Below are 43498 nucleotides of genomic sequence, written 5' to 3'. Positions count from 1 at the left end.
GTGGTAGATCAGGTGGTTAGCGCTTCTGATCCTCGGGGACCTCGACCCCTACCCGCCAACCAGCACCCGGCGAACCTCACCCCCACCGGATGTCCGAAGAGCCAGTTTGAGCTTGAGATCCTCGTACTGGCCGGGCAGGTGGCGGCAGTCGACATAGGCGGTGGCCGTCGATGGGATGACATTGTGCTTGTAGCCGGCCTCCAGCATCGACGGGTTCGAGGTGTTGGCGAAGGTCGCGCCGACGAACTTCGCCACCGAGCCGAGCTCGTCGAGCAGCTCCCCATAGGTCTCTGCGGTGAAGGGGATGCCGGTGATCTCCGAGACCCCCTGCAGCAGCTCGCGGGTGGCCTGCGGCATCTGCTCCGGCCACTCATAGGAGCCGATCCGGGCGACCGCCTCGGCGAGCTTCGTCACCGGGTTGTCCTGGTTGATCTGCGAGCCGTGACCGGCGGTGCCCCGGGCGATGAGCTTGAGCCAGGCGATGCCCTTCTCCGCCGTCTGCACGAGGTAGACGCGCTGCCCGCGCACATCGACGGAGTAGCCGCCGACCTCGGAGATCGCCTCGGTGGCCCCGGCGAACACCTCGGGATGGTTCTTCGCCATCCACTGCGAGCCGTAGAGTCCGCCGGCCTCCTCATCGGCGAAGAACACGATGATGAGATCCCGGCGCGGCCGCAGATTCTCCCGCATCATCGCGCGCACCACGGCGATGATCATCGCATCCATGTCCTTCATGTCGACAGCTCCGCGACCCCAGACGAGACCGTCGCGGATCTCTCCGGAGAAGGGATCGACGGACCATTCGGAGGCGTCGGCGGGCACCACGTCGGTGTGGCCGTGCACGACGAGGGCCGGTGCCTCGGGGTCGGTGCCCGGCACCCGGGTGACGAGGGTGGCGCGGCCGGGAGCGGATTCGTAGATCTGTGATTCGAGGCCCACCTCGGCGAACCATTCGGCGATCCGGTCAGCGGCCGGACGCTCCGGATTGCACTTGTTGTTGCCCCAGTTCTGGGTGTCGATGCGGATGAGCTCCTGGCACAGTCGCGTGACCTCTGCCTCTGCTGCGGCGAACTGGTGACTCATCGGCGTACTCCTTCACTTTCGCGGTCTCTGGGGCCCGGCGCGGGTTGCCCTGAGCGTACACCCGTCCGCGATGCGGGCTCCGAGGGGGTTCGCCATCCGGAAATCAGCGAACCGCAGATGAACAGGACGTGACACCTCGGGAGCGGGATCATGCGGCAGGCGGTGCGCGGGCAGGGGTTGGCTCTGCATATGACACACTTACGTCTATGTGTCCCCCGGCGCATCAGCGCCGCTGCCGATTCAGGAGGAACAAGGTGAAGACAGTTGTCTGCGGTGGAGACGGTTTCTGCGGCTGGCCGACAGCGCTGCATCTCTCAGCGCGAGGCCATGACGTCGTCATCCTCGACAACCTTTCGCGCCGGGCCATTGATGAGGAGCTCGGTGCCGAGTCGCTGACGCCGATCACCTCGATCGAAGAGCGGATCGAAGCCTGGGAGGAGATCAGCGGCAAGCGCATCGAGTTCGCCAAGATCGACCTCGCGCAGGACTACGAGGCGCTGCTGCGACTCCTCGGCGAATACGAGCCGGACACCGTCATCCACTTCGCCGAGCAGCGGGCTGCGCCGTACTCGATGAAGTCGCCGGCGCATAAGCGCTACACCGTCGACAACAACGTCAACGCCACCCACAATCTGCTCGCCGCCATCGTCGAGAACGGCCGCGACATCCACCTCGTGCACCTGGGCACGATGGGCGTCTACGGCTACGGCACCGCCGGGATGGAGATCCCCGAAGGCTACCTCGATGTGCAGGTCACCGCCGATAAGGACGCCGAAGGCCGCCCGTGCGAGCCCTACCAGGTCGAGCAGCAGATCCTGTACCCGACGAACCCGGGCTCGATCTACCACATGACGAAGGTTCTCGACCAGCACCTCTTCGCCTACTACGCGAAGAACGATGCGCTGCGCATCACCGATCTGCACCAGGGCATCATCTGGGGCACGAACACCGCTGAGACGAAGCTCGATGAGCGTCTCGTCAACCGCTTCGACTACGACGGCGACTACGGCACGGTGCTCAACCGCTTCCTCATGCAGTCGGCTGTCGGCTACCCGCTCACGGTGCACGGCACCGGCGGGCAGACCCGCGCCTTCATCCACATCCAGGACATGGTCCGCTGCGTCGAGATCGCGGTGAACAACCCGCCGGCAGCCGGTGAGCGCGTCAAGATCTTCAACCAGCTGACCGAGACCCACCGGGTGCGCGAACTCGCCGAGCTCATCTGCTCGATCACCGGCGCCCGCCTGGAGAACGTGCCGAACCCACGCCATGAGTCGGCCGAGAACGAGCTGCACGCCTCGAATGCGACGTTCCTGGCCCTCGGCCTCAAGCCGACGACGCTCTCCGATGGGCTGCTGATGGAGGTCAACGAGACCGCCAAGCGCTACGCTCACCGGGCGGACCTGTCGAAGATCCCGGCCTCCTCGTTGTGGACGAAGAACCAGCGCCCCGGCGTGCCCAGCGTCCCGGCTGATGCATCCGGGCTGCCGGCCGCATCGACGGCTGACGCGCAGGACGAGACGGCGGCGGTTCCCGGCAGCTGATGCGGATCGCGCTCTTCACGGAAGTCTTCCTGCCCAAAATCGACGGGGTCGTCACCCGGCTCATGGGCACCCTCGACCATCTGGCCGATATGGGTCACGAGGTGGTCGTGTTCGCGCCGGGCCATCCACCCGCCCGGTACGCGGGATTCCGGGTGGTGCCGGTGCATTCGGTGTCCTTCAAGCCGTGGTACCCCGAGCTGCGGGTGGGACTGCCGACTTCCAACATCGCCCGCACGATGGAGCGGTTCCATCCGCATGTCGTGCATGCCGTCAACCCGATCTGGCTGGCGGCCTACGGCACGCTGTCGTCGAAGCGGCGCGATCTGCCGATGCTCGCCTCCTTCCACACGAATGTGCCGGAGTACGCCCAGCGGCTGGGTCTGGAGTGGATCACCTCCACGACTGAACGCTGGATCACCTGGATCCACAACCTCGCCGAGGTGAACCTGTGCACCTCCCAGCCGATGATCGAGCAGGCGGCCGCTGCTGGGATCAAGAACCTCGATCTGTGGCCGCGGGCGGTCGACACTGTGACCTACCGGCCGGAGAACTTCTCGCAGCGGATGCGCGAGCGGCTCACCGACGGCCATCCTGAAGACCGGCTGCTCATCTATGTCGGCCGTATGTCGAAGGAGAAGGACCTCGATGTGCTGCGCGGAGTCATCGGCGGTGCGCCGGAGGGCACCCGGCTGGCGATGGTCGGCTCCGGACCGCACCTGGAGCAGCTCAAACGCGAGTTCGCCGGCACGCCGACGGTCTTCACCGGCTATATGAGCGGCCACGAACTCGCCGAGGCGTACGCCTCCGCCGATGTGTTCGTCTTCCCCTCGACAACGGAGACCCTGGGCCTCGTCGCCTTGGAGTCGATGGCCTCGGGTGTGCCGGTGGTCGCCGCGCGTGCCGGGGGCATCCCCTTCGCTGTGCCCGATGGGGTCGGTGGTCTGCTGTGCGAACCGAACTCCAGTCAGGACATGTCCGCTCAGGTCAACCGGCTGCTGGCGGATGAGAGTCTGCGCCGCTCCCTATCCGAGGGCGGCCGGGAGGCGATGGAGCAGCACAGCTGGCGGGCCGCGACGGAGAAGCTCGTCGAATGCTATGAGCTGGCCATCGAGCGGCACTGGGAGGACTATGTTCCTCCGCGCTGGCGCATCAAGACCTTCGGCCGGCCGATGCCGCGGGCCGAATGAGCCCGTGAGCTGAGCCGGTGACTTCAGGAGTCTGTGGGCTCGTCTGCTGAGTCCTTGGCGTCGTTCCAGTTGCCGAAGTAGTTGCGGACCGAGGCGCCGGCTGGGCGGGCGCGGCCTGCCGCACGTTCGTCCTTCACCCAAGCCTCGTAGCTGGTGAAGCTCTCCGATCCTCCGGACGACCGGGCATCGGCGAGGAAATCGCTCACTGCACCGTGGAAGGCCTCGGACGAGTACTGGAAGGTGCCGCGGCGGCGTCCCCCGTCCGAGGTGGGGAAGCCGAGGGAGCTGAGTGCGTCGTTCCAGAAGTTGGCGCCGAGGCGCTTGCGGACCGTCTGGCTCGTCGGGGGCCAGAGCTGGTGGCCGGCTTGGCCGGCGAGCTCAAGGCCGCGGACCGCTCGCACCCGGGCCGCATCATAGGCGTCCTTCGAAAATGCGGTTGCCGTGCCGGCGGCGAGCACTGCCCGTGTGGCGGCAATCAGGCCGAAGACGTTGCTGACTTCCGGCTCGGTCCTCCCCTGCTCGGCGAGATCTGCCGCCAGAACCTCGGCCGATTCCGGTTCGACCGCGCCGGTGGTGTCCCACGCGGGCGGGAGGTCGGAGGAGAGCGCATACAGATAGTGGACTGCAGCGGCGACGAGTTCGTTGCGCGTGGTTGGCACGGAGGACTTCCTTGTCTGTCCGAAATGTGGTCAGGTGAGCGCTAAGCTCATCGGCGAGTATGCCACACTTCCCTCTGCCTGGGGCCGATGCTGCCGCCGGTATGGGGCTGCCACAGCAAAGAAAGATCTCGGGATGCCGCTGTGCGGCACCCCGAGATCTGCTGTGCGCGAGGGGGGACTTGAACCCCCACGCCCGATATAGTGGGCACTAGCACCTCAAGCTAGCGCGTCTACCAATTCCGCCACCCGCGCGGGCAACAGAGAACACATTACATGTTCCGGACAGGTTTGCAAAATCCGCCGCGAGTGCTGTGCCTCACATCTGCATGCCAGCCCTGGTGTGCTGCATCATCCCTGGTCAGACGCCGCGCCATCGGTGCTGAACGACAGCGGCCTGACACTTCCGAGCACGTGCGGTTTGCCCTTCTTCAGATCCCATACGGCGAAGCTGCGGCCACCGCCCGCGGTGCCGTCGAAGACACCGAAGCCCACGCGGGCCGGCAGGATCACAGGCTTGGCGAACTGTGCCTGCCATGTGTAGGCGTCCCAGCCGCCCTGAGTTGCTGAAAACGCACGTGAAGCCGTGTACATGCCGTGTGCGATCGAAGCTGGGAAGCCGAATGCTTTGGCCGCCAGAGGGTTCATGTGGATCGGATTGTAGTCCCCAGAGACCTTCGCATATGCCGGACCGATCGAGCGCGCGAGTTTCCAGATCGCCGACGGTGCGCTCGGAACTTCGAACTCGGTGCGCTGCTCCTCTCGCTCCGCTTCAGCGCAGGCAAGGTGCTTGCCGATCGCCAGATACGTCGCTGTCTCATCGAAGACCGTCTCGCCGTCGACGAGGCCGGTGATCTCAACATCGAACTCAGTGCCCTTGCGGTGCTTGCGCGCCTGGCCGATGTGCACCTGGGTCGTGACCGTCTCGCCGATGCGCACCGGCCGGTGGAGGGCGAAGCGGTTGAGCACATGCACAAGGCCCAGCAGCGGCAGCGGAAAGCCCGGGTCGGTCATCAGCTGCATTGCCAGTGGGAAGCCGAGCTTGTGCAGATAACCGGGATGGACGGTATCGCTGACTGGTGCCGCCACGACGCGGTGGAACGCGGCGACCTCGGCTGGATCGAGCGTGCGCGTCGACTCGACGGTGCGGGTGGGCATATGCGCCGAGCTGTGCTGACGCTTCTTGAACTGACGCAGCAGCGCTTTGGTGATGACCGCTCCGCTGCTGATGGGCTTGGGAACGTTGAGCGTGGTCTTCGGCATCATGCCCCCAGCAGACTCTGGCCGCACACGCGCAGCGTCTTGCCGTTGATGCCGCCGGCAGCCGGCTGCGCGAAGAACGCAATCGCCTCGGCGACGTCGCGCGGCTGTCCGCCCTGCTGCAGGCTGGAGATGCGTCGGCCGAGCTCGCGTGGCACAAGCGGCATAGCGGCGGTCATATCGGTTTCGATGAATCCCGGGGCCACTGCATTGATGGTGCCGTTTCGGGTGGCGAAGTCCTCGGCGGCTGCTGCCACCATGCCGACGACGGCAGCCTTCGAAGCAGAGTAGTTCGTCTGCCCGCGGTTGCCTGCCAGACCGGCGATCGAGGCGAGGGAGACGACGCGCGGTTCCTGGCCCCAGCCATCGGCAGCGGTGATCGCCTCATTGATCCGCAGCTGCGAGGAGATGTTCACCGCAATGGCCGATGCCCACCGGCTCTCATCCATATTGGCCAGCAGCTTGTCGCGGGTGATGCCGGCGTTGTGGATGAGGATGTCGATCGGTGCTCCGACGCGCTTCATGATCTGCGCGCCGGCATCTTCGGCGGTGATGTCGAGCTGAATGGCCGTGCCGCCGATGCTGTTCATCGTCGATGCCAGGGCCTGCCCTGCCTGCGGCACGTCGACTCCGTAGACAGTGGCGCCGTCGCGGTGCAGCACACGCGCGATCTCAGCGCCGATCCCCCGGGCCGCTCCGGTGACAACCGCGACCGCGCCGGACAGCGGGCCGGTCTGCCCGGTCGCAGCGAACTCGGCTGCCGTCGCGGCTTCGCCGCGGTCGCTGGAGACAGTGAGGAACTGGCCGGAGACATACGCAGACTTCGCCGACAGGAGGAACCACAGAGCTGCCACGGCAGAAGGGGCAGTCGCAGCGACACCGTCGAGCACAATGCCGTTAGCGGTGGACCCGGCGCGCATCTCATGTGCCAGTGACCGGGTGATGCCGGTGACAGCATTGCGCACCGCGTTGAGGGCCGGGTCCGCATTCGTGGTGTGGGGAAAGACGACGCCGGCATCAGCGACAGTGATGACACGCCCGCACTTCGTCAGCTGGCGCAGAGCAGCACCCATGCTGAGGGTGGTCTCCTGCAGCTGATCGGGATGGGCGAGGCCGTCATAGGCAGCGATGATGCCCTGGTAGCGCAGGCCCGGGTTCGGGGTGCGGTGCACGCTGAAGCCGTTGTCGAGCAGCAGCTGGCTGAGCCCATCGGCTCCCGGGGTGTTGCCGAGGACGAGGAGCGGCTCGCTCAGGTACCCGTGGGCGGAGTCGGCCGGGTCGAATCGGCGCAGCGGCACCGGAGCCGGCAGGCCGAGGGCCTTGACGATCTTCTTGAGCGGGCCGTTGGCCAGAGAGATGTAGCTGTCCTTCATGTTCATGCCTCCAGGATCGCGGTGAGTCCCTGACCGCCGGCTGCGCAGATCGAGATGAGTGCGCGGGTGCCGCCGGTCTCCTTCAGGTGCTTGGCAGCCGAGGCGACGATGCGACCGCCGGTCGCAGCGAAGGGGTGGCCTGCGGCCAGCGAGGAGCCGTTGGGGTTGAGCTTGGTTCGGTCGATGGACCCAAGTGCGCCGTCGAGCCCGAGGCGGTCGCGGCAGAACTCCTCGGATTCCCAGGCGGCCAGATGGCACAGCACGGTCGAGGCGAAGGCTTCGTGGATCTCGAAGAAGTCGAAGTCGGCGAACGTCAGGCCGTTGCGCTCCAGCAGCCGCGGAACCGCATAGGCGGGCGCCATGAGGAGTCCTTCGTCTCCGTGGACGAAGTCGACTGCGGCTGCCTCGGCGTCGCGGAAGTATGCCAGCGGCTCGAGGCCGTGCTCAGCGGCGTACTCTTCGCTGCCGATGAGCACAGCTGATGCGCCGTCGGTCAGCGGAGTGGAGCTGCCAGCGGTCATCGTCGCCTCCTCCGGGAGGCTGCGGCCGAAGACCGGCTTGAGCTCGGCCAGCGACTCCATCGTGGAGTCGCGGCGCAGGTTCGTATCAATGGTCACTCCCTGGAAGGACGTGACGAGGTCATCGAAGAAGCCCCGGTCCCAGGCAGCGGCGAGATTCTCATGCGAAGCAAGCGCGAGTACATCCTGGTCCTCGCGGCTGATGTTCCAGGCTGCGGTGGTGATCGCCTGGTGCTCCCCCATGGACATGCCGGTGCGGGCTTCGTCGGTGGTCGGCGCCTGGGGTGCCAGGTGCTGCGGGCGCAGACGGGCAAGAGCCTTGAGACGTGCGCCGGTGGTCTTGGCGCGCGACAGGTCGAGCAGGATGCCGCGCAGCTCCTCGGTCACGACGATCGGTGCATCCGAGGCGGAGTCGACACCGCAGGCGATGCCGGAGTCGATCTGGCCGAGCATGACCTTGTGGCTGATCGACACGACAGTCTCCAGCCCGGTGGCGCATGCCTGGCCGACGTCGAAGGCCGGAGTGTGCGGGTCGAGCGCCGAGCCGAGCACCGATTCGCGGGTGAGGTTGATGTCCCGGCTGTGCTTGAGCACAGCACCACCGGCGACCTCGCCGAGGCGTTCTCCAGCCATCCCGTAGCGGGCGACGAGGCCGTCGATCGCGCTAGTGAGCATGTCCTGGTTCGAGGCGTGGGCGTACTGCTTGTTGCTGCGGGCGAACGGGATGCGATTGCCCCCGAGGACGGCGGCTCTGCGCTGGGTCATGTGATCCCTCCGGGTCGTCAGTGGTGGTCCAGTTGATGCTGCGGCACAGGACGGCGGGGCCGCAGCACCGCAAGTATCTGTGACTGACAGTACCTGATACTGTTCGTCATATGAAACCGCTTACGCAGGATGGACGCAGCGCGCGCTGGGAGGCGCATCGCCGGGAGCGTCGCAAGATGCTCCTGCGCCGTGTGCGCCACGCTGTTGCGCAGCACGGCCCGGACATCTCCATGGAGCAGCTCTCGGCGTCAGCGCAGACGACGAAGACTGTGCTCTACCGGTACTTCGGCGACCGCGGCGGACTGCAGCGGGCAATGGGCGAATGGGCGATGCGGGTCATCTCCCGCTCCCTCGACCAGGCGGTCTGCAACCCGAACACCCCCCGCGAATCGCTGCGGGCAATGATCGCAGCATTCGTCGACCTGGCCGCCCGCGCCCCGCATGTCTACCGATTCTGCGATGCCGCCGTCACGAGCAGGGTCGACGCGGAGGGCCCTGATGAGTACGCCACCTTCTTCCAGGGCATCACCGAACTGCTGTGCCGACGCCTGCAGCTTGCCGGTGACGTGGAAGTGCAGTGGGCCTACGGGGCGATCGGCTTCGTCCGCGCCGGCACCGAACGCTGGCTGCTCTCCCCCACGGATCAGGAGGCGTTCGTCGACCAGCTGGCGACATGGCTGTGGAACTCCCGCTCCGCCGATCTGGATCGTGCCGCAGCCGGCGTCGCGGCAACCGCATCACCCCGAACCTCCGCACAGACTGCGAGCACTGGCCTGCATGCGAACCGCCGGCCGATTGAGACCGAGGAGTCATCATGAGCAAGAAGCACCAATTGACAGTCGATCCCAGCCGCATCCGCGCTGTCCTCGACGGGCAGTGGGCCGACTACCGTATGAACGGCCGAGCCTTCGTCGACAAGGAGCATGCGGTGCTCAGCGAGACCGGCGATCTCGAGCAGCTGCGGGCAGAGACCCTCGCCGGAGTGCAGGCGCTCATCGACACCGGCATCTCCTCCCTGCCGCTGCCGGTCGACCAAGGCGGACAGAACAACCACGCCGGCTATGTCGCTGCCTTCGAGGAGCTCGTCACCGCCGAACCGAGCATCCAGATCAAGGCCGGCGTGCAGTTCGGCCTGTTCGGCGGCGCGCTGCAGCACCTGGGCAATGCCGAGCAACACGAGAAGTGGCTCAAACCCGCCGTGCGCGGAGAGCTACTCGGTGCCTTCGCGATGACGGAGATCGGCCATGGCTCCGATGTCGCCTCGATCGGCACCACAGCCACATACGACCCCGAGACCGAAACCTTCATCATCAACACCCCGTTCCGGGCTGCGACGAAGGAGTTCCTCGGCAATGCTGCGGCCCACGGCGAGGCAGCAGTCGTCTTCGCCCAGCTCATCACCAAGGGCGTCAACCACGGCGTGCACTGCTTCTTCGTGCCGATCCGCGACGGTGCCGGCGGCCAAGCGCTGCCGGGCGTGACGACAGAGGACGACGGCCGCAAGGGCGGGCTGCTCGGCGTCGACAACGGCCGGCTGAGCTTCGACAATGTGCGCGTGCCCCGCACCAATCTGCTCAACCGCTATGGCGATGTGGCTGCCGACGGCACCTACACCTCCGACATCGAATCGCCCGGCCGCCGCTTCTTCACGATGCTCGGCACGCTCGTGCAGGGCCGCGTGTCGCTCGATGGTGCGAGTGTCGTCGCGGCGAAGCTCGCGCTCGACATCGCCCTGCGCTACGGCATGCAGCGCCGGCAGTTCACCGGTGCTGACGATGATGTCGAAGAGGTGCTGCTCGGCTATCAGGAGCACCAGCGTCGGCTCATGCCGCTGGTTGCGCGGGTGTTCGCCAATGCCACCGCCCATGATCGCCTCCTGGAATCCTTCCAGCTGGTCTTCAGCGGTGAGGACGATTCGAATGAGGCCCGGCAGCGCCTGGAGACTCAGGCCGCCGGCTTCAAGGCGCTCTCCACATGGGATGCCCTCGATACGATCCAGGAGTGCCGCGAGGCCTGCGGCGGCGCCGGTTTCATGTGGGAGAACCGCCTCGTGGGCCTGTACGGAGATATGGATGTCTACGTCACCTTCGAAGGTGACAACACAGTGCTGCTGCAGCTGGTCGCCAAGCGGCTGCTGAGCGACTATGCCGCCGAGCTCAAGGACATCGACATCGGCGGTGTCGCCCGGTACCTCGGCACGCAGGCCGCAGAGCATTCGCTCTACCGTTCCGGGCTGGCGAACATCGGCCGGACGATCGGCGATATCTTCACGCCTGCGCTGGCGAACAAGCGAGTGCGCTCCGGCCATGTGCAGCAGGCCATGCTGCACAACCGGGTCGAGGTGATGGTCGCGGATCTGGCCGGCAAGCTGCGGCCGGCTGCGACGATGAGTCAGGACAAGGCCGCAGAGCTCTTCAACAGCGTCCAGCACCAGCTCATCGAGGCGGCCCGCGCCTATGTCGAGGTGATGAAGTGGGAGGCGCTCAACGACGCCATGCACGCAGTCGCCGAGCGCACCGGCCACGAGGCCGAGGCGAAGCTCATGCGCCGCATCCGCGACCTCTACGGCCTCAGCCTCATCGAGGAGCACATCGGCTGGCACATCATGTACGGCCGGCTCTCAATGGCGCGCGCCCGCCAGATCGGACCGACGATCGACAGCCTGTGCCAGAAGCTCGCCGCCAACGCCGCTGAGCTCTGCGAGGCATTCGGCTACGGGCCGCAGCATCGGCGCGCCACGATCGCCGAGGGCATCGAGGCTGAACGCCAGCAGGAGGCGATGGACTACTACCGGCAGGCCCGGGCGCGCCGGGACTTCCCGGTCGATGAGCGTCACCTGTACAAGGCGCGTCAGGCCCAGGAGAAGAAGCACCGCCGCTGAGCGCGGCAGGACAGCCGGCCGTCTCATGTCGAGGCGGCCGGCTGCCGTGTGAGGACCATCGCCGCCCAGCGGAGGAACCGGCGCTGGGCGGCGCGGGAATCGGTGGTGCTCAGCTGAGGAAGCGGCGCAGATGCGGGGTCACCTGGGCGCCTTCGGTGAGGAACCCGTCGTGGCCGGCCCAGGAGTCAATGACATGGGCATCGACGGTCCCCGGCAGCGCTGCGGTGAGCTCGGCGACCTGCGCTGGCGGGTAGAGCCGGTCGCTGGAGACGCTTAGCACCTGGAACTGCGCTCGTGCGGCCGAGAGCGCCTGCTGCAGATCCGTCGACCTTCCCCGCCGCACATCGTGATCGCGCAGCGCGGCGGTGAGGATCCGGTAGGACTGCGCGTCGAACCGGTCGACGAGCTTGCGGGCCTGGTGGTCGAGATAGCTCTCGATCGCGTAGTAATCGTCCCCCGCCGAGGCGGGCCGCGGTCGGTGCCTCAGCTGCGGCCACTGCGCCTGCCGGGTGTTGGCGAAGCGCGCGTTGAGCTCGGCATCGGCCCGGTACGTCAGGTGCGCGATCTTTCGCGCCAGGCCGAGGCCCTGTCGCGGGAACCGGCCGAGCTCTGCATAGTCGCCGCCGCAGAAGTCCGGGTCGAGTTCGATCGCCTGGATCTGCGTATGCGCCCACGCGATCTGATCAGCATCCGAGAACGCCGGGGCGGCGAGGATCGCCGCCCGCCGCACCCGTTCGGGTGCCAGCAGCGAGAGCTCGAGCGCCCGCGCTCCGCCCATCGACCCGCCGACGACGGCATGCCAGGCCTGGATGCCGAGCCGATCGGTGAGGAGCACCTCGGCGGCGGCCATGTCCCGGATCGACACGGACGGGAACCGGGACCCATAGGTCAGCCCGTCGGGAGACGGGGACGTCGGCCCGGTGCTGCCGTTGCAGCCGCCGATCGCATTGGCACACACGACGAAGAACTCGTTCGTGTCGATCGCCCGACCGGGACCGACGACGTCCTCCCACCAGCCCGGGGCGAAGGAGCGCGGCGCATCGGCTGCGGCCGGATGCTCGACACCGGAGCTGACGTGCGGGTCGCCGGTGAGCGCATGCTCGATGAGCACGGCGTTCGACCGGTCCGCATTCAGCCGCCCATAGGTCTCGTAGGCGATGGTGAGCTGTTCGAAGACGCAGCCGGATTCCACAGCGACGTCGTGGAACTCGGCGACGGCCGTGCGACTGGCCACTCTCATGCCGGATCAGCCGCGGGCGGCGGCGAATCCCTTCTCCAGATCGGCGATGATGTCGGCGATGCCCTCGATGCCGACGGCCAGGCGGACGAATGCCGGGCTGACACCGGCGGCCCGCTGTGCGTGCTCGTCGAGCTGCGCGTGGGTCGTCGATGCCGGATGGATGACAAGGGAGCGGACATCGCCGATGTTGGCGACCAGCGAGTGCAGCTCCAGGCCGTCGACGAATTTCACCGCCGCATCGTAGCCGCCGGCGATCTCGAAGCCGAGCACGGATCCGACACCCTTGGGCAGGTACTTCTGGCCGAGCTCATACCACGGGCTCGAGGGCAGGCTGGCGAAGTGGACGGTGTCGACCTGCGCATGGTTCTCCAGGAACTCAGCGACCTGCTGGGCGTTCTCCACATGGCGTTCGATGCGCAGGCTCAGCGTCTCCAGTCCCTGCGAGATGAGGAAGGCGTTGAACGGCGAGGCGGCCGGGCCGAGGTCGCGCAGCAGCTGCACGCGGGCCTTGATGCCGTAGGAGACATTGGCGCCGAAGGCCGAATCGGCGCCGAGGTCGCGGGCATAGACGAGGCCGTTGTAGGAGGGGTCGGGCTGGTTGAAGCCGGGGAAGCGCTCCGGGTCGGCGCCGTAGTCGAAGTTGCCGCTGTCGACGATGACACCGGCGATCGAGGTGCCGTGCCCGCCGAGGTACTTCGTCGCTGAGTGGATGACGACATCAGCGCCGTGCTCGATCGGGCGCACGAGGTAGGGAGTGGCGAGGGTGTTGTCGACGATGAGGGGGACGCCGGCGGCGTGGGCGGCATCGGCGACTGCGGCGATGTCGAGGACATCGGAGCGGGGGTTGGAGACCGTTTCGGCGAAGAACAGCTTGGTGTTCGGCTGCACTGCGGCCTTCCACGCCTCGACGTCGCTGGGATCGGAGACGAAGGTCGTTTCGATGCCGAGCTTGCGCAGGGTGATGTCGAGGAGGTTGTAGGTGCCGCCGTAGAGGCTGGGGCTGGCGACGACATGGTCGCCGGCCTGGGCGATGTTGATGATGGCGAGGAACTCCGCGGACTGCCCGGAGGCCACGAGCAGACCCTGCACACCGCCTTCGAGATCGGCGATGCGGTCCTCGACGGTCGACACCGTCGGATTGGTGATGCGGGTGTAGATCGGGCCGAGGTCGGCCAGCGCGAAGCGGTTGGCTGCGGTCTCGGCGCTGTCGAAGACATACGAGGTGGTCTGGTAGATCGGCAGGGCGCGGGAGCCGGTGGCTGCGTCTGGGGTCTGGTCGGCGTGGATCTGCCGGGTCTCGAAGCTCAGTTCGCTCATGGTGTGCTCCTTCAGGCGATGGTGCGGTTCGAATGACCCTCACGCTAGAGAGCCGGAGTGTGCGGCCGGGCCGCTTTCGTCATCTGCCTGTCATCCGGTGTCATATGACGTCACACGGCAGGAGCCGGCCGTGCGGGTGCGCCGGCTCAGCGGAAGTTGCGCGATCTCACCGGCAGCTTCACATCGAGGGGAATGAGGGTGTGGGCATCGACGCTGACAACGGTGCCGGCCCGCTGCACGCGGCCGCGGATGACGAGGGCGTTGCGGCTGTAGGAGATCGGCCGGAACCGGCGCATGAGGCCGGGTGAGCACGCGATATTCAGCATCCCGAACTCGTCTTCGAGGTTCATGAAGGTCACGCCCGAGGCGGTCGAGGGCCGCTGCCGGTGGGTCACCAGCCCGGCGACGGTGATGCTCTGCCCGTTGACTGCCTGCTGGGCATCGGCGGTCGAGGCGTAGCCGCGCTCCCGCAGCTGGGAGCGCAGCTGCTCTGTCGGGTACCCGTCGACGGTCAGCCCGGTGGAGAACAGCTCCGCGAGGGTGATGTCGAAGCTGCTCATGAGCGGCAGCGCAGGTGCTTCGGCCACCGGGGCGGTGCCCGGCAGCATCTGCGGTCCTGCCCCGCCCTGGGAGCCGGCGATCCACAGCGCCTGCCGCCGGTCGAGGCCGAAGCAGGCGAACGCCCCAGCGGTTGCGAGGTTCTCCAGCACAGCGGTCTCCAGACCGGTGCGTTGGGCCAGGTCCCCGATCGAGGTGAAGGGGCCGTCCGCCTCGCGGGAGGCGACCACCGCCTCGGCTGCGGCATCAGCGCCGCGCACGGCCGCCAGCCCGATCCGGATGGCGAACCCGCCAGCGGAGTCCGGATGCGGTTCCAGATCAGCCTGCACCTGGGAGGTCTGCACATCGACCGGCAGGATCCGCACCTGATGCCGGCGGGCGTCGGCGATGAGCGACTGGGCGGAGTAGAAGCCCATCGGCTGGGCGCGCAGCAGCCCGGCGGTGAAAGCGGCATGGTGGTAGCGCTTGAACCAGGCGGAGTCGTAGACGAGGTTGGCGAAGCTGATGGCATGGCTTTCGGGGAAGCCGTAGTTGGCGAAGGCGGTGATCTTGTCGAAGATCACCTGCGAGGTCTGCGCATCGACCCCGTGGGCGGCCGCCCCGGCGTGGAAGCGGTCGGCCAGCTGGGCCATGCGTGCGGTGGAGCGTTTGGCTCCCATCGCCTGACGCAGCTGGTCGGCTTCGCTGCCGGAGAAGCCGGCGACATCGATGGCCAGCTGCATGAGCTGCTCCTGAAACAGCGGCACCCCGAGGGTCTTCTCCAGCGCCGAGCGGGTGAGCGGGTGCAGGTAGTCGGGGTTCTCAAGTCCCTGCCGGCGACGGATGTAGGGGTGCACGGACCCGCCCTGGATGGGGCCGGGCCGGATGAGCGCGACCTGCACGGCCAGGTCGTAGAAGCAGCGCGGCCGCATCCGCGGCAGGGTCGCCATCTGGGCGCGGGACTCGACCTGGAAGACGCCGATGGCATCGCCGGCGCACAGCATGTCGAAGACCTCGGGGTCCTCCTGCGGCAGCAGGGCGCGGTCGATGCGCTCACCGGTGTGAGCGGCGATGAGGTCGATCATCTCGTGCAGGGCGGTGAGCATCCCCAGACCCAGCAGGTCGAACTTCACCAGGTCCATGTGCGCACAGTCGTCCTTGTCCCACTGCACCACAGTGCGCCGGTCCATGGCGGCTGGTTCGATCGGCACCACCTCGCCGATTGGCCGGTCGGCCAGGATCATGCCCCCGGAGTGGATGCCCAGATGCCGCGGTGTGCCGAGCAGTCCGCGGGCAGCGGCGATGACATGCCCGGGCACGCCCTGCTGACCCCCGTCGCCGGCGCTGTCCCCGCTGCCGTCGTTGCCCCCGTTCCCGCTTCCGGCACTGTCCTCATCGTCTTCGGCCGGCAGTGTCGACCAACGCTCCAGCCCCTTGGAGAAGGCGTCCTGCTGGCCGGGATCGTAGCCGAGTGCTGCGGCGGCATCGCGGACGGCCGACTTCGCCCGATAGGTGATGACATTGGCGACCTGGGCGGCCCGATCGCGGCCGTAGTGCTCATAGACGTACTGGATGACCTCTTCGCGGCGCCCGGATTCGATGTCGACATCGATATCCGGATACCCCTTCCGCTCCGGGGAGAGGAACCGGTCGAACAGCAGCCCGAAGCGCACCGCATCGACAGCGGTGATGCCCAGCACGTAGCAGACCGCGGAGTTGGCCGCTGAGCCGCGCCCCTGGCAGAAGATGTCGTGCTCACGGCAGAACCGGGCGATGTCGCAGACGATGAGGAAGTAGCCGCAGAAGCCCATCTGCTCGATCGTCGTCAGCTCTGCATCGAGCTGCGCCCAGGCGTCCGGGCGCTGCCGACGGGTGCCGTAGCGCTGCTGCCCGCCGGCCTCGACGAGCCGGCGCAGATAGGCGGCATCGCTGAGCCCATCGGGCACCGGCGCCTGCGGCAGTCCGGCCCGGGCGGCGCGCAGTTCGAAAGCGCAGTCCGCTGCGATCTCCACCGCGGTGTCGAGGGCCGCCTCCGGGAACCGGCCGGTCATCTCCGCACCGGTATGGATGCGCTGCAGAGCGGCCGGCGGCAGCCATCCGGCGACCTCCTCCAGGGTCGAACGCGCCCGCACGGCCGCACGCACCTGCGCATCCCGGAACTGCTCCCGGCCGGCATAGTGGACCTGGTTGGTCGCCGCGGTGCGCACCCCGAGGCGGGCGGCCAGCTCGCACAGATGGCGGATGCGCTCATCGTCTTCGGGCAGTCCGGTGCGGGTGAGCTCGACGATGAGGCGCTCGGAGCCGAACATCTCCACCAGCTGCCGCAGCCGCGCCAGCCCGCCGTCCGGATCGTTCAGATGTGGGATGAGCAGGCCTTTGCGGCACCCGGTGAGCACATACCAGTCCTCACCGGCAGCGGCTGCCAGCTGTTCGAGGTCGATGACCGGTCGGCTCTTCTCCCCCGCCAGATGCGCGCGGGTCAGGGTTGCTGAGAGCCGCCGATAGCCGGGCACCCCGCGGGCGAGGACGAGCGCATGGGTGGCAGCCGGATCGATCTGGCCGGGGATCTTCTCAGCAAGCCCCAGGGAGAGCTCCGCGCCGTATACGGTGCCGATCCCCCGCCCGGCTGCGGCCTGGGCGAACCGCGCGGCACCGTAGAGGCCGTTGTGATCGGTCAGGGCGATCGCCTCGAGCCCGGCAGCGACCGCGGCGTCGATGAGCTCTTCGGGCTCCGAGGCCCCATCGAGGAAGCTCATGGTCGAATGCACATGCAGCTCAGCCCACGGCCGGCTCCGCTCCCGAGGCGGGGGCCCGGCGGGCGGCCGGCCCTCACCTGGCCCGTCCCCACCCGAACCGCCCGTCTGCCTGTCTGCTTGGCTGGCTGTCTGGCGGCCTGCCTGGCTGCCGGCCCGCGGATGCGGCGGCCAGACAGGCAGCGGCTCGCCCGGCACCTCAGGGGCGGTGCGGGAGGACAGGCGGCGTTCGAGCTCTGCCCATGGGGTCGGCGGATTGAAATGTCCCATCAGCCGTCCCTAGGCGTAGCGTCCGGTGATCTGCCACTGACCGTGCTCTTTGCACAGCAGGAAGGCCTGCCCGCCGGCGGTGAGCACCTGCAGCCGCACCCGGTACTGGGCGCGCGCCGGATCCCACCAGCCGGCTTCGACCGGCCAGGCCGAGGAGTGGTCGACGACCGGCAGCTCGGCCCCGGACTCCAATCGCAGCAGCGCCGGTGCGCTGTCGAGCCCGCTGGGCCGGGCGATGACGCTGAGCCCATGCCGGTCGAGCAGCTCGACCGGGGTGCGCTCGACGATCATCGGATGCGGTCCCGGCAGCCGGCCCGGCCAGGGAGCGGCAGCACTGCGTTCGGGACGCGGCTGCTGCTGCCAGGGCGTCCACAGGTTCGTCTCCGCAGGTTCGCGTCCGCCCTGCAGCTGGGGCACGCGCACCGCCTCGGGCCCGTAGAGGCCCTGCAGCCGCTCCAGGGTGTGGGTGACCGCACCGGAATGTTGGGCGAACAGGGAGGTGTGCGCCTCCAGCGGGGCGAGCAGCTCAGCGGCGCTCAGGGTCAGCGCACAGACCCCATCGGCTTCATCAAGGCCCTCATCGGCACTCTCGTCGAGGCCGGCGCCGGCAGACTGCTGAGGCTGCTGCCCGGCCAGCCAGCCCTCGGCCTGCCAGCGCACCCGGTCGGCCACGAGGTTCTCGTCCATGAGCTCCACACGCCAGGTGCGCTCACTGCGCTGCCCGCCGGCGGCTGTCAGCTCGATCGTCAGACTCGGGCACACGAGGCTGGCAGCCCGGATGCCGGAGAACAGCTCGGTCGCTGCAGCGCGGGCATGGAAGGACAGCTCATCGCTGCGGGTGCTCGGCGGGCTGATCGGCACCTCGATGTGGTGTTCGCGCACGCGCCGGTGATCGACCGGGCGGTGGACCGGCAGACCGCGGGCCAGCCGGTGGGCCTGCACGCCCAGGGTGCCGAAGCGGGTGCGCATCTGCCCTTCGCTCAGCTGCGCGAGCGCCCCGAGGGTGTCGAGGCCGAGGCGCTCGAAGACGGTGACGAGCTCCCCGTAGGTGTGCGCATCGGCATAGGCCAGCGCGGTGACCGGCTGGGCGGCGAGGAACTCCGCGGTGGCTCCGGGCAGCACGCGCGTGGCGGTGCGGGCGGCGAGCAGGGCGGCGAAGACCGAGTCGGCGATGCCGGCGAAGAGCTCCCAGCCGGTGGCATCGGTGATAGTGGTGAGCAGCTCCTCGACTGCCGCGTCCTCGCTCGGATAGGTGCGCGCCAAAGCCGCCAGCGGGATGCTCACCTCCCCGGGGGTGAGGACGGTGAAGCGGGCGAGACTGGATTCGAACACCTGCAGACCGGTGGCGAAGATGCGCTGGTCGACATCCTCATCCCAGCCGGCGATGTGCAGCTGCGGGCAGCGCAGCTGGGCGGCCCGCTTGTTGATCCCGGTGGTGATCCCGGCAGCGCGCGCCGCGGCATTGCAGGAGACGATCCGCCCGCCGCGCAGCACCGCCGTGGGCTCATGGACCGGCCAGCCGTGCTCCTCCGCTGCCGCTGCCGCCGACCAGTCGGGGATCGTGAGCACGAGGGTGCGCTGCGTCTCAGCGGCCACCGTCGACCACCTGGATCCGTCCGCGCGCCGTGCCCGAGGTGCCGGTCGCCGCAGCGGTGCGTGCCGCCTCGGGCGCGGCTGGTGGGGCTGGCAGAGCGGGTGAGGATGGTGCCGCGGGTGGGGCTGGGAGTCCCACCGGTCCCGAGGCGGTGGGCAGAGTGAGCAGATGCTCGCCGGTGCGCGGGTGGCGCACGCGGGCGGTGCAGGTCTGCAGCCGGCCGGTGCCGCAGCGCAGCCCGGACCAGTCGGCGGCGGAGACCTCGCAGCTCTCTGTGCTGCCGGGCAGCGGACCGAGTGCGATGAGGCTGGCGCGGCGTTCGCGGACCTTGGCGGCCAGGCGCTGGCGCTGCTGGGGGCTCGGTGCTGCCGGCGGGGCGACGATGAGCAGATCGAAGGTCTCCAGCAGGATCGAGACCACCCGCTGCCAGTCCTGCGGCGGGGTGCCGATGTGCACGAAGTGCTCCAAGTCGATGCCCAGATCCGCCAGGCCGGCCACCGCCAGCTCCGGGGTGTCGACGGCGGCGCACCAGTGCTGTTCGCGCGTCGCCCGGGCCGCGGCAGCACAGGCGAAGGACAGCGCAAGCGTGCCGGTGACCGACAGGATCTCCCCGCGCGGCAGGCCCCCGCGCGCAAAGACCGGAGCGAGCCGACCGTCCACCGGCAGCGGTTCGGGACCGCTGAAGAGTTCGCGCGCAGTGGTGACACCCGGCAGATGGCTGAGCTGCTCCCTCAGCGCCTGCGGGTCAGCGGCGATGGCGTGGCGGATGGACATGACACTCACTATAGAACAGCTATTCGAATGCGGGCAATGCGCTCTGCACCTGCGCAGCGCGATGGCAGTGAGGGACTAAGCTTGGAAGGCCATGAACATCGACATCGTCTTCCACACCCCGGAGATCCCGGGCAATACGGGAAACGCCATCCGCCTCGCAGCCGTCACCGGAGCCCATCTGCACCTGGTTGAACCACTGGGATTCGACCTCTCCGATGCCAAGCTGCGCCGGGCCGGACTCGACTACCACGACCTCGCGCATGTGAGCGTTCATCCGGATCTGGCGCACCTGTGGGAGACGCTCGGCGACAGGCGGGTCATCGCCTTCACCACCCAGGCGCAGACCGGTTTCGGCGAGATCGCCTACACTGACGGCGATGTGCTCCTGTTCGGCAGGGAGTCGACCGGCCTCGATGACGATGTGCTGGCGGACCCGCACGTCAGAGAGCAGGTGAGGATCCCGATGCTGCCGGCCCGCCGGTCGCTCAACCTGGCGAACTCGGCTTCGGTTGCGATGTACGAGGCATGGCGACAGCATGGATACGCCGGAGCCGCCGTCTCAGGCGCTGCGGCCGATGGAAAGGAACCTCAATGACAACACCCCGCGGCCTGACAGTGGCCGGCCTCGATGTCTCCGGTGGTGCCGGGCTCGGCGCTGATATGAAGATGTTCGAAGAGTACGGCGTCTTCAGCGCAGCCGTCATCACCTGCGTGGTGACCTTCGACCCGGACAACGGCTTCTACCACAGCGCCGAGTTCCAGGACGCCGACTTCATCCGCCGGCAGCTCGACTCGACCCTGGCGATCCACGACTACGACGTCATCAAGTCCGGCATGGTCGGCTCCGTCGACTCCGCCCTCGTGCTCGCCGACCGGCTCAAGCACAACCACCTGCCCTATGTCTTCGACCCGGTGCTCGTGTGCAAGGGCACCGGATCGATGGTCGATCTCAAGGACCTGTTCATCGACAACCTCGTGCCGCTGGCCACCGTCATCACCCCGAACCTGGAGGAGGCCGCCACGCTCGTCGGCGCGGAGGAGCTCACGAGCGTCGAGGAGATGGCTGAGGCAGCCAAGGCGATCCACGCGATGGGCGCTGACAACGTCGTCGTCAAGGGCGGCGCGCGCCTTGACAGCGATGAGGCCATCGACGTCCTCTACGACGGCGAGGCCCTGACGACCTTCAGCAGCCAGAAGGTCACCAACGACCTCGTCAACGGTGCCGGCTGCTCCTTCGCCGCGGCGATCGCCGCCGGCCTGGCCACCGGCCTGTCCGTGCCCGAGGCGGTGTTCAAGTCCAAGGAGACCATCGCCCACGGCATCGCTGCCGCTGTTGCGAACGCCACCGGCGTCGGCGCACTGCTGCACCCGGCCGCCCGGTGCTGCCCGCATGAGGGCATCGTCGTCGAACAGCGCTGAGATAATGCAAACTCTATAAAGCACTGCAAAGGCGGGCCGTCAGTGACTGACGGCCCGCCTTTCGCAACCCGGCGCGCATCCCGGCCGACACTGATCCCGGCCGATGCCCTGCCCCCGGCTGGCTGTGCAGACACTTCTGGCCCGTGACAGTTCGTCACGGGCCAGAAGTTGCGGCGCAATCGCCGACGGTGCTGCAGGATGCGCCCGCAGGCGCATCGCGCACTCAGCGGCGCTTGCCGAAGCCCTTGTAGCGGTCCTTGAACTTCTCCACGCGGCCGGCGGAGTCGAGGATGCGCTGCTTGCCGGTGTAGAAGGGGTGCGAGGCCGAGGAGATCTCGACGTCGATGAGCGGGTAGGTGTTGCCGTCTTCCCACTCGATGGTCTTGTCGCTGTCAACCGTCGAACGGGTGACGAACTTGGTGCCCGAGGCCAGGTCGTTGAAGACGACCGTGCGGTACTCCGGGTGGATGTCCTTCTTCATGAAATGTCCTTTGTTTGAATTCGTCAGGGCGCCTGATGCGAAGCAGACTTCGCCTGCCAGTGCCCAAATTCACGTGCGACCCGAAATGAGCCACCACGCAACTATACAGGTCGCCGGCCCGTGACGCGATTCGGCACACGCCTGCTCACCTGCCGCGCCGGCGTCCGCACTGCGACCGGTGACCTGGAGCCTGCCCGCGACTGTGCTGTAATGACGGCTATGTCACAGTGGACGATCCTCACCCATGCCCCTGCCCCTGTCGAGACGGTCCCGGCCCGCGCGCATCCCGAGCTGCTCGCCGCTCCCACCGCCGAGGCGCTGGCCGGCTTCCCGGACGAGCATCCGGTCGACGTGTTCGCCATCGACCCAGACCTGGCTGACACTGCCGCGCTGACCGCAGCGTATGGGCTCAAGGACGAGCATTCGGCCAACTGCGTCATCGTCGCTGGCTCCCGGGCCGGTGAGGAGCGCATCGCCGCCTGCATGGTGCTGGCCCACACCCGCGCTGATGTCAACAAGCGGGTGCGCAAGCTGCTCGACGTGCGCAAGGCCTCGTTCATGGACCAGGAGCGGGCGTGTGCCGAATCGGGCATGGAGTACGGCGGGATCGGTCCCTTCGGCCTGCCGGATGGCTACCGGATCCTCATCGACTCACGCATCGTCACCGAACCCGAGGTGGTGATCGGCTCGGGCATCCGGGGCTCGAAGATCATCCTCTCCGGTCAGGCGCTGGCGGCCCTGCCCGGCGCCGAGGTGATCGAAGACCTCGCAATCGAAGTCTGAGCGCCCGCGGCAGGCCGGGCTCTGCGGCAGACGGGGCTCTGCGGCAGGCCGTGCTCCGCGGCGGCTCAGTTGTCGAGGTGCCCGGCGGCGGTGTCGAGGACGAAGTCGATGAGCGGCTGGTACAGCTGCGGGACGACATCGTCATCGAGCGGGACGCTGACCTCGACCTGGCCCTGCGCCTCAGCGACGAAGAGGGCAGGGTCGTTGCAGTCGGCGAACCCGATCGAACGGATCCCGCGGGTGCCAGCGCATCCGGCCCAGCCGTGATCGGCGACGACGAGGTCCGGGGACTCTTCTCCCCTGGTCTCAAGCTCATCAAGCAGCGCGCCCATCGGCTCAGCCAGGTGCGTGTGCGGCACACCGCCGTGCTGGTGCCACACCCACACGCCGCTGATGCGGCGAAGGTCCCCGCCGATGCCCGGGACTGCGATGTACCCGTCAGGTGAGATCACCTCGGCACCGTGCACGGCGGCCCACTCGGCGAAGGCCATGTGCACCGGCAGCATCCCGCCGGGGTGCCCGGTGGCGAAGAGGATCCGTGCCTGGGCCGCGACTGCCGAACCGAGGACGTCACCGAAGCGCATCAGAGCCTCGATGCAGCGTTCGGTCGAGATTGTGTCGACGCCTTCGGTGAACGCCGGATCCGGACGCAGCCCGACCTTCTCCACCATGAGCGCGAAGACCTTCTCGTAGTCCCACTTCTGGGTCAGCTCGACACCGAAGTCGAACTGGCGCTCCTGGTCGAGGAACCGGTGGATGTGGGAGAGGTTGTTCTCCCGCGGGGTGCCGACCTCACCGGTGATCCGCCCGGCCTCCAGCGCGGCAGCGAGCTCCGGGTGCTCCTCGCACAGCGGTCCGGGTACGTTTCCGGTGGCTGCCGGCACACTCTGCTCCTCGGTCACAGACGTCTCCCTTTTTCTGTCAGCAATGCCAGCGTTCAGCCTACCGAAACAGCGCGCTACCAGCTTGGTGCTGTGGCCTGATAGCGACTGTACCGTCAGCACTCTACGTGCTGACCTCAGTCTCCAGACTCGCCATTCCCTGCGGTAAGGCCCCGGAATCGCTCAATGAATCTGGAGAGCGCATTGATGACTCGTTTCTTTTTGTCGCCGTGGTTGGACTCGCGGTTGAATCGTGACACGGGCGGCAGGATGCGGATGATCTCGGTGCCTGTCGTGCGCAAATGTCCGTCTCGGAACGCCGCATCCACGAACGACTGCGTCTCCTCCCGCTTGAGCTTGTGCGCTTCGATGAGCTCTTGAAGCTCAGACTCGCGCTTCGCGGCGATGTACACCTGCCACTGCTCATCGACCGCGCCCTGCAGCGATACCGACTCGACGAAGTCCTCGACGAGGTCGCGCTTACTGCGCAGGGTCGGGCTCGCATCGACAGCGCGCGTGATCTCGGCACGGACTTCCTTGTCGTCACCGTCGCCCTTTTCGGTACGGAGCTTTTCGACGAGCATGAGGATGTAGTCGACGTTGATCTCTACCTGCTTGACGAGCTCGATCTCGAACACCACGTCATCATTGATGACTTCTCTGTCGCCGTCGCGGTCTCGCGTGTACTCGTCGCGGAGGCGCAGGTAGATGCTGGTGTAGTCCTGACGACGTCGCTCAGTGAGTGGGTCGTTGCCGTCGAAGTCGTCGAACGACGTGAGGATGTTCCGCAGCCGCAGGATCGCGCCGAACAGCTGGATGAAGTCCTTCTGCGCCTGCTCCCCTACGATTTGCTGCCCGATCGGGAAGTGCGTGAGCAGTTCGGTAACCTTGTCGGCATACTCGCCGTGGTAATCCCCGTACGGTTTCAGCAGGACGACGCCGCGGGCGTCCTTGTTGCCGAACAGTTCCAGCGCGGCGTTCGTCTCTTCCTCGAGGTCGCGGAAGGCGACGATGTTGCCATAGGTCTTCACCGAGTTGAGGATGCGGTTCGTGCGCGAGTACGCCTGGAGCAGGCCGTGGGCACGCAGGTTCTTGTCGACGAACAGCGTGTTCAGCGTCGTCGCGTCGAAGCCGGTGAGGAACATGTTCACCACGATCACCAGGTCGATTTCGCGGTTCTTCATCCGCTGCGACAGGTCCTTGTAGTAGTTCTGGAACCGGTCGGGGCTCGTGTCGTAGCTGGTCCCGTACATGTCGTTGTAGTCCTGGATCGCGTCTTCCAGGAAGGAACGCGTGTCACGGTCGAGCGCATCGGTGTCGAATGCTTCATCATCGAGGATTCCGTCGGCTTCGGCCTCGTTCGCGCCGTAGCTGAAGATTAGGCCGATCTTCAGCCGCTTGTCCGGTGGCAGTTGCTCCATCTGCAGCTGGAACTGGTTGTAGTACCGGCGTGCGGCATCGATCGACGCAGTCGCAAACAGCGCGTTGAATCCGCGAACTCGCTTCCGCTCCTTGAGTGCCTCCGCCTGACGCCGGCCGCGCACCGAGTCGGCGACGTTCGTCACGACTGCGTGTTCGTAGCTCGATGCGCGCTTTGTCTTCTGATCGAAGTGCTCCAGGGTGTACGACACGACGTCCCGGATCCGACGCACGTCCAGGAGAGCTCGCTCACGGTCGATCGCTGACACCTGTGAGTCGTCGGGGTTTCCGACCTTGATGGTGTTGATGTAGTCGATCCGGAACGGCAGCACGTTCTTGTCTGTGATGGCGTCGACGATCGTGTACGTGTGCAACTTGTCGCCGAACGCCTGCTCGGTCGTGCGCAGCCGAGGGTTTCCACCGCTGCCGGCGTTCGCGGCGAAGATCGGCGTGCCGGTGAACCCGAACAGGTTGTATTTCTTGAACGCGCGTGTGATGTCGGTGTGCATGTCGCCGAACTGCGAACGATGGCACTCGTCGAAGATGATCACCGCGTGGCCCGAGAATACCGCGTGACCTTTGTTCGCCTTGATGAACGTCGACAGCTTCTGGATCGTTGTGATGATGATCCGCGCACCGGGATCCTCCAGCTGCTTCTTCAACACCGCCGTCGACGTGTTCGAGTTCGCCGCGCCCTTCTCGAACCGGTCGTACTCACGCATCGTCTGGTAGTCGAGGTCCTTGCGGTCCACGACGAACAGCACCTTGTCCACGCCCGGCATCTTTGATGCGAGCTGAGCTGCCTTAAAGGAGGTGAGCGTCTTACCCGAACCAGTGGTGTGCCAGACGTATCCTCCGGCATCGAGTGTGCCGAGCGTCTTGTAGTTCGTCGAGATCTGTATCTTCTGCAGGATCCGCTCGGCCGCAACGATCTGATAAGGCCGCATCACCAGCAGGTCCCGATCCGCGGTGAGCACGCAGTACTTCGTCAGGATGTTCAACAGCGAGTGCTTCGCGAAGAAGGTCTTCACGAACGCCGTCAGCTCGGTGATCGGCTTGTTGTTCGCATCGGCCCACCAGCTGGTGAACTCGAACGAGTTGCTGGTCTTCCTGCCCTTGCCAGCACCACCAGACTTCTTCTGCTCGGCCAGGTGCCTGTTGCGAGTGCTGTTGGAGTAGTACTTCGTGAGCGTGCCGTTGCTGATCACGAACAGCTGCACGTACTCGAACAGGCCCGAGCCGGCCCAGAAGCTGTCTCGCTGGTAGCGGTTGATCTGGTTGAAGGCCTCGCGGATGTCGACGCCACGACGCTTCAGTTCGATGTGCACCATCGGCAGCCCGTTGACGAGCACGGTCACGTCGTAGCGATTAGCGTACTTCGCCCCACCCTCGCCAGCGTCACCCTCGCCACGGCCGATCTCGTACTGGTTGATGACCTGCAGCCGATTGTTGTGAATATTCGTCTTGTCCACCAGCGTGACGTTCTTCGTCGTCCCGTCATCGCGCCTGAGGATCTGGACGTGATCCTCCTGCACACGTGCAGTCTTCTCAACGATGCCGTCGTTGGCACCTGCGATCTTCGTCGTGAAGAACTGCTCCCACTCAGCATCCGAGAAGGTCATTCTATTGACCTTCTCCAGCTGCCTGCGCAGGTTCGCGACCAGGTCCGCCTCGGAGGTGATCGGCAGGTAGTCGTAAGCCTGCCCCTGGAGGAGTCGGATCATCTCCTTCTCAAGCGCGGACTCCGACTGATACGCATCAGCCTGCGACGGATCGTGGACATACTCAGCGACGACCGTGCTTTCCGAGGAGACAGCGATCGGATCGTACGTGCGCGCAGGTGAATCGGTCATGCCTTCAGCTCTTTGAATGTCAGCAGACGGTCGCGGTAGTGTTCGTATTGCTTGCGGCGAGCATTGAGTTCAGCCGGGAGGCCTGCGCTGATGTCGTTGACTAGCCGATCAAATGACTCAAGGACGTCGACGATCCATCGTTGTTCCTCGAGAGGTGGAACCGGAATGCTGAAATTCTTGATCAGTCCTGCATTGAGGTCGGCACGCGCACCGCGACCAAGCGACTTCAACTCTTCATACTTCGAACTAACCCAGTAGAAGACATAGCGGTAATCTGCAACTTTGGCATTAATTTCAAGGTTGCAGCAGTGCTGGTTCGTTGTCAGAGGAATCTTGTTGATTCCAGAGCGCCCGGCAGTCGCTCCCGAGATCGCAACGATCACAGAGTTCTTAGGAATCCACTTCACCGCAGTATCGTCGACTGCTTGATCCGTGATCCTCATCTCGGTATCCCAAATCTCGCCAAACTTCACTTCGCCCGTACGAAGCCACGGAATAGTCCCGCCGTCGTAGAACTTAGGCTCACCAGCCTTGGGCGTAGCTCCAGAGGAAACTCGCGTTGAAACGCCACCAAGTGTTGACCAGATCACATCTTTCGACGGGGTCAAGAGTCCAATCCTATAGTGCTGGTACTGAGCGCGCCGGGCTTCCAGCTCCGCTTCCAGCTCCGCTTCCAGCTCCGCTTCCAGCTGAGTGAACTTATCCAATACTCGCACGATCTCGCGCTGGACCTCGATAGGCGGCACGGGAATCCGGAACCTCTTCACCACATTGTCGGGAATGGCTGGATAGCTCGCGCCGCGCTCGTTCGCTTCGACGTACTCGTAGAAATCGGCTGTCCCGAGAACGTGGAAGAGAAAACTCGTCAGGATTCGATCGGTGTTCGGACGTAGCACGCAGAATCCAGTACTGGCGACTTGACCGTCATAGTCTTTTGGAACAACGCAGTATCGCTTGAGCATTGGTCGAGTCGTCCCAAACAGTACGTCGCCTTCGCGCACGATCTGCTGCGCTCGGCTCGGGGCGTTCTCTTGGGTTATCGTCTCGGTGTCGCTGATTGCGTGCGTCACACGGTCGACCGTGCCGAGGTCGATGTAGCGGAACTCATTGGCAGGATCGGCAGCATCCCAGCGTATCCTCTCGCCTCGAACTACGAGCTTCCCAAGCGCTTCATGCTCAACCCCGTCCGGGCACAGCTCCTGGATCAGGTCATCGATGCGGCTCATGCGGCGCCGTCCGTCAGCATGCGGATGAGGAGTGCGATCATCAGGTCCTTCTCCTTGGGGTCGCTCATCGCCACCATCAGCGTGACCGCCGCGAGGGCGTTGTTCGTCATGCGCAGCCGGCCGTCGGCGTCGACCAGCGCGCCGTTGCGCGCGAGGAACGTGACGAACAGCGCGGCGGCGCTGCGCTTATTGCCATCGGACAGCGGGTGGTCCTTCACGACGAGGTAGAGCAGGTTCGCGGCCTTCTCCTCGACCGTCGGGTACAGATCCTGCCCGCCGAAGCCCTGATAGATCGCGCCGAGGATGCCTGCGAGCGCGTCGCCATGCTCTCGTCCGACGAGGGCATCATCGGGGAACTCCGACGCAACACGCGCCGTGACCGCGCGCGCCTCCTCAATGGTGAGCGTCCAGCCAGGATCCGCGACGGGACCAACCTCGATACGCCCCTCGTCGTAGTCCCGCAGCAGCGTCAGTCCCGGCACGTAGCCGGCGATCACATCAGCGACCCCGGCGATCATGTCATCGCTCGAGCGCGCCAGGATCTGCACGATTGACCCGAGCTGCTCGAGCCGTTGCTCGTTGATCGCGTACCCCTGCACGAGGTACTCCCGCAGGCGCTGCGTTGCCCAGATACGGAACTGCGTGGCGACCTTGCTCTTGACTCGGTAGCCTACCGAGATGATCAGGTCGAGGTTGTAGTGCGGAATTTGCCGCGTGACCTGGCGTGCGCCCTCCTGGCGAACCTGTGAGAAATTCTCACAGGTTGCCGCTTCGTCAAGCTCGCCCTCGTCGTAGACGTTTCGGATGTGTTTGACGATGTTCGTTCTGTCCGTCTGGAACAGCTCCGCGATCTGCTGCTGGCTCAGCCAGACAGTCTCTGCATCGAGGCGCACCTCGAGCGTCGGCGCCCCATCGTCGCGCTGGTAGAAGATCACCTCGCCGGACGGTTCGCTTGTCATGACGGCTGACCCTCTAGATCGGCCACGATCTCGTCAATGGCAGTGCGGAGCTCGGCCTGCCGTGCCACGATGCGCGCGATCTCCGCGTTCAGCTCCGTGATGTCGACTTCCTCGCGCGTGTCCTCCGCTTCCACGTACGACGAGACGGCGATGTTGTAGTCGTTGGCAGCTATGTCTTCGTTGCTGACGACAGCGGTGAAATGGTCCTCCGGCTCGCGAGTCGTGAACGCGTCGAGGATCCTCGCCTGGTGCTCCTCGAGCAGCTTGTTCTTGTTGCCGACACGCTTGAACTCGGCAGACGCGTCGATGAACAGTACGTCGCTGGTCTTCTTCGACTTCTTCAGCACGAGGATGCAGGTCGCGATCGTCGTGCCGAAGAACAGGTCCGGCGGCAACTGGATGACCGCGTCGATGTAGTTGTTGTCGACGAGGTACTGGCGGATCTTCTTCTCCGCTCCTCCGCGGTACAGAACGCCAGGGAACTCAACGATCGCCGCAGTGCCATTGACCGCGAGCCAGCTGAGCATGTGCATCGTGAACGCCAAGTCGGCCTTCGATTTCGGCGCGAGGACACCTGCCGGTGCGAACCGCTCGTCGTTGATCAAGAGCGGGTTAGCATCGCCCTCCCACCTGATCGAGTAGGGCGGATTGGAGACGATCGCCTCGAACGGCTCATCGTCCCAGTGGGCAGGGTCGAGGAGCGTGTCGCCGTGAGCGAGATTGAAGTCGGCGTAGTTGACGTCATGCAGGAACATGTTGATCCGCGCGAGGTTGTACGTGGTCAGGTTGATCTCCTGACCATAGAACCCCTGGCGGACGTTGTTCTTGCCCAGCACCTTGTCGAATTTCAACAGCAACGAACCCGATCCGACTGCTGGGTCGTAGACCTTGTTAACCTGTTTCTTGCCGACGACCGTGATGAGCGCCAGCAGCTCGGAGACCTCCTGCGGCGTGTAGTACTCACCACCGGACTTGCCCGCGTTGGCGGCGTACATCTGCATCAGGTACTCGTAGGCATCGCCGAACAGGTCGATCGAGTTGTCTTCCCACCGTCCCAGCGGCAGATCACCGATCGCATCGAGCAGCTTCACCAGCTTCTGGTTCCGCTTGGCGACGGTCGGTCCAAGCTTGTTGCTATTCACGTCAAGGTCGTCGAACAGACCCTTGATGTCGTCCTCGCTGTCCGTACCCAGCGCCGAAGCCTCGATGTTCTTGAACACCCGTTCGAGCGTCTCATTGAGGTTCTCGTCCCGCGCCGCACGTTTCCGCACGTTGGCAAACAAGTCCGACGGCAGGATGTAGAAGCCCTTCTCCGCGACAACTTCGTCGCGTGCGAATTCCGCCTCCGAGTCAGACATTCTGGTGTAGTCGAACGAAGCGTCCCCTGCTTCGTGCTCGCCACTGTTGATGTAGGCGGTGAGGTTCTCTGAGATGAACCGATAGAACAGCATCCCCAGCACGTAGGACTTGAAGTCCCACCCGTCTACGCTTCCGCGCAGGTCGTTAGCGATGCGCCAGATGGTCTTGTGCAGCTCGGTACGCTGCGCCTCTTTGGTGGTCGGTGCCACGGGCTATCTCCTCCGCGCCACAGCGCAATAACAATGTTCCGTTGTTTGCTCTTACCCTACCGAGCGCCACGGACATCCGACGGAAGGCTGGGGCTCGTGTTCGACGCGCACGGTTCGCGCCGAACGCGGATGAACTGAATAGTCGCCGCCCGCGCCTTGCCCTGACACCGAAGCTATTGCGATCTCGGTCACCGCGTCGCGTAGAACGCCACGGCTGAACTGGCCGCGACGTTGAGGGAGTCGACGCCGCGCATCATCGGGATCGTCACCCGTGCGTCGAGGCGACGGTCGGTGCCGCGTTTGAGACCCTCGCCTTCGGTGCCGAAGACGAGCGCCAACCGTTCATGCTCGGCACCCACGAGCTCATCGAGGGTGATCGCGCCCTCGCCCAGTGACATCCCGGCAACGTAGAAGCCGGCATCCTTGAGCAGGTCGATGCCGGCTGGCCACGGCTCGATGCGCGTCCACGGGATCTGGAAGACCGTGCCCATCGACACGCGGATCGACCGCCGGTACAGCGGATCAGCACATTCCGGCGTCACCAGCACGGCATCGACCCCGAGTGCCGCAGCTGACCGGAACGCAGCCCCGACGTTCGTGTGATCGACCAACCCTTCGAACACAGCGATCCGGCACTTAGGCGCGTCTGCCTCGAGCACCTCAGCCACCACCTCGGCGGCGGTGCGCGGTGCCGGACGGGCCATCGCCGCCAGTGCTCCACGGTGCAGATGAAAGCCGGTGAGGTCCTCGATCCGTGCTTCGGTGCCGATCCAGATCGGCCCGTCTGTGCTGGTGAGGATGTCGGTCATGCCGGCGAACCACTTGCGGCTCATGAGGAAGGACTGCGGCTGATGCCCGGCTGCCAGGGCGCGGCGGATGATCTTCGTGCTCTCGGCCAGGTAGATGCCCCATTCGGGTTCGGCCGCTGAGCGCAGCCGTACATCGGTCAGGTGCGTGTAGACGGCCAGCTCCGGGGCGTCGAGATCGTCGAAGAACCGGAGGCGTCCAGCATCGATGCCGCATTCGGCTGCCAGCGCGCGGATCTCGCCTTCGGTGGGTTCGGCCTTACGCGGGGTGTTCATGACGGGGTTCCTCGCTTCTGGCTCACATCTGCAGGATGTTCCACAGCGCCACCAGGCCGAGGATGACGATGGCGCTGCGCAGCAGCACCGGTGAGAACTTCCGGCCCACCCGCGCCCCGAGGTAGCCGCCGATGAGCGAGCCGGCAGCGATGAGACCGGCGGCCATCCAGTTGATGCGGTCGAAACCGACGATGACGTAGATGCCGGCTGCCACGGTGTTGACGACGAGGACGAGGACGTTCTTCGCACCGTTGATGCGCTGCAGGGTCTCCGGCAGCAGCATACCGAGCAGCGCGATGAGGATGATGCCCTGGGCGGCGGCGAAGTAGCCGCCGTAGACGGCCGTGGCGTAGACGGCGATGAACACGGCGATATGCCGGCCGATCGACATCGACGGCGTTCCGGTATGCCCGGCAGCCTCTGGTGAAGGTGCGGCTTCCTCGGCAGAGCGGATCGCCCGGTCGCGCAGCAGTCGTTGGAGCATCGGCTGGAAGATGACAAGCAAAAGGGCGAGCACGAGCAGCACCGGCACGATCGTGATGAACGCATCCTCCGGCAGGTGCAGCAGCAGGTAGGCGCCGGTGAGCGCGCCGAGCAGGCTGGCCGGGATGAGCTGGAGCATCCGCTTCTTCTGCCCGGCCAGCTCCGTGCGATAGCCGAACGAGGAGGCGATGTTGCCGGGGATGAGGCCGACGGCATTGCTCATCGTGGCCGTCACCGGCGGCACGCCGAATGCGACGAGGGCCGGGAAGGTGATGAGGGTGCCGGAGCCGACGATCGCATTGATCCCTCCGGCGCCGACGCCGGCGAGCAGCGTCAGCAGGATGTGATGCAGTTCCATGCCGGGGCTCAGTACCGTGCCTGGGCGTGGTAGCGGCCGTCCTCCACTCCGATGCGCACAGGGACCGAGAACGTCTCGGACAGGTTCTCCGCCGTCAGCGTCTCCTCGATCGGCCCGGCGGCCACCGCATCGCCCTCCTTGAGGAGCAGCGCATGCGTGATGCCCTGCGGGATCTCCTCAACATGGTGGGTGACCATGAGAGTCGTCGGGGCGGAGCGGGCGGAGAGGATCTCGGTGAGCGCCTGCAGCAGCTCCTCGCGCCCGCCCAGATCGAGGCCGCTGGCCGGCTCGTCGAGCAGCAGCAGCTCAGGGTCGGTCATGAGCGCCCGGGCGATCTGCACGCGCTTGCGCTCACCTTCGGACAGGCTGCCGAAGCGACGCTCGCTCATCCGCTCCATCCCGAAGGCTGCGAGCAGGTCCTCGGCCCGGGAGGTGTCGACCTCGTCGTAGGCTTCGGTCCACCGGCCGAGCACGCCGTAGGCTGCGGTGAGGATGATGTCGAGGACCTTCTCCGCATTGGGCATGCGCGCCGCCAGATGCTGGGAGGCATACCCGATGCGCGGACGCAGCTCGAACACGTCGACGCGGCCGAGGCGCTGGCTGAGGATGTCGACAGTGCCGGCGGTGGGATGCATCCGCCCGCTGGCCAGTTCCAGCAGCGTCGTCTTGCCTGCGCCGTTGGGGCCGAGGATCGCCCAGTGCTGGCCTTCGCTGACCTTCAGGGACAGTCCATCGAGCAGGTGATTCGTCCCGCGGCGGACACGGACATCGTCAAAGACCAGAACATCGCTCATATCCCAAACCTTAGTACACGCAGCGCGATGACACAGTACGCGCCGGCCGCTGCCCGGCCGGCGGTGTCCAGATGCTCTACAGTGGCGATCATGTCCCCAGATCCCGCCACCGATCTCGATGCCACTCTGCCGAGTCTGCTGTTCGCCCTCTCGGCCAGCGCCTGGCTCGCCGGACGGGTGAGTCCGGATGCGTGTGCTGAGGCCTTTCTCACATCCGAGCACCCGGTCCCCCTGCTCATCGAGGATGCGGCTATCGATCCCGCTGCCGAGGTGCCGGCCGGGATGCTGTTGGCGCTGCCCCGGCTACGGGCGGCTGGGATCGATCAGGTGCGCTGCGTCCTCATCCACCCGAGCCTGCCGGTTGCGGTGCCGAAGGTCGACCGTGCGCATCGTCGGCTGCTCGCCCAGGCGCAGTCTGTGGCGATTGCGGAGTCTGGCGGCCGGGCCCGCGCTCTCATCGTCATCGACGCCGAGGCTGGAATGCGCTTCGTCCCATGCGTTGCCGTGTCAGCAGCTGGGCTGGGTGCCGTGAGCAGCTCGGAGGCTTCCCGGCAGCTGCGGCAGACGACGATGGCTGCGCTCTCTGTCGTCGAATCGCTGTCTGACGTGCCGGCAGGGGTGGGCAGCTGGCAGTGGCGGGACTGGCAGGCTGAGCTCACCGGTCCGCAGGCCGCTGCCGAGGCGCTGGCCCGGTTCGTGCCGGATCCCGCCGCCGCCCAGCAGCTCGTGACGGCCTTGGAGATCCACGAGTCAATGCGCAGCGTCCTCGTCCCTGCTGTCGTGCAGCCGCCGGAGCTCGGGGCTGCGCTGGCGGCCGTGCATGCGGCAGCGGTCGAGGTCGTGGCCGCGATCACGGCAGAGGTCAGACGCGCCTGCTGACGTTGGGTCCTGCATGGCTAGACTGGGCGGCATGCACAGAATCAGCGTCGTGCGCGCGGTCGACGGCAGCCAGCCTCCGTTCTCCGTTGCTTCCAAGCTCGTCACCGATGAACAGCTTCCGGCCCACCTCAGCCGGGCCGCTGAGATCGCCGCTGGCAGCGATGTCATCGTCGTTCCCGCACCGCTTGCCCGCAGCACGCCTGCGGTCGTCGTCATGGATGTCGACTCGACCTTCATCGAGAACGAGGTCATCGACCTCCTCGCAGCTGAGGCCGGCGCGGAGAAGAAGGTCGCCAAGGTCACGGAGAAGGCGATGCGCGGTGAGCTCGATTTCGAGGAGAGCCTGCGGGCGCGGGTCAAAGCGCTCAAGGGCCTGCCGGTCAGCGTGCTCGACGAGGTACGCGCAGCGATCACGCCCACTGGTGGTGCGGCTGAGCTCGTCAGTCTCGTGCAGAGCAATGGCGGGCGCATCGGACTCGTCTCCGGCGGCTTCACCCAGATCCTCTCCCCGCTCGCTGCGGAGTACGGCATCACCGACTATGCAGCCAACACGCTCGAGGTCGCAGACGGCGTGCTCACCGGCAAGGTGACCGGAACGATCGTCGACGCTGAGTACAAGCGCAACTTCCTCCGCAGTCTCTGTGCAGAGGCTGGTGTGCCCGTCGAGGCTGCGATCGCGATCGGCGATGGCGCCAATGATGCGCTCATGGCGCAGGAGGCCGGCCTCGGTATCGCCTTCTGCCCTAAGCCAGCGCTGGCCGAGGTCGCCGATGCGACGATCTCGGTGCGGCGCCTCGATGCCGTATGGGCTGCGGTCACCGGCCGCATGAACTGACAGCCGGCCACCGCGTCGCCTCAGGTGAGGTGGCCAGCAGCTGCCTCACCTCAGATCCACACACTTCAGTCGCGGAAGCAGTGGATCTCCGGCTTCGGGAACCCGCCGGCGGCGATTCCCCATGCGGGCAGGTCAAAGATCGCAATCGATGATGGCCGGAACTTCTCGGTCAGGGTGAAGTCCTCGCACAGTTCGGTGATGACTTCCGAGACCATCGGCTCGTGCCCGACGATGTAGGCGCCGGTCGAATCAGACGGGATTGTGCCGATGACCTCGATCCAGTCATCGACGTCGGAGTCGTAGAGCGCCCGGTCGGCGCGGATGTCCAGCTCAGTGCCGGCCTTCGCGAAAGCGTCGGCGACTCCCTGGGCGGTCTGCATGGTGCGCAGCGCAGCAGAGCTGATGAGGCAGTCAAGGGGGTATTCGGTGAGGAACTCGCCGAGCCGGGCAGCTTCTGCGAATCCTCCCTCGGTCAGCGGGCGGTCGAAGTCGTCGACCGGTGGCCGGTCGGCCTTGGCATGTCGGCCGATCACCAGATACGGCATGGTGTCCTTTCGCGAAGCAACAGGTACCTCCTACGGTACGTCACCGCTGGGCCCTTGCGCACGCGTCCGGAGCATGAAGGACGGGCCAAGGTCCTGAGCAACACCGTCGGACGGTGACGAATGGGGCTCCGGCTGGGCAGATGACGTCGTCGAGAACTCAGAACACATCGTCGAGAACTCAGAACACATCGTCGAGAACTCAGAACACATCGTCGAGAACTCAGAACNCGAGGCGCACAAAGACCCGGGTACAGAAAAAGAGTGTTCAAACTTCGATGGTGAAATGGCCGATTCACCATCGAAGTTTGAACACTCTTTCTGTTGGCGGGCCCTCAAGGCGTGAGTGGAGCCCGGTTCGAGGTCCTGCAGGCGGAAATCCGAGACCTTCCAGCTGCGCCTCCAGCCGAATTAGCTCAGACCCTGCAGAGCCTCAGAAGCCCTAGTCCTCCATCAGCCCACATCGCCCCAGGGCGTCAAGCCCCGCAGCCAGCCGGCATCAGGCGCCGGTCGAGTGCAGACCGCCGTCGACGTGGACCATCTCACCGGTCGTCGCCGGGAACCAGTCGGACAGGAGGGCGACGATGGCCTTGCCGGCAGGTTCGGTGTCGGTCTGATCCCAGCCGAGCGGAGCACGCTCGCCCCAGACATCCTCGAATGCTTCGAAGCCGGGGATAGACTTAGCAGCCGTCGTCTTGAGCGGACCGGCCGAGACGAGGTTGCAGCGGATCTGGTCCTTGCCCAGGTACTTCGCGAGGTAGCGGTTGGTCGACTCGAGGGCGGCCTTGCACACACCCATCCAGTCGTAGGCCGGCCAAGCGACTGTGGCGTCGAAGGTCAGACCGACGACACCGGCGCCGGAGTTCATGACCGGCTTGGCGGCCATGACGATCGACTTGAGCGAGAAGGCCGAGACCTGCATCGCATTGGACACCGACTCGAACGGAGTGTCGAGGAACACGCCGCCGAGCGCATCCTTGGGTGCAAAGGCGATGGCGTGGACGATGCCGTCGATGTTTCCGCCCAGACGCTCCGGCAGCGCTGCCAGATCCTCGTCGTTGGTGGCGTCGAGTTCGATGACCTCCGCCGGCTGCGGCAGTCGTTCAGCGATGACGGAGGTGATCTTCATCTGCCGTCCGAACGACGACAGGATGACCTCTGCGCCCTGTTCCTGCGCCAGACGGGCGGCTGCGAAGGCGATCGACGCCTCGGTCAGCACACCGGTGACGAGGATACGCTTGCCGTCAAGAATTCCCATATTCCCCATTCCTTCTCACGTTCTTCCAGCCGGGGTCATGCCCGGCTGCGGTTGTCGATTCGTTGTTCAGTGTCCCATACCGAGGCCGCCGTCGACCGGAATGACGGCGCCGGAGATGTAGGCGGCCTCATCGGAGGCGACCCAGCGGACTACGCGAGCGACCTCCTCGGGATCGGCGAAGCGCTTGGCCGGGATCTGCCCGAGGTACTCCTTCTGCTGCTTCTCCGGCAGCGCATCGGTCATGTCCGTGCGAATGAAGCCGGGCGCCACGACATTTGCGGTGATGCCGCGCGAGCCGAGCTCACGGGTGATCGAGCGCGCCAGGCCCACCAGGCCGGCCTTCGAAGAGGAGTAGTTCGCCTGTCCGGCAACGCCGAGCAGCCCCGAGACCGAGGAGATGAGCACGATGCGGCCGTACTTGGCCCGGATCATCGGGGTGATGCCGCGCTTGACGGTGCGGAACGCGCCGGTGAGGTTGGTGTCGATGACCGCATCGAACTCATCGTCGTCCATGCGCATGAGCAGGTTGTCCTTGGTGATGCCGGCGTTGGCGACGACGACCTCGACCGGGCCGAGCTCGTCTTCGACCTTCGTGAAGGCGGCGTCGATGGAGTCGGAGTCGGTGACGTCGGCGCTGACGGCCAAGGCTCCCTCCGGTGCTTCTCCGTTGCGGGAGGTCACCGCGACCTTATGGCCTGCGGCGATGAACTCCTCGGCGATGGTGCGGCCGATGCCGCGGTTGCCTCCGGTGACGAGGACGACGCGTGATTCAGACACGAAGTGGGCTCCTTTAGCGATCGGTGTCCGCGCGGCGGTGCGGCACGGAATGTGTGACCTCTCCAACCTAACGCACTGATGAAAGTTCTGAGTATCTGGGAGACAATAGGGCGGTACGCTTTTGTACCTCACGGCACGACTCCTGGAAGGCTATGGCAGCGAAGAGACCACGCACGCACATCACGGACGCCGACGAGTCTCATGAAGCTGACACCCGGGCCCGTTCCCAGCGCTATCTGGTCTCGATGAGCATCCGCATGGTGTGTTTCGTCCTCGCCATCGTCACCACCGGATGGGTGCGCTGGGCGTGCGTCGCCGGGGCGGTGCTGCTGCCGTGGATCGCTGTGCAGATCGCCAACGCCGGCAAAGAGAACAACACGAAGATGCGCACGGCCCTCATCGACGGCCCGCCGCGGTCGGCTCTGCCGGAGGGCACCGGTGCCGGCCAGGGTGCTTCTGGTGCGGCCGGGCCCGAGGCGCCGAGCGCCTCGAGTGCGGATCATCCGTCGGCTGGCCGGGCCGGGGGCGAGCACGTCCGGGGCTACACCGTCTTCCGTGCCGGCCCTGCAGCTTCCGATGCTGACGCTTCGACTGTTGGGGCGGCAGACGATCATGCGGGTATGACCGAAGGCAGGCAAGCGGCCGGAAGGCAGACAGCCGATGAGCGCACGGCGCGGTTCAGCGGTGACGTCATCGAAGGCGAGGTCATTGAAGGCGAGGTCGTCATCCCGGATGAGGCGCCCGAGGAGGGCGATGGCCGCGATGGATGAGCGGCAGTGCTCGGCGCGGGACTGCCGGAGGCCTGCGGCGTTCGCGATGCTGTGGAACAACCCCCGGATCCATACGCCGGAGCGGCGAAAAGTATGGTTGGCCTGTGATGAGCACCGGACCTATCTGCACGAGTATCTGCATCTGCGCGGCCTGCTCAAGGATGACGTGCCCGTCGATGAGATTCCCGAAGGAGCAGGCTGATGGCCGCTAGCTCCTACAGCTTCATCTTCTCCTCCCGCTGGATGCGCTATATCGTCATGGCGATCGTGGCGGCTGTGGCCTGCGGGTTCCTCGCCAACTGGCAGAACAACCGGCGTGAGGCCCGCGATGCCGAGATCGCACGCATCAACGCGAACTACCACGGCGCGGCGGAGCCACTGGCAGAGATCCTGCCGGAGACCTCCACACGGCTTCCCGAGGATCTCGAATGGAAGCGCTTCGAGGCCACCGGTACCTACGATCCGGCTTCGACGGTGTTCATCCGCAACCGCAGTGTCGACGGCCAGGCCGGGCTCTATGTCCTCGTGCCGCTGCGCACGGATTCCGGCGCTGAACTGGCGGTCGTCCGCGGCTGGGTGCCGCCCGGTCAGACCGGACAGACCCCGGACCTGGCCCTGCTGCCGGATCCGCCAGCCGGTGAGGTCACGGTGACCGGATGGCTGCGGGTGCCGCAGGACAGCCCGGATGAGACGGTCACGCAGAACTCGCTGCGCAGCATCGACCCGCAGAATGTGCCGGGCATGACGGACCCCTATACCGGCGCCTATGCCCAACTGGACGCAGAAGACCCGCCGGCGGCCGAGGGGCTGACGGCGCTGCCGCCGCCGAGCACCGACCCGGGCTCACACCTGTCCTATACGTTCCAGTGGATCGTCTTCGGCATCATGATCCTCGGCGGCGTCGTTTATGCCGCCCGCCGGGAGCGCATCAGCCGTGACCTGGAGGCTGCCGAGCAGACCGGCCAGGCCGCGACGACCCAGTATGTCGTCGTTGACAAGAACACCATCGCCGCTGGCCGCGGACGCCGTGCCGCCCCGAGCGGGCCGAGCCGCGGCACCCGCTACGGCAGTGCTGATCCCCGCCGCGCCGCAGCCCGGCGTGCCGGAGTCGAAGACCGGACACGGCCGCACACTGCAAACAGGATCGCGCCTGCCCGTCGTCGGCCGGGCTCAGCAGAAGAGGCTGAGGACGCGATGCTCGACGAGCAGGGATTCTGAAAAGCAGGGATGCTGAGGGCGCGGCCGGCGAGGATGCCCAGCCGTGCGCCAGCCCAGCCTCTCTCCTCGGACAGACCAGACCTCCGACTGTGCTTCAGGCGAGGGTGACGAGATCGAGGTAGTCAGACGACCAGTGGTCCTCATCGCCATCGGGCAGCAGGAGCACACGGTCCGGGTTGAGGGCCTCAACGGCGCCGACATCGTGGGTGACGAGGACGATCGCGCCCTCGTAGCGGCGGATCGCTGAGAGGATTTCCTCACGGCTGGCCGGGTCGAGGTTGTTCGTCGGCTCATCGAGCAGCAGCACATTGGCGCTCGAGACGACGAGGGCTGCCAGCGCGAGACGGGTCTTCTCACCACCGGAGAGCACCCCGGCGGGCTTGTAGACATCGTCACCGGAGAACAGGAACGAGCCGAGCACATTGCGCACCGCAGTGTCATCGAGATGATGCGCGTGCGCGACCATGTTCTCCAGCACCGTGCGGTTGACGTCGAGCGTCTCGTGCTCCTGCGCGTAGTAGCCGAGCTTGAGGCCGTGCCCGGCGATGACCTCACCGGCGTCCGGCTGTTCCAGTCCGGCCAGCAGGGTCAGCAGCGTCGTCTTGCCGGCACCGTTGAAGCCGAGGACGACGACTCTGGATCCACGGTCGATCGCCAGATCGACACCGGTGAACACCTCGGTCGTGCCGTAGCTCTTCGACAGGCCCTCTGCCGTCAGCGGCACCCTGCCGCACGGGGTCGGTGACGGGAAGCGCAGATGTGCGACCTTCTCCGACTGACGCTCGGATTCGAGGCCCTGCAGCATCCGCTCGGCACGTTTGGCCATCTGCTGTGCGGCCACCGCCTTCGTCGCCTTCGCACGCATCTTGTCGGCCTGGGCGCTGAGGGCGGCGGCCTTCTTCTCGACATTCGCACGCTCCCGGCGCCGGCGCCGCTCATCGGCTTCGCGCTGGATGAGGTACTGCCGGTAGGACATCGAGTAGATGTCGATGCACTGGCGGGTGGCATCAAGGAAGAAGACGGTGTTGACGACTTCGTCGATGAGATCGAGGTCGTGGGAGATGATGATGAGCCCACCGGAATAGGTCTTGAGGTATCCGCGCAGCCACGCGACCGATTCGGCATCGAGGTGGTTGGTCGGCTCATCCAGGATCATCGTGTCCGGGGCTTCGAACAGGATGCGAGCGAGCTCGACGCGGCGGCGCTGACCACCGGAGAGGGTTTCGAGCTCCTGCCGGATCGTCTTCTCATCCAGACCGAGATTGGCGGCGATGCTCAGCGCCTCGGATTCGGCAGCGTAGCCGCCGGCGGCGATGAACTCGGCTTCGATCCGCGGATACTTCTCGATCGCCTTGGCCATGACGTCGGGGTCAGCATCGGACATCTGCGCTTCGGCCTTGCGCATCCGACGAGCGATGACATCGAGCTCGCGAGCGGCGAGGATCCGCTCCAACGCAGTTGACTTCGGGTTCCCGGTGCGCGGATCCTGCGGCAGGTAACCGACGCTGCCGGTGCGCGAGACCGTACCGGCGCTCGGCTGCACCTCGCCCATGAGCACCTTCGTCAGGGTGGTCTTGCCGGCACCGTTGCGGCCGACGAGACCGACGCGCTCGCCCTTGTCGACGCGGAAGGACACCTCGCTCATGAGCGTCCGGGCGCCGACCATCACCTCGAGGTCATGGACAGAGATCATCAGACATCAGCTCCATAGGCGGCGCCGGCGCCGAGGCGGATGAGCCTGGCGAGCTCCTGCTGCGGGGTGCGTCCGGCTGCGTGTGCGCGGCTGACAATGCTATCGGCGAGCTCACGTTCGAGTAGGCACGACACCTGCACGGCGGGCGTGGAATCCGCTTGAGTTGCGGAACCCTGAGTCTCTCCCTCGCTCGTCGTGCCGCCCCCGCACGTGAACCCGGGGCCGCTCGGCACTGCGGTGCCGTCCTTGAAGGCACCGGCGGCGGCGCGGGCGCGCTCATCGGCAGCATCGTTGAGGGCGTGGCTGCTGTGGCCCTTCACCCATTCGAATTCGACACTGCGCCCGGCCAACGCAGCATCGAGGGCTTCCATCAGATCGCGGTTCTGAACGTCCCTGCCGTCGGCCTTCTTCCAGCCGCGGCGCTTCCAGTTCGGCATCCATTTCGTCACCGAGTTGATGACGTACTGGCTGTCGCACAGGATGTGCAGCGGTGTCGCGTCCTCCGCCGTGGCGTGGAGGATCTCGATGACGGCCTGCAACTCACCGCGGTTGTTTGTCGCCTGCATCCAGCCGCCGGCATCCCAGCAGTCGTCGTCGATGTACCAGGCCCAGCCGGCGGGCCCTGGATTGCCGAGGGCAGAACCGTCGACGGCGACAGTGATCGTCACGAAATCTGTGTCCTTCCGAAAACGCTGGTGAGGTCCGGTGAACGCCCGTTCCCGGCGCCGTGCCCACACTATGCTACTGCCATGACATTCAATCCCGGCAGTCAGCTCGACACCTCCCAGGTCTCCCGCCGGTCCGGCGGCAGGATGGGCGGTCCCATCAAGGTCGGCGGGGGGCATCGGCTCGATCGCCGTGCTCATCCTCGGCGTCATCCTCTTCGGCCCCGGGTTCATCAACCAGGGCCTCGGCGAGAGCTCAAGCTACGACTACTCCCAGGTCGGTGAGCAGGACAGCGGCCAGTCGCTGGCCGAGCAGTGCCAGACCGGTGAGGACGCCAACCGCAACATCGAGTGCCGGGTCGTGGGCACCGTGAACTCGCTCAACGCCTATTGGGGCGGTGGCGCCTCCCGGCTCGGGGTGCGGTATCACCGGCCCGAGGTGGTGCTGACGTCTGGTTCGTGGCAGACCGGCTGCGGGGCGGCAAGTTCGGCGATGGGTCCCTTCTACTGCCCGGCCGACGAGACGGCCTACTTCGACGTCGGGTTCTTCGACCAGCTGCGCAGTCAGTACGGCGCCGGCCAGGGTCCACTGGCCGAGGAGTATGTCATCGTCCACGAGTTCGGCCACCATGTCCAGCGCCTGACCGGCGCCATCAACCGCGCCCAGCACGGTGACACCGGCCCGCAGTCCTCAGCGGTGCGCCTGGAGCTGCAGGCCGACTGCTATGCCGGGGTGTGGGCGTCGAACGCCTCGAAGACGAAGGACGCCGGGACCGGTGAACCGTACCTGCAGCCGCTGACGTCCTCGGACATCCGCTCGGCGGTCTCGGCTGCCGAGGCGGTCGGCGATGACCGGATCCAGGAGAAAGCGCAGGGCCGGGTGACACCGGAGAACTTCACACACGGATCCTCCGAACAGCGCGAGACCTGGTTCATGCGCGGATATGAGTACGGCGATCCTGCCGCGTGCGATACCTTCTCCGCCGGCCGGATCTGAACACAGCGACACGGCATGCACACGGGGGCCGGTGAGCAGTCAGCCTGCTCACCGGCCCTGCGTCGCGAGCCGGTCGGCTTCAGCTGCGTACTCGGGATCGTCCTCCCGGCGCATACGGACGGTCTCGCTGTGGCCCTCCAGGTCGGACAGCTTCACGAGCATCACATTCATTCCTCTATCTGGGGCAGCCGTCGCTCGGCATTGCGGTAATCGACCACGGTCCGCATTGCGACGAATATTTCAATCGCGTTATATCAGCGTCTGGTGCCCGGTTCAGCCGGAGGATCACCGAGACACGTGCGAAGACTAGGTTGGCTTGGGCGAAGATCCTTGCCCGCTCCTTCTCGGAAACCTCTCGGCCTTCTTGCCGGATCCTCCTGCCTGACCGTCATTGGTTGCTGCGCCGCTGTGTCCGACACGAGCACGGGGTCGCGGGCGTCATCGATGCCGAAGCCCGCGACACAGTAACTGACCCGTCCCACCGATGCCTGTGTGGTTGGCGCATTACTGGGGTGGCTGCCGATGTCAGAACACCTGGCTGTGATCGGAGAGCCGGACAATGACTGGATGGCGACAGTGCGTCAGGTCGAGGAACAGATGGACGCTCTGCGCAAGCGCCTCAATGAGGCGGCAGAGGAGTATTCGGCGGGCAACCTCACCCTGGCTATGCACGCCTCGATAAAACAGCGCGTGAACCTTCAGACCTGACTTCCACAACTGTAGTTACCCAGGCGATGTGATTGCGACGCGGATGTGAGCGACGCCTTCGCTGACTGGGTCGGCGGCAGCGACGGTATGGCCGACCG

The 43498-nt window shown here is 66.1% G+C and carries 36 protein-coding genes, 1 tRNA gene and 2 pseudogenes; 14 read left to right on the top strand and 25 right to left on the bottom strand.

Features of this window, described 5'->3' with window-relative positions; genetic code table 11:
- Positions 1-78: 78 nt before the first annotated feature.
- Positions 79-1083, bottom strand: a pseudogene (locus ACFFN1_RS11750) (M20/M25/M40 family metallo-hydrolase); the annotation flags it as partial.
- A 254-nt stretch (positions 1084-1337) separates the two neighbouring features.
- On the opposite strand from ACFFN1_RS11750, the gene ACFFN1_RS11745 reads away from it, so the two are divergent.
- Positions 1338-2627 (top strand): NAD-dependent epimerase/dehydratase family protein, encoded by a 1290-nt coding sequence (locus ACFFN1_RS11745; RefSeq protein ID WP_376840967.1) that lies wholly within the window; start codon positions 1338-1340, stop codon positions 2625-2627.
- A complete protein-coding gene (locus tag ACFFN1_RS11740; RefSeq protein ID WP_376840966.1) occupies positions 2627-3814 on the top strand; it encodes a glycosyltransferase family 4 protein in 1188 nt (395 codons plus the stop codon). Before ACFFN1_RS11745 ends, ACFFN1_RS11740 begins: the two co-directional genes overlap by 1 nt.
- 23 nt (positions 3815-3837) lie before the next feature.
- Here the strand turns inward: ACFFN1_RS11740 and ACFFN1_RS11735 are convergent, their stop codons facing one another.
- From ACFFN1_RS11735 to ACFFN1_RS11715, 5 genes are all read right to left on the bottom strand, one after another.
- Positions 3838-4473 carry a hypothetical protein gene (locus ACFFN1_RS11735; protein WP_376840965.1) on the bottom strand — a complete coding sequence of 212 codons (636 nt, stop codon included), beginning with the start codon at positions 4471-4473 and terminating at the stop codon, positions 3838-3840.
- Between the two features lie 164 nt (positions 4474-4637).
- A tRNA-Leu gene (locus tag ACFFN1_RS11730) sits at positions 4638-4725 on the bottom strand.
- A gap of 96 nt (positions 4726-4821) precedes the next feature.
- The gene (locus tag ACFFN1_RS11725; RefSeq protein WP_376840964.1) at positions 4822-5736 is read right to left on the bottom strand and encodes a MaoC/PaaZ C-terminal domain-containing protein; all 915 of its coding nucleotides are present in this window, start codon (positions 5734-5736) and stop codon (positions 4822-4824) included.
- Positions 5733-7103 carry a 3-oxoacyl-ACP reductase gene (locus tag ACFFN1_RS11720; protein ID WP_376840968.1) on the bottom strand — a complete coding sequence of 457 codons (1371 nt, stop codon included), beginning with the start codon at positions 7101-7103 and terminating at the stop codon, positions 5733-5735. Before ACFFN1_RS11720 ends, ACFFN1_RS11725 begins: the two co-directional genes overlap by 4 nt.
- 2 nt (positions 7104-7105) lie before the next feature.
- Positions 7106-8386, bottom strand: coding sequence for an acetyl-CoA C-acetyltransferase (locus ACFFN1_RS11715; RefSeq protein ID WP_376840963.1), 1281 nt, complete (start codon positions 8384-8386; stop codon positions 7106-7108).
- A 110-nt stretch (positions 8387-8496) separates the two neighbouring features.
- On the opposite strand from ACFFN1_RS11715, the gene ACFFN1_RS11710 reads away from it, so the two are divergent.
- Positions 8497-9204 carry a TetR/AcrR family transcriptional regulator gene (locus ACFFN1_RS11710; RefSeq protein ID WP_376840962.1) on the top strand — a complete coding sequence of 236 codons (708 nt, stop codon included), beginning with the start codon at positions 8497-8499 and terminating at the stop codon, positions 9202-9204.
- A complete protein-coding gene (locus tag ACFFN1_RS11705; RefSeq protein ID WP_376840961.1) occupies positions 9201-11267 on the top strand; it encodes an acyl-CoA dehydrogenase family protein in 2067 nt (688 codons plus the stop codon). The genes ACFFN1_RS11710 and ACFFN1_RS11705 overlap by 4 nt, the downstream gene beginning before the upstream one ends.
- Before the next feature lie 109 nt (positions 11268-11376).
- On the opposite strand, the gene metX is transcribed toward ACFFN1_RS11705, so the two are convergent.
- The 5 genes from metX to imuA' form a co-directional block, all read right to left on the bottom strand.
- On the bottom strand, positions 11377-12507 hold the full coding sequence (gene metX, locus ACFFN1_RS11700) for a homoserine O-acetyltransferase MetX (RefSeq protein WP_376840960.1): 1131 nt from the start codon (positions 12505-12507) through the stop codon (positions 11377-11379).
- A 6-nt stretch (positions 12508-12513) separates the two neighbouring features.
- Complete coding sequence (locus ACFFN1_RS11695; RefSeq protein ID WP_376840959.1) at positions 12514-13824, bottom strand: bifunctional o-acetylhomoserine/o-acetylserine sulfhydrylase; 1311 nt, start codon at positions 13822-13824, stop codon at positions 12514-12516.
- Between the two features lie 146 nt (positions 13825-13970).
- Entirely contained in the window at positions 13971-17384 is a 3414-nt protein-coding gene (locus ACFFN1_RS11690; RefSeq protein ID WP_376840957.1) for an error-prone DNA polymerase, read from the bottom strand.
- A 9-nt stretch (positions 17385-17393) separates the two neighbouring features.
- On the bottom strand, positions 17394-18980 hold the full coding sequence (locus tag ACFFN1_RS11685; protein WP_376840955.1) for a DNA polymerase Y family protein: 1587 nt from the start codon (positions 18978-18980) through the stop codon (positions 17394-17396).
- On the bottom strand, positions 18970-19752 hold the full coding sequence (gene imuA', locus ACFFN1_RS11680) for a DnaE2-dependent mutagenesis accessory factor ImuA' (protein ID WP_376840954.1): 783 nt from the start codon (positions 19750-19752) through the stop codon (positions 18970-18972). The genes ACFFN1_RS11685 and imuA' overlap by 11 nt, the downstream gene beginning before the upstream one ends.
- A gap of 91 nt (positions 19753-19843) precedes the next feature.
- On the opposite strand from imuA', the gene ACFFN1_RS11675 reads away from it, so the two are divergent.
- Together ACFFN1_RS11675 and ACFFN1_RS11670 are read left to right on the top strand one after the other, a co-directional pair.
- On the top strand, positions 19844-20347 hold the full coding sequence (locus ACFFN1_RS11675) for a tRNA (cytidine(34)-2'-O)-methyltransferase (protein ID WP_376840952.1): 504 nt from the start codon (positions 19844-19846) through the stop codon (positions 20345-20347).
- Complete coding sequence (locus tag ACFFN1_RS11670) at positions 20344-21171, top strand: PfkB family carbohydrate kinase (protein WP_376840950.1); 828 nt, start codon at positions 20344-20346, stop codon at positions 21169-21171. Before ACFFN1_RS11675 ends, ACFFN1_RS11670 begins: the two co-directional genes overlap by 4 nt.
- 223 nt (positions 21172-21394) lie before the next feature.
- Here the strand turns inward: ACFFN1_RS11670 and ACFFN1_RS11665 are convergent, their stop codons facing one another.
- On the bottom strand, positions 21395-21652 hold the full coding sequence (locus tag ACFFN1_RS11665) for a type B 50S ribosomal protein L31 (RefSeq protein WP_376840949.1): 258 nt from the start codon (positions 21650-21652) through the stop codon (positions 21395-21397).
- A 219-nt stretch (positions 21653-21871) separates the two neighbouring features.
- Here ACFFN1_RS11665 and ACFFN1_RS11660 point away from each other — a divergent pair, with 219 nt between their 5' ends.
- A complete protein-coding gene (locus ACFFN1_RS11660) occupies positions 21872-22435 on the top strand; it encodes a YbaK/EbsC family protein (RefSeq protein WP_376840947.1) in 564 nt (187 codons plus the stop codon).
- Positions 22436-22500: 65 nt separating this feature from the next.
- Here ACFFN1_RS11660 and ACFFN1_RS11655 read toward each other — a convergent pair whose 3' ends face one another.
- The 8 genes from ACFFN1_RS11655 to ACFFN1_RS11620 form a co-directional block, all read right to left on the bottom strand.
- Positions 22501-23337, bottom strand: a complete 837-nt coding sequence (locus ACFFN1_RS11655; protein ID WP_376840946.1) for a phosphatase — start codon at positions 23335-23337, stop codon at positions 22501-22503.
- Positions 23338-23453: 116 nt separating this feature from the next.
- A complete protein-coding gene (locus tag ACFFN1_RS11650) occupies positions 23454-26588 on the bottom strand; it encodes a type I restriction endonuclease subunit R (protein ID WP_376840945.1) in 3135 nt (1044 codons plus the stop codon).
- The gene (locus ACFFN1_RS11645) at positions 26585-27814 is read right to left on the bottom strand and encodes a restriction endonuclease subunit S (RefSeq protein WP_376840944.1); all 1230 of its coding nucleotides are present in this window, start codon (positions 27812-27814) and stop codon (positions 26585-26587) included. The genes ACFFN1_RS11650 and ACFFN1_RS11645 overlap by 4 nt, the downstream gene beginning before the upstream one ends.
- Positions 27811-28773 carry a virulence RhuM family protein/type II toxin-antitoxin system death-on-curing family toxin gene (locus ACFFN1_RS11640; protein WP_376840942.1) on the bottom strand — a complete coding sequence of 321 codons (963 nt, stop codon included), beginning with the start codon at positions 28771-28773 and terminating at the stop codon, positions 27811-27813. Before ACFFN1_RS11640 ends, ACFFN1_RS11645 begins: the two co-directional genes overlap by 4 nt.
- Positions 28770-30341 carry a type I restriction-modification system subunit M gene (locus ACFFN1_RS11635; protein ID WP_376840940.1) on the bottom strand — a complete coding sequence of 524 codons (1572 nt, stop codon included), beginning with the start codon at positions 30339-30341 and terminating at the stop codon, positions 28770-28772. The genes ACFFN1_RS11640 and ACFFN1_RS11635 overlap by 4 nt, the downstream gene beginning before the upstream one ends.
- A 188-nt stretch (positions 30342-30529) precedes the next feature.
- Positions 30530-31423 carry a TrmH family RNA methyltransferase gene (locus ACFFN1_RS11630; protein WP_376840938.1) on the bottom strand — a complete coding sequence of 298 codons (894 nt, stop codon included), beginning with the start codon at positions 31421-31423 and terminating at the stop codon, positions 30530-30532.
- Positions 31424-31445: 22 nt separating this feature from the next.
- Positions 31446-32264 (bottom strand): sulfite exporter TauE/SafE family protein, encoded by an 819-nt coding sequence (locus ACFFN1_RS11625; protein WP_376840937.1) that lies wholly within the window; start codon positions 32262-32264, stop codon positions 31446-31448.
- An 8-nt stretch (positions 32265-32272) separates the two neighbouring features.
- A complete protein-coding gene (locus ACFFN1_RS11620) occupies positions 32273-33058 on the bottom strand; it encodes an ABC transporter ATP-binding protein (protein WP_376840936.1) in 786 nt (261 codons plus the stop codon).
- Positions 33059-33148: 90 nt separating this feature from the next.
- On the opposite strand from ACFFN1_RS11620, the gene ACFFN1_RS11615 reads away from it, so the two are divergent.
- Entirely contained in the window at positions 33149-33937 is a 789-nt protein-coding gene (locus ACFFN1_RS11615; protein ID WP_376840934.1) for a hypothetical protein, read from the top strand.
- Positions 33938-33968: 31 nt separating this feature from the next.
- Positions 33969-34772 (top strand): phosphoserine phosphatase SerB, encoded by an 804-nt coding sequence (gene serB / locus ACFFN1_RS11610; RefSeq protein WP_376840933.1) that lies wholly within the window; start codon positions 33969-33971, stop codon positions 34770-34772.
- A 65-nt stretch (positions 34773-34837) separates the two neighbouring features.
- On the opposite strand, the gene ACFFN1_RS11605 is transcribed toward serB, so the two are convergent.
- From ACFFN1_RS11605 to ACFFN1_RS11595, 3 genes are all read right to left on the bottom strand, one after another.
- Entirely contained in the window at positions 34838-35317 is a 480-nt protein-coding gene (locus ACFFN1_RS11605) for a SixA phosphatase family protein (RefSeq protein ID WP_376840931.1), read from the bottom strand.
- Between the two features lie 496 nt (positions 35318-35813).
- Positions 35814-36572, bottom strand: a complete 759-nt coding sequence (fabI, locus tag ACFFN1_RS11600; RefSeq protein WP_376840930.1) for an enoyl-ACP reductase FabI — start codon at positions 36570-36572, stop codon at positions 35814-35816.
- A gap of 66 nt (positions 36573-36638) precedes the next feature.
- Positions 36639-37349, bottom strand: a complete 711-nt coding sequence (locus ACFFN1_RS11595) for a beta-ketoacyl-ACP reductase (protein ID WP_376840929.1) — start codon at positions 37347-37349, stop codon at positions 36639-36641.
- Positions 37350-37501: 152 nt separating this feature from the next.
- On the opposite strand from ACFFN1_RS11595, the gene ACFFN1_RS11590 reads away from it, so the two are divergent.
- From ACFFN1_RS11590 to ACFFN1_RS11580, 3 genes are read left to right on the top strand one after another with little or no spacing between them, the layout of a single operon-like run.
- On the top strand, positions 37502-38119 hold the full coding sequence (locus ACFFN1_RS11590) for a DUF3099 domain-containing protein (protein WP_376840928.1): 618 nt from the start codon (positions 37502-37504) through the stop codon (positions 38117-38119).
- Positions 38103-38321, top strand: coding sequence for a hypothetical protein (locus ACFFN1_RS11585; protein WP_376840927.1), 219 nt, complete (start codon positions 38103-38105; stop codon positions 38319-38321). The genes ACFFN1_RS11590 and ACFFN1_RS11585 overlap by 17 nt, the downstream gene beginning before the upstream one ends.
- On the top strand, positions 38321-39337 hold the full coding sequence (locus ACFFN1_RS11580) for an SURF1 family cytochrome oxidase biogenesis protein (protein ID WP_376840925.1): 1017 nt from the start codon (positions 38321-38323) through the stop codon (positions 39335-39337). Before ACFFN1_RS11585 ends, ACFFN1_RS11580 begins: the two co-directional genes overlap by 1 nt.
- 94 nt (positions 39338-39431) lie before the next feature.
- Here the strand turns inward: ACFFN1_RS11580 and ACFFN1_RS11575 are convergent, their stop codons facing one another.
- Positions 39432-41030, bottom strand: a complete 1599-nt coding sequence (locus tag ACFFN1_RS11575) for an ABC-F family ATP-binding cassette domain-containing protein (RefSeq protein WP_376840923.1) — start codon at positions 41028-41030, stop codon at positions 39432-39434.
- Positions 41030-41698, bottom strand: coding sequence for a ribonuclease H family protein (locus tag ACFFN1_RS11570; RefSeq protein ID WP_376840922.1), 669 nt, complete (start codon positions 41696-41698; stop codon positions 41030-41032). The genes ACFFN1_RS11575 and ACFFN1_RS11570 overlap by 1 nt, the downstream gene beginning before the upstream one ends.
- A gap of 81 nt (positions 41699-41779) precedes the next feature.
- Between ACFFN1_RS11570 and ypfJ the strand changes: the two are divergent.
- Together ypfJ and ACFFN1_RS11560 are read left to right on the top strand one after the other, a co-directional pair.
- Positions 41780-42692: pseudogene (gene ypfJ, locus ACFFN1_RS11565) on the top strand (KPN_02809 family neutral zinc metallopeptidase).
- Between the two features lie 522 nt (positions 42693-43214).
- Complete coding sequence (locus ACFFN1_RS11560) at positions 43215-43400, top strand: hypothetical protein (protein ID WP_376840919.1); 186 nt, start codon at positions 43215-43217, stop codon at positions 43398-43400.
- Positions 43401-43498: the final 98 nt, after the last annotated feature.

The sequence above is a fragment of the Brevibacterium otitidis genome (assembly GCF_042429315.1).
GTDB classification, from domain to species: domain Bacteria; phylum Actinomycetota; class Actinomycetes; order Actinomycetales; family Brevibacteriaceae; genus Brevibacterium; species Brevibacterium otitidis.
The sequence above is the reverse complement of the archived record's forward strand: the minus strand, read 5'-3'. Positions and strand labels throughout refer to the sequence as shown.

Bases quoted from the DNA above. Each gene is read 5' to 3' on its own strand.
- ACFFN1_RS11725 (WP_376840964.1), bottom strand. From the start codon at position 5,736: ATGATGCCGAAGACCACGCTCAACGTTCCCAAGCCCATCAGCAGCGGA.
- ACFFN1_RS11740 (WP_376840966.1), top strand. From the start codon at position 2,627: ATGCGGATCGCGCTCTTCACGGAAGTCTTCCTGCCCAAAATCGACGGG.
- ACFFN1_RS11665 (WP_376840949.1), bottom strand. From the start codon at position 21,652: ATGAAGAAGGACATCCACCCGGAGTACCGCACGGTCGTCTTCAACGAC.
- ACFFN1_RS11660 (WP_376840947.1), top strand. From the start codon at position 21,872: ATGTCACAGTGGACGATCCTCACCCATGCCCCTGCCCCTGTCGAGACG.
- ACFFN1_RS11585 (WP_376840927.1), top strand. From the start codon at position 38,103: ATGGCCGCGATGGATGAGCGGCAGTGCTCGGCGCGGGACTGCCGGAGG.
- ACFFN1_RS11670 (WP_376840950.1), top strand. From the start codon at position 20,344: ATGACAACACCCCGCGGCCTGACAGTGGCCGGCCTCGATGTCTCCGGT.
- ACFFN1_RS11720 (WP_376840968.1), bottom strand. From the start codon at position 7,103: ATGAAGGACAGCTACATCTCTCTGGCCAACGGCCCGCTCAAGAAGATC.
- ACFFN1_RS11650 (WP_376840945.1), bottom strand. From the start codon at position 26,588: ATGACCGATTCACCTGCGCGCACGTACGATCCGATCGCTGTCTCCTCG.
- ACFFN1_RS11705 (WP_376840961.1), top strand. From the start codon at position 9,201: ATGAGCAAGAAGCACCAATTGACAGTCGATCCCAGCCGCATCCGCGCT.
- ACFFN1_RS11580 (WP_376840925.1), top strand. From the start codon at position 38,321: ATGGCCGCTAGCTCCTACAGCTTCATCTTCTCCTCCCGCTGGATGCGC.
- ACFFN1_RS11675 (WP_376840952.1), top strand. From the start codon at position 19,844: ATGAACATCGACATCGTCTTCCACACCCCGGAGATCCCGGGCAATACG.
- ACFFN1_RS11590 (WP_376840928.1), top strand. From the start codon at position 37,502: ATGGCAGCGAAGAGACCACGCACGCACATCACGGACGCCGACGAGTCT.
- serB (WP_376840933.1), top strand. From the start codon at position 33,969: ATGCACAGAATCAGCGTCGTGCGCGCGGTCGACGGCAGCCAGCCTCCG.
- ACFFN1_RS11710 (WP_376840962.1), top strand. From the start codon at position 8,497: ATGAAACCGCTTACGCAGGATGGACGCAGCGCGCGCTGGGAGGCGCAT.
- ACFFN1_RS11625 (WP_376840937.1), bottom strand. From the start codon at position 32,264: ATGGAACTGCATCACATCCTGCTGACGCTGCTCGCCGGCGTCGGCGCC.
- ACFFN1_RS11560 (WP_376840919.1), top strand. From the start codon at position 43,215: ATGTCAGAACACCTGGCTGTGATCGGAGAGCCGGACAATGACTGGATG.
- ACFFN1_RS11620 (WP_376840936.1), bottom strand. From the start codon at position 33,058: ATGAGCGATGTTCTGGTCTTTGACGATGTCCGTGTCCGCCGCGGGACG.
- fabI (WP_376840930.1), bottom strand. From the start codon at position 36,572: ATGGGAATTCTTGACGGCAAGCGTATCCTCGTCACCGGTGTGCTGACC.
- ACFFN1_RS11630 (WP_376840938.1), bottom strand. From the start codon at position 31,423: ATGAACACCCCGCGTAAGGCCGAACCCACCGAAGGCGAGATCCGCGCG.
- ACFFN1_RS11645 (WP_376840944.1), bottom strand. From the start codon at position 27,814: ATGAGCCGCATCGATGACCTGATCCAGGAGCTGTGCCCGGACGGGGTT.
- metX (WP_376840960.1), bottom strand. From the start codon at position 12,507: ATGAGAGTGGCCAGTCGCACGGCCGTCGCCGAGTTCCACGACGTCGCT.
- ACFFN1_RS11615 (WP_376840934.1), top strand. From the start codon at position 33,149: ATGTCCCCAGATCCCGCCACCGATCTCGATGCCACTCTGCCGAGTCTG.
- imuA' (WP_376840954.1), bottom strand. From the start codon at position 19,752: ATGTCCATCCGCCACGCCATCGCCGCTGACCCGCAGGCGCTGAGGGAG.
- ACFFN1_RS11715 (WP_376840963.1), bottom strand. From the start codon at position 8,386: ATGACCCAGCGCAGAGCCGCCGTCCTCGGGGGCAATCGCATCCCGTTC.
- ACFFN1_RS11605 (WP_376840931.1), bottom strand. From the start codon at position 35,317: ATGCCGTATCTGGTGATCGGCCGACATGCCAAGGCCGACCGGCCACCG.
- ACFFN1_RS11690 (WP_376840957.1), bottom strand. From the start codon at position 17,384: ATGGGACATTTCAATCCGCCGACCCCATGGGCAGAGCTCGAACGCCGC.
- ACFFN1_RS11575 (WP_376840923.1), bottom strand. From the start codon at position 41,030: ATGATCTCTGTCCATGACCTCGAGGTGATGGTCGGCGCCCGGACGCTC.
- ACFFN1_RS11695 (WP_376840959.1), bottom strand. From the start codon at position 13,824: ATGAGCGAACTGAGCTTCGAGACCCGGCAGATCCACGCCGACCAGACC.
- ACFFN1_RS11640 (WP_376840942.1), bottom strand. From the start codon at position 28,773: ATGACAAGCGAACCGTCCGGCGAGGTGATCTTCTACCAGCGCGACGAT.